The organism is Streptomyces sp. NPDC048290 (assembly GCF_040652095.1).
In the GTDB taxonomy this organism is placed as follows: Bacteria; Actinomycetota; Actinomycetes; order Streptomycetales; family Streptomycetaceae; genus Streptomyces.
The window spans coordinates 1-57,671 of sequence record NZ_JBEZLM010000035.1 but is presented as its reverse complement, the minus strand read 5'-3'; the positions used below and the strand labels follow the sequence as shown (position 1 = coordinate 57,671).

General features: G+C 70.1%; 49 protein-coding genes and 5 pseudogenes. 28 read left to right on the top strand and 26 right to left on the bottom strand.

All coding sequences use genetic code 11. From position 1 onward, the window contains the following. Positions 1–80: 80 nt before the first annotated feature. On the bottom strand, positions 81–1,061 hold the full coding sequence (locus tag AB0D49_RS38105) for a WYL domain-containing protein (protein ID WP_362767538.1): 981 nt from the start codon (positions 1,059–1,061) through the stop codon (positions 81–83). Between the two features lie 115 nt (positions 1,062–1,176). Here AB0D49_RS38105 and AB0D49_RS38100 point away from each other — a divergent pair, with 115 nt between their 5' ends. Continuing rightward, a complete protein-coding gene (locus AB0D49_RS38100) occupies positions 1,177–2,118 on the top strand; it encodes an alpha/beta hydrolase (RefSeq protein ID WP_362767535.1) in 942 nt (313 codons plus the stop codon). Between the two features lie 74 nt (positions 2,119–2,192). Here AB0D49_RS38100 and AB0D49_RS38095 read toward each other — a convergent pair whose 3' ends face one another. The 4 genes and pseudogenes from AB0D49_RS38095 to AB0D49_RS38080 form a co-directional block, all read right to left on the bottom strand. After that, positions 2,193–3,524, bottom strand: coding sequence for a hypothetical protein (locus AB0D49_RS38095; protein ID WP_362767532.1), 1,332 nt, complete (start codon positions 3,522–3,524; stop codon positions 2,193–2,195). Beyond that, complete coding sequence (locus tag AB0D49_RS38090) at positions 3,521–5,029, bottom strand: tyrosine-type recombinase/integrase (RefSeq protein ID WP_362767530.1); 1,509 nt, start codon at positions 5,027–5,029, stop codon at positions 3,521–3,523. The genes AB0D49_RS38095 and AB0D49_RS38090 overlap by 4 nt, the downstream gene beginning before the upstream one ends. A 454-nt stretch (positions 5,030–5,483) precedes the next feature. Further along, positions 5,484–5,774, bottom strand: a complete 291-nt coding sequence (locus tag AB0D49_RS38085) for a hypothetical protein (protein ID WP_362767527.1) — start codon at positions 5,772–5,774, stop codon at positions 5,484–5,486. 275 nt (positions 5,775–6,049) lie between these two features. Then, a pseudogene (locus AB0D49_RS38080) lies at positions 6,050–6,621 on the bottom strand (winged helix-turn-helix domain-containing protein); the annotation flags it as partial. A gap of 65 nt (positions 6,622–6,686) precedes the next feature. Here AB0D49_RS38080 and AB0D49_RS38075 point away from each other — a divergent pair. Beyond that, positions 6,687–8,237, top strand: coding sequence for an isocitrate lyase/phosphoenolpyruvate mutase family protein (locus tag AB0D49_RS38075; protein ID WP_362767524.1), 1,551 nt, complete (start codon positions 6,687–6,689; stop codon positions 8,235–8,237). A 311-nt stretch (positions 8,238–8,548) separates the two neighbouring features. Further along, entirely contained in the window at positions 8,549–8,770 is a 222-nt protein-coding gene (locus AB0D49_RS38070) for a hypothetical protein (protein ID WP_362767522.1), read from the top strand. A gap of 38 nt (positions 8,771–8,808) precedes the next feature. Here the strand turns inward: AB0D49_RS38070 and AB0D49_RS38065 are convergent, their stop codons facing one another. Next, positions 8,809–9,276, bottom strand: a complete 468-nt coding sequence (locus tag AB0D49_RS38065; RefSeq protein ID WP_362767519.1) for a MarR family winged helix-turn-helix transcriptional regulator — start codon at positions 9,274–9,276, stop codon at positions 8,809–8,811. Positions 9,277–9,522: 246 nt separating this feature from the next. On the opposite strand from AB0D49_RS38065, the gene AB0D49_RS38060 reads away from it, so the two are divergent. The 4 genes from AB0D49_RS38060 (at position 9,523) to AB0D49_RS38045 (ending at position 12,710) form a co-directional block, all read left to right on the top strand. Beyond that, the gene (locus AB0D49_RS38060) at positions 9,523–9,945 is read left to right on the top strand and encodes a hypothetical protein (protein ID WP_362767517.1); all 423 of its coding nucleotides are present in this window, start codon (positions 9,523–9,525) and stop codon (positions 9,943–9,945) included. Beyond that, positions 9,942–10,328 carry a hypothetical protein gene (locus AB0D49_RS38055; protein WP_362767515.1) on the top strand — a complete coding sequence of 129 codons (387 nt, stop codon included), beginning with the start codon at positions 9,942–9,944 and terminating at the stop codon, positions 10,326–10,328. Before AB0D49_RS38060 ends, AB0D49_RS38055 begins: the two co-directional genes overlap by 4 nt. 119 nt (positions 10,329–10,447) lie before the next feature. Then, entirely contained in the window at positions 10,448–11,041 is a 594-nt protein-coding gene (locus AB0D49_RS38050; RefSeq protein ID WP_362767513.1) for an HNH endonuclease family protein, read from the top strand. Between the two features lie 844 nt (positions 11,042–11,885). After that, positions 11,886–12,710, top strand: coding sequence for a lipase family protein (locus tag AB0D49_RS38045; protein WP_362767510.1), 825 nt, complete (start codon positions 11,886–11,888; stop codon positions 12,708–12,710). Between the two features lie 209 nt (positions 12,711–12,919). Here the strand turns inward: AB0D49_RS38045 and AB0D49_RS38040 are convergent, their stop codons facing one another. Next, a complete protein-coding gene (locus tag AB0D49_RS38040; protein WP_362767507.1) occupies positions 12,920–13,366 on the bottom strand; it encodes an RICIN domain-containing protein in 447 nt (148 codons plus the stop codon). A gap of 641 nt (positions 13,367–14,007) precedes the next feature. Between AB0D49_RS38040 and AB0D49_RS38035 the strand changes: the two genes are divergently transcribed. Next, entirely contained in the window at positions 14,008–14,769 is a 762-nt protein-coding gene (locus AB0D49_RS38035; RefSeq protein WP_362767504.1) for a hypothetical protein, read from the top strand. A gap of 398 nt (positions 14,770–15,167) precedes the next feature. Here the strand turns inward: AB0D49_RS38035 and AB0D49_RS38030 are convergent, their stop codons facing one another. From AB0D49_RS38030 to AB0D49_RS38015, 4 genes and pseudogenes are all read right to left on the bottom strand, one after another. Then, positions 15,168–16,472 (bottom strand): cation:proton antiporter, encoded by a 1,305-nt coding sequence (locus AB0D49_RS38030; protein ID WP_362767501.1) that lies wholly within the window; start codon positions 16,470–16,472, stop codon positions 15,168–15,170. Between the two features lie 882 nt (positions 16,473–17,354). Beyond that, the gene (locus tag AB0D49_RS38025; protein WP_362767499.1) at positions 17,355–17,852 is read right to left on the bottom strand and encodes a hypothetical protein; all 498 of its coding nucleotides are present in this window, start codon (positions 17,850–17,852) and stop codon (positions 17,355–17,357) included. Positions 17,853–18,083: 231 nt separating this feature from the next. After that, positions 18,084–18,647 (bottom strand): annotated as a pseudogene (locus AB0D49_RS38020) (IS3 family transposase); the annotation flags it as partial. Then, positions 18,619–18,750, bottom strand: coding sequence for a hypothetical protein (locus tag AB0D49_RS38015; protein WP_362767593.1), 132 nt, complete (start codon positions 18,748–18,750; stop codon positions 18,619–18,621). The gene AB0D49_RS38015 and the pseudogene AB0D49_RS38020, both read right to left, overlap by 29 nt. 609 nt (positions 18,751–19,359) lie before the next feature. Here AB0D49_RS38015 and AB0D49_RS38010 point away from each other — a divergent pair. Then, positions 19,360–19,638, top strand: a complete 279-nt coding sequence (locus AB0D49_RS38010; RefSeq protein WP_362767496.1) for a zeta toxin family protein — start codon at positions 19,360–19,362, stop codon at positions 19,636–19,638. Positions 19,639–19,761: 123 nt separating this feature from the next. After that, the gene (locus AB0D49_RS38005) at positions 19,762–20,100 is read left to right on the top strand and encodes a recombinase family protein (protein ID WP_362767590.1); all 339 of its coding nucleotides are present in this window, start codon (positions 19,762–19,764) and stop codon (positions 20,098–20,100) included. 690 nt (positions 20,101–20,790) lie between these two features. Here AB0D49_RS38005 and AB0D49_RS38000 read toward each other — a convergent pair. From AB0D49_RS38000 to AB0D49_RS37990, 3 genes are read right to left on the bottom strand one after another with little or no spacing between them, the layout of a single operon-like run. Beyond that, positions 20,791–21,771 carry a terpene synthase family protein gene (locus tag AB0D49_RS38000; protein WP_362767493.1) on the bottom strand — a complete coding sequence of 327 codons (981 nt, stop codon included), beginning with the start codon at positions 21,769–21,771 and terminating at the stop codon, positions 20,791–20,793. A gap of 4 nt (positions 21,772–21,775) precedes the next feature. Further along, on the bottom strand, positions 21,776–22,813 hold the full coding sequence (locus AB0D49_RS37995; protein WP_362767490.1) for a polyprenyl synthetase family protein: 1,038 nt from the start codon (positions 22,811–22,813) through the stop codon (positions 21,776–21,778). After that, complete coding sequence (locus AB0D49_RS37990) at positions 22,810–24,213, bottom strand: cytochrome P450 (RefSeq protein ID WP_362767487.1); 1,404 nt, start codon at positions 24,211–24,213, stop codon at positions 22,810–22,812. The genes AB0D49_RS37995 and AB0D49_RS37990 overlap by 4 nt, the downstream gene beginning before the upstream one ends. Before the next feature lie 577 nt (positions 24,214–24,790). Here AB0D49_RS37990 and AB0D49_RS37985 point away from each other — a divergent pair. Beyond that, positions 24,791–25,130 (top strand): annotated as a pseudogene (locus AB0D49_RS37985) (hypothetical protein); the annotation flags it as partial. 16 nt (positions 25,131–25,146) lie between these two features. Continuing rightward, positions 25,147–25,398, top strand: a pseudogene (locus AB0D49_RS37980) (hypothetical protein); the annotation flags it as partial. Between the two features lie 1,078 nt (positions 25,399–26,476). Here the strand turns inward: AB0D49_RS37980 and AB0D49_RS37975 are convergent. Continuing rightward, entirely contained in the window at positions 26,477–26,992 is a 516-nt protein-coding gene (locus AB0D49_RS37975) for a LecA/PA-IL family lectin (protein WP_362767485.1), read from the bottom strand. A gap of 1,085 nt (positions 26,993–28,077) precedes the next feature. After that, complete coding sequence (locus AB0D49_RS37970) at positions 28,078–28,452, bottom strand: hypothetical protein (RefSeq protein ID WP_362767483.1); 375 nt, start codon at positions 28,450–28,452, stop codon at positions 28,078–28,080. A 1,294-nt stretch (positions 28,453–29,746) separates the two neighbouring features. Between AB0D49_RS37970 and AB0D49_RS37965 the strand changes: the two genes are divergently transcribed. Beyond that, complete coding sequence (locus AB0D49_RS37965; protein WP_362767480.1) at positions 29,747–30,031, top strand: hypothetical protein; 285 nt, start codon at positions 29,747–29,749, stop codon at positions 30,029–30,031. Between the two features lie 527 nt (positions 30,032–30,558). Here AB0D49_RS37965 and AB0D49_RS37960 read toward each other — a convergent pair. After that, entirely contained in the window at positions 30,559–31,263 is a 705-nt protein-coding gene (locus AB0D49_RS37960; protein ID WP_362767477.1) for a TetR/AcrR family transcriptional regulator, read from the bottom strand. Positions 31,264–31,408: 145 nt separating this feature from the next. On the opposite strand from AB0D49_RS37960, the pseudogene AB0D49_RS37955 reads away from it, so the two are divergent. Further along, positions 31,409–32,166 (top strand): annotated as a pseudogene (locus AB0D49_RS37955) (SDR family oxidoreductase). 489 nt (positions 32,167–32,655) lie between these two features. Here AB0D49_RS37955 and AB0D49_RS37950 read toward each other — a convergent pair. Further along, positions 32,656–33,381 carry a response regulator transcription factor gene (locus AB0D49_RS37950; RefSeq protein WP_362767474.1) on the bottom strand — a complete coding sequence of 242 codons (726 nt, stop codon included), beginning with the start codon at positions 33,379–33,381 and terminating at the stop codon, positions 32,656–32,658. Beyond that, entirely contained in the window at positions 33,378–34,520 is a 1,143-nt protein-coding gene (locus tag AB0D49_RS37945; RefSeq protein ID WP_362767472.1) for a sensor histidine kinase, read from the bottom strand. Before AB0D49_RS37945 ends, AB0D49_RS37950 begins: the two co-directional genes overlap by 4 nt. 162 nt (positions 34,521–34,682) lie before the next feature. Between AB0D49_RS37945 and AB0D49_RS37940 the strand changes: the two genes are divergently transcribed. From AB0D49_RS37940 to AB0D49_RS37930, 3 genes are all read left to right on the top strand, one after another. Continuing rightward, positions 34,683–35,240 carry a DUF6326 family protein gene (locus AB0D49_RS37940; RefSeq protein WP_362767469.1) on the top strand — a complete coding sequence of 186 codons (558 nt, stop codon included), beginning with the start codon at positions 34,683–34,685 and terminating at the stop codon, positions 35,238–35,240. A 419-nt stretch (positions 35,241–35,659) separates the two neighbouring features. Continuing rightward, positions 35,660–35,791 carry a hypothetical protein gene (locus AB0D49_RS37935; RefSeq protein WP_362767466.1) on the top strand — a complete coding sequence of 44 codons (132 nt, stop codon included), beginning with the start codon at positions 35,660–35,662 and terminating at the stop codon, positions 35,789–35,791. Between the two features lie 259 nt (positions 35,792–36,050). Further along, positions 36,051–36,299, top strand: a complete 249-nt coding sequence (locus tag AB0D49_RS37930; protein WP_362767463.1) for a hypothetical protein — start codon at positions 36,051–36,053, stop codon at positions 36,297–36,299. 412 nt (positions 36,300–36,711) lie between these two features. On the opposite strand, the gene AB0D49_RS37925 is transcribed toward AB0D49_RS37930, so the two are convergent. Both AB0D49_RS37925 and AB0D49_RS37920 read right to left on the bottom strand, forming a co-directional pair. After that, entirely contained in the window at positions 36,712–38,334 is a 1,623-nt protein-coding gene (locus AB0D49_RS37925; protein WP_362767461.1) for a trypsin-like serine protease, read from the bottom strand. 422 nt (positions 38,335–38,756) lie between these two features. Continuing rightward, positions 38,757–38,999: an FAD-dependent monooxygenase gene (locus AB0D49_RS37920; protein WP_362767458.1), complete on the bottom strand. Its 243-nt coding sequence runs from the start codon at positions 38,997–38,999 to the stop codon at positions 38,757–38,759. 427 nt (positions 39,000–39,426) lie between these two features. Here AB0D49_RS37920 and AB0D49_RS37915 point away from each other — a divergent pair, with 427 nt between their 5' ends. From AB0D49_RS37915 to lepB, 5 genes are all read left to right on the top strand, one after another. Then, a complete protein-coding gene (locus tag AB0D49_RS37915) occupies positions 39,427–39,831 on the top strand; it encodes a TOBE domain-containing protein (RefSeq protein ID WP_362767455.1) in 405 nt (134 codons plus the stop codon). A gap of 545 nt (positions 39,832–40,376) precedes the next feature. Next, positions 40,377–40,913 (top strand): MauE/DoxX family redox-associated membrane protein, encoded by a 537-nt coding sequence (locus AB0D49_RS37910; RefSeq protein WP_362767453.1) that lies wholly within the window; start codon positions 40,377–40,379, stop codon positions 40,911–40,913. A gap of 126 nt (positions 40,914–41,039) precedes the next feature. Then, positions 41,040–41,582, top strand: coding sequence for a hypothetical protein (locus AB0D49_RS37905; RefSeq protein WP_362767450.1), 543 nt, complete (start codon positions 41,040–41,042; stop codon positions 41,580–41,582). Beyond that, on the top strand, positions 41,579–43,537 hold the full coding sequence (locus tag AB0D49_RS37900) for an ABC transporter ATP-binding protein (RefSeq protein ID WP_362767448.1): 1,959 nt from the start codon (positions 41,579–41,581) through the stop codon (positions 43,535–43,537). Before AB0D49_RS37905 ends, AB0D49_RS37900 begins: the two co-directional genes overlap by 4 nt. Beyond that, positions 43,534–44,031, top strand: coding sequence for a signal peptidase I (lepB, locus tag AB0D49_RS37895; RefSeq protein ID WP_362767445.1), 498 nt, complete (start codon positions 43,534–43,536; stop codon positions 44,029–44,031). Before AB0D49_RS37900 ends, lepB begins: the two co-directional genes overlap by 4 nt. A 378-nt stretch (positions 44,032–44,409) precedes the next feature. Here lepB and AB0D49_RS37890 read toward each other — a convergent pair whose 3' ends face one another. After that, positions 44,410–44,832 carry a lasso peptide biosynthesis B2 protein gene (locus AB0D49_RS37890; protein WP_362767442.1) on the bottom strand — a complete coding sequence of 141 codons (423 nt, stop codon included), beginning with the start codon at positions 44,830–44,832 and terminating at the stop codon, positions 44,410–44,412. After that, on the bottom strand, positions 44,829–45,083 hold the full coding sequence (locus AB0D49_RS37885) for a lasso peptide biosynthesis PqqD family chaperone (protein ID WP_362767439.1): 255 nt from the start codon (positions 45,081–45,083) through the stop codon (positions 44,829–44,831). The genes AB0D49_RS37890 and AB0D49_RS37885 overlap by 4 nt, the downstream gene beginning before the upstream one ends. 169 nt (positions 45,084–45,252) lie before the next feature. On the opposite strand from AB0D49_RS37885, the gene AB0D49_RS37880 reads away from it, so the two are divergent. Together AB0D49_RS37880 and AB0D49_RS37875 are read left to right on the top strand one after the other, a co-directional pair. Further along, on the top strand, positions 45,253–45,384 hold the full coding sequence (locus AB0D49_RS37880) for a lasso RiPP family leader peptide-containing protein (protein ID WP_362767436.1): 132 nt from the start codon (positions 45,253–45,255) through the stop codon (positions 45,382–45,384). Positions 45,385–45,463: 79 nt separating this feature from the next. Continuing rightward, a complete protein-coding gene (locus tag AB0D49_RS37875; protein ID WP_362767433.1) occupies positions 45,464–47,242 on the top strand; it encodes an asparagine synthase-related protein in 1,779 nt (592 codons plus the stop codon). A gap of 63 nt (positions 47,243–47,305) precedes the next feature. Here AB0D49_RS37875 and AB0D49_RS37870 read toward each other — a convergent pair whose 3' ends face one another. Further along, on the bottom strand, positions 47,306–47,548 hold the full coding sequence (locus AB0D49_RS37870; protein ID WP_362767431.1) for a hypothetical protein: 243 nt from the start codon (positions 47,546–47,548) through the stop codon (positions 47,306–47,308). On the opposite strand from AB0D49_RS37870, the gene AB0D49_RS37865 reads away from it, so the two are divergent. Together AB0D49_RS37865 and AB0D49_RS37860 are read left to right on the top strand one after the other, a co-directional pair. Beyond that, entirely contained in the window at positions 47,538–48,101 is a 564-nt protein-coding gene (locus AB0D49_RS37865) for a group II intron maturase-specific domain-containing protein (RefSeq protein ID WP_362767428.1), read from the top strand. The two genes, AB0D49_RS37870 and AB0D49_RS37865, sit on opposite strands and share 11 nt — an antisense overlap. A 32-nt stretch (positions 48,102–48,133) precedes the next feature. After that, positions 48,134–53,728, top strand: coding sequence for a CHAT domain-containing protein (locus tag AB0D49_RS37860; protein WP_362767425.1), 5,595 nt, complete (start codon positions 48,134–48,136; stop codon positions 53,726–53,728). A 10-nt stretch (positions 53,729–53,738) separates the two neighbouring features. Here the strand turns inward: AB0D49_RS37860 and AB0D49_RS37855 are convergent, their stop codons facing one another. Next, a complete protein-coding gene (locus tag AB0D49_RS37855; RefSeq protein ID WP_362767422.1) occupies positions 53,739–54,287 on the bottom strand; it encodes a restriction endonuclease in 549 nt (182 codons plus the stop codon). A 331-nt stretch (positions 54,288–54,618) separates the two neighbouring features. Between AB0D49_RS37855 and AB0D49_RS37850 the strand changes: the two genes are divergently transcribed. Next, positions 54,619–55,173, top strand: coding sequence for a hypothetical protein (locus AB0D49_RS37850; RefSeq protein WP_362767420.1), 555 nt, complete (start codon positions 54,619–54,621; stop codon positions 55,171–55,173). A 172-nt stretch (positions 55,174–55,345) separates the two neighbouring features. Further along, positions 55,346–56,758 (top strand): proline--tRNA ligase, encoded by a 1,413-nt coding sequence (gene proS, locus AB0D49_RS37845; RefSeq protein WP_362767417.1) that lies wholly within the window; start codon positions 55,346–55,348, stop codon positions 56,756–56,758. A gap of 416 nt (positions 56,759–57,174) precedes the next feature. On the opposite strand, the gene AB0D49_RS37840 is transcribed toward proS, so the two are convergent. Further along, positions 57,175–57,477, bottom strand: a complete 303-nt coding sequence (locus tag AB0D49_RS37840; protein WP_362767414.1) for a hypothetical protein — start codon at positions 57,475–57,477, stop codon at positions 57,175–57,177. Positions 57,478–57,671 lie beyond the last annotated feature (194 nt).

Genomic DNA, 57,671 nt, shown 5'->3' with positions numbered 1-57,671 from the left:
ACGGACAAACCCAGCCTATTGAGCGGAACTTTTCTCGAAGCCCTGCCTTGTCCGCTTCAAGAAGCCCTGCCTTGTCCGCTTCAAGACGGGTGAAGGTCTCCGCTGGTGCGCGGTCGGCCGTAGCGTTCGACGAGGGCGTTGCCGATCGAGGCCAGGCGGTCTCGGACCTCCGGAGGGCCGGTCACCTCGACCCATCCGACCAGCCCGGAGAGCTCGCCGGCGAGGATGGACTCATTGGGGCCGCGGATCACGACCTCGATGCGGCCATCGGTCGTGGAACCTCCCACGTCGAGCCGGTCGCCGAGCGCCATCCGGAGTATGCCTATCCCGTCGGGTGTGCATACCGCCTGGACCTCCAGCGGCGTTCGTCTGCGATCGACCTCTTCGGCGATCTCATTCCAGCTCTCGGCGAGGTCGAAGTCCCCGGGGCGGTGCACAGGGTCGCCGGTCGGGTCGGCGGACAACACGCGGTCGATCCGGAAGACCCGTCGGCCGGTCTCGGTGTGGGAGACGAGGTACCACACAGGACCTTTGGCGACGATGCCCAGCGGGTGGACGGTTCTCCGGGTTTCGACGCCTTTGCTGTCGACGTAGCCGAGCGACACCTGGACGCCGCTGATCACCGCGTCCTGGAGTTCGTCGAGGAAGCGAGGCGGCCGGTGCTCGATCCGGCTCGCCCCCCATCGCTGCGGGTCTACGACCAGCGACGCCGCCGCTGCCTCGGCCTGCACCTGGAAGGGCTTCGGTAGAGCATGGACGAGCTTGCGCAGAGCTGCCTTCATCGCCGGCGTCGCATCCGAGGCCGGACCGACAGCCAGGAACAGGGCGCGTGCCTCACTGGCGGTCAACCCGGACAGGTCGGTACGAGCACCGCCCACCAGGCGCCAGCCGCCGCCTCGGCCCTGTACGGAGTACACGGGCACCCCGGCCATGGCCAGGGCGTCGAGGTCACGGCGGGCGGTGCGCTCGGAGACGTCCAGCTCTCGGGAGACCTCCGCGGCTGTCACCTGCTCGCGCCGTTGGAGCAAGAGGAGTATGGCCACCAGCCGATCGGATCGCATACTGACAAAACTCTCATAAAAAGCGGTCATGGGATGACCGGTTTGCGGAGCAAGATGGCGACATGGCCTCATCGAGGAGGTCGACTGCCAGCGAACGCCCCAGAGAGGAAATGCAGTGTTCAATCAAGCAGAATTTCCCGAGCCCTCCCTCATCCAGGTCAATGGTGTGGAGCTCGAAGTCTTCGAGGCAGGCCGGGAGAACAAGGGCAAGCCCATCGTGCTCTGCCACGGCTGGCCGGAGCACGCCTTCTCCTGGCGTCATCTGATGCCCGTCGTCGCAGCGGCCGGCTACCACGTCATCGCACCGAACCAGCGGGGCTATGGCAACTCATCCCGCCCGACCGAGGTGACGGACTACGACATCGAACACCTGACGGGTGACCTCGTCGCGCTCCTGGACCACTATGGCTACGAGGACGCCACCTTCGTCGGCCATGACTGGGGTGCGTTCGTCGTCTGGGGACTGACCCTGTTGCACCCCGACCGGGTGAACAAGCTGATCAACCTGAGCCTGCCTTACCAGGAGCGCGGAGAAACGCCGTGGATCGAGGTCATGGAAACCTTCCTCGGCGGCGACTTCTACTTCGTCCACTTCAACCGGCAGCCGGGCGTTGCGGACGCCGCATTTGATGCCAACACCTCCCAGTTCCTCCGCAACCTCTACCGGAAGAACGTGCCCCCAGCACCCCCTGAGCCGGGCATGGCATTTATCAACCTCGCCGAGGCGGAAACACCACTCGGTGAGCCCATCATGAGCGACAGCGACCTGGCCGTCTACGTCTCCGCGTTCGAGACGTCTGGATTTACGGGCGGCATCAACTGGTACAGGAACCTCGACCGCAACTGGCACCAGCTGGCGGACGCGGACCCGATCATCAAGCAGCCCACCCTCATGGTCTACGGCGACCAGGACTTCGCGATCCCGAGATTCGAAAGACTGGCAGAGTTCGTGCCCAACGTGGAAGTGGTCGGCCTGGACTGCGGTCACTGGATCCAGGAGGAAATGCCAGAAGAAACCAACCAGGTGATTTCGGAATGGCTGGAACGGCAGGGCTAGTGTCCTGTGATCCGGTTCGCATCACCTGAAGGCCGAGTTCTCGCATCACACCGATGACAAATGGGCTTGCGAAATCAACTCTCGCCGGTTGTTTTGGGTGCCCAGCCGACAGGTGACCTTCCGTGGTCTCCGGCGGCGTATCGGCTCCAGGTGCCGCCGGTCTCGTTGCGGAGGCGACTGGTGGTCTTGTCGTGGTAGCCGAGAGCGTCCGCAACGACAGGTGCGGGCAGTTCGAGGAGTTGCTGTCGGATGGCGGCGACGCGGGCGGCGGCGATCGGGATTCCGACCTCGTTCAGGAGCGTGGACAGGTGGTTGGGGCCGAGCGGCTGGCCGGTCCGGCGGCCGGGGAAGAGCCAGCGGGGCGTCGGGGTGGTCGCGGTGTTCATGTTGCCGCGGTTCGTGAGGTGCTCCAGCAGCAGGGCGGCGACCGGCGCGGGAACGGGTGAGGGTGGCTCGCCGAGTCGTAGCAGCACTGCGTCGCCGTCGCGGATGACGTCGTCGAGGGTGAGTCGGATGACGCGGCTCAGCGGTTGTGCGTAGAGGAGAACGATGACTCCGGCGACGCGGAGTCGCATCGGTATCTCCGTGTCAGTCAAGAGCCTGCCGAGGGCGGCGAGGCGTTCGTCTTCGCTCAGTGTGGGCCGGCGGGTGATTTTCATCGCGGGGATGGACAGGGAACGTTGACAGTGCCGTCCCTGCATGGCCCAGTTGAGGAAGCCTCTCAGCCGGGTGCGGGCGTGCTCGGCGTGCTCGGCGAACCAGGCGTCGGTGTCGACCTGGCCGCATGACGCGAGGGTGGTGTTCCGCTCGTCGAGCCATTGCAGGAAGGCGGTCGCGTACTTGATCTGTTCGCCGGCGAAGCGACGGATGCTGGGTGTGATGTGGCTCCGCTCGGCTCGGGCCCGTAGTCCGGGGAGGACGTGCCAGGTCGCGAAGAGCTTGATCGTCTTGGTGTGCTCGGGTTCGGCGATGTCGGCGAGATGGCCGGGGAGCCAGCGCTGGAAAGAACAGATGTGCTTGTCGACCGCGGGCAGGACTCCGCAGGCCATGAGGAGTTCTTCCAGGTGGGAGGCTGCCCGCCAGGGCTGGAGTTCGTGGAACGCGTCGTGGGTCAGCAGAATCTCGCCGAGGCCAAGCTGGCGAAGCAGTCGCGAGCCGTTGCCCAGCTGCCCGCGACGCATGTCCAGCCAGGCCAGTCCGCTTCCGGGCTTGTCCATCGTCACCAGCAGGTCGAGCAGCGGTACCAGCGGGGGACGGACGCGGCCCGTGCCGTCGTCGAGGAGTGCGGTGAGCCGGTCGGTGAGCGTGCAGCGTTCGCAGAGCCGACCGCGCAGGAGCTTGCCCTCGAAGCCGCAGCGTGAGCAGTCGAAAGTCTGGGAGAAGCCGGCGCAGGTGGTGCAGATCACGGCCCCATCACCAGGACGGAGCCCAGGAAGGACCCGGCCCTCGCCGCATCCCGGGCAGATCCCCCGTGTCCGGACATCTCGGTCCAAACAGGTCCGGCAGACGTATCCGTCCGGCCAGGTGCCGGCCTTGTGTCTGCGGAGACCGCATCGGCAGCAATCGGCCATGAACCAGCGCTCGTACTGTTCGTCGGTGGCGTAGGGGCCATGACCTGCAACGACAGGCGTTCAGGGGTGCCGGAGACCAGACGGTGCACCTGGGAGGCGGAGAGGTCGATGCCGCGTTCGCGCAGCAGCGGCACCAGTTCGGTGGCGGTGAAGATCTGGTGCTGGGCCATGACCTCGCGCAGTCGCCAGGTGTAGCCGACCTTGCGTTTCATGCTTGCCTCCCGGTCTGGGTCTGGAGGGCGGCGGCGATGGTGGAGTCCAGATGCCGCCCGCCGCAGAGTGCGGGTACGGAAGTCGGAGGACACGCAGGTGTAGAGCGAGGTGGTGCTGGCGTGTTCGTGGCCGACCTGCTCCTGGACGAAGCACGGGTCCCAGCCGTCCTCGATCAGGTGGGTGACGTAGGACCTGCGGACGGAGTGGAAGTCGAGTCCGTCGTCCAGGCCGAGGGCCTTGCGGTGGGCGATGAAGCAGGAGTTGAGGCGCTGGCATCCGATCCGCAGGCCCCGTTCGGAGGGCCAGGCCGCCGGGTTGTTGTCAGTGCCGAACAGCGGGCGGACCTCGGTGAACCACTCGTCCAGGACGTCCGGAGTCCAGTCGAACACGGTCAGCACCCCGCAGCGTTTGGGCGGCGAGTCCTTCTTGGCCTTGCCGAACCGGACCTGGCAGCGGCCGTACTGGCCGAACTCGCCACCGTGCGGGTTGCGGCCGAAGTCAGCGGCGTCGAGCATGCGCGTCTCGTTGCGCCGCGTCCCATAGGCGTAGGCGGTCTTGAACAGGGTCGCGTCGCGGAAGGCGGGCAGCCAGCCCTTGCGGCCGAAGGCCCGGATCCGGGCAACCTCGTCGTCGCAGTGTGCGAAGAAGGCGTGCAGCTCAGCCTTGGTGAACGCGCGCTTCTTCGCGTCCGCCTCGTTGTCCAGGACGTGCACCGCGGTGTTCCACTCGTGCACCACCGGCACCGGATGAGTGCCGAACCGCTCCTCGCAGGTGGCCGTCCACTCGTAGAGCGGATCGGTAATGAAGTGGCAGAACGCCCGCACGGCCTCGGAGTACGAGCGGATCGTCGAGCGCTTCAGATCCCGCAGGGAGCGCAGGTCACCGAGCCACTCGTCGACCATCGCCGGCGTCCACAGCCACGGGTAGGCGTTCACGTAGGCCGCGAATGCCTTCACCGTGTTCTCCCGGCCCTCCACGGTTGTCCGGGCCAGATTTCGGGCGAGGTGCTGGTTGGCGAAGCCGGTCAGCATCGCCGCGAGGACCTGTTCCTCCGGCCGCAGCAGAGGCACCCCGTCGACCAGATGCAGCCCCGCCGCCCCCGGCACCGGCCCGTTGAACCTCACCATTCCGCCGCCCTCCGTCACTCGCATCCGGTGCGAGAAGACCGCATCCGATGCAATTGGCGGCGCTCGGACCAGCGGTACAGCCTTGGCGCCAAGGGGTTGATCTTGGTCGCCTGGCACAGGCCGAAGTGACGTCAGCCCGCGAACAACTGCCGGAGAGGAGACGAACCTCCCGGCCACGAGGTCGTGGACTCAGCGGCCCTCAGAGCTGCCCACGGGATGCCGCACACGCGTGCTCGGCGCGTCTGACACCGGCTGTGCGCCGAAGATCAGCGGCGGGGTGCGGGACGGGGAGCCTGACCCGCCCCGCACCCCGGCGTGTCGGCCGCGTTCACGCCGCCGTACCGGCTGTGTTCACGCGGCTGTGCGGGCTGCCGCTACTTCCAGGGGAAATCCCCCTGCTGGAGGACCTTGTCCTGGTTCTTGATGGACCCCTCGACCCCCGGAAGGATTGCCTTCATCGCAGGCACGCGGGCCTGACCCTGGGCCTCACGTAGCCGCCGCCCTCCCTGGCCAGGACCACGCCGCGTTCCTTGGCAGTCTGGCTGAAGGCGGGGCCGGCGTCGGCGTCGGCGAACAGCTTATTGACCGTGCCGGTGAAGGACTTCAGTTCCCCGGGGCCGTCGGCGGAGCCGGGAGACTCGGTGGCCGTGCCCGTGATCATCCCGCCGCTGGCCAGGAGGGCGCCTTCCACCCACCAGGGGGTGAGCATGACAAAGAACACGCCTTCCCGACTGAGGACGGGCATGCCCGTACCGGGCGCGGCGACCTTGGTCGCAGGAACCACCGTGACGTTTGAGGACCCCGGCCACCGACTGGCCCGCGGTCCGTCCGGCGGCGTACTGCAGGGTCTGTTCCAGGTCGCCCTGGTCCGCGACCTCGCCGGGCCCGCGGTAGATGCGGCGTACCGGTTCCTGGGCCGCGGCTCCCACGAGGACCTTGCCGCCCGCACCGGTACTGGCCACCGCCGGCTCGTCGAGGAGTACGTTCCCGTCACCCGTGACTACGATCAGATCGTTGGTCAGCACTACAGCAATGAGTTGCACCCAGCGCTCCGGCGAGATGCAGTCGACGCTCCGTCCAGTCCAGGCAGTTCCGTACCAGGGGACGCCGGGCTCCTGGGGGCTGCCCGTATCCCAGGGCATCGGCCAGCCATGCCCGGCCTGCCGCGGTGACGGCAACCCCGGAGTCGGTAGCGACCAACCCTCGCGCGACCATTGCGTCTGCCAGGCCACGCCCAACTGCCCCGCCAGATGGTCGTAGCAGGTGCGGGCGCGGGCTTCGGCGCTGAGGCGCACCGATTCGCGCGGATTCCGCGGACGGGGGGTGTCCGAGGCGTACGAGGCGAGGGTCTCGACGAGGGCGGCCGCCTCCGGGCCCGCCAGCCGAACGTGGCGGTGCCGGCCCTGACGCTCCTCGGTCAGCACCCGGCCCTCGATGAGGTGGGAAAGCTGCTCGCTTGCTGTGGAGGGTCGCACCCCTGCATGTCGGGCGAGCTCGCGCGCCGTCCAGGCCCGTCCGTCCAGCAGCGCCTGGCAGAAGACCGCCCGGGTGCGGTCGGCGAACAGGCCGGCGGTCTCGGCGAGTGAAGGCATGCCGTCATGATGGCGCAGGGATGCTTCGGGCGGCGCCGAACTGTCCCGCACCTAGCGTCAGGGACATGACTCACCTGGTGCATGAATTCAACCGCTATGCGGACGTACGGACGGCCCTTGCCGACCCGGCCCTGGTCCCGGAGCTGCCGGAGGCGGACAGCGGTCCCGCTGGGGCGAGTGTGGCGTGGCTGCGGGCCACCGTGGCCCGGTTCAGTTCCGGTGAGACACATCGGCGGCGCAGAGCCATCGTGGAGGCCGAACTCGCCCGGTTGGAGCCCGCCGCGCTACGGCAGGCAGTGACGGCTGTCGCCGAGTGCGAGATCCGGGTGCGGGTGGTCCATGCCCTCGCCGAGGCCCTGGGGATGCGGAAGCCCAAGGTGGTCGCGGAGGCGGTGAACGTCGTGGCCGAGGCCTACTTCGAGGGTGAGAACCCGGCCGCGGACGAGGCCGTGGCACGACTGGTGGCGCAGTTGGTGTCGGAGAACGCGGACGGGGCCGCCTTGGAAGCCGCCGCCAACCGCATCGGGCTGCTGGTGCAGGCGTGCGCGGCGACGGCGGCGCTGGTCGAGGCCGCGGCCGCGGCCGGCGGTGACGCGCCGCTGGCGCGGGTGCTCCGGGAGGCTCCACCGGTGCGAACCATGCGACGCGTCGCCGTCCGCGCCACCCGTGTCGCCGGACGGGAGGTCGCCGAGGGCGACGTGGTGCTCTTGGATCTGGCGGCCACGCAGCGTACGCATCCCGTGCCACTCACTTTCGGCGCACCGCCCCGGGTCTGCCCCGGCAGGGCGCATGCTCTCGCCCTGGCCGACGGCCTGCTCCAGCGTCCGCTGACCGCATTCGCGCATCTGCACCACCGGGCCACCCCGCTGCTGCTGCCCAACGCCTGGGACTATGCTTCCGCCGCCGCCTTGGCCGCACAGGGCTTCGACGCGATCGGCACCACCAGCCTGGGCGTGGCCGCAACCCTTGGCCTGCCGGACGGGGCAGCCGCCACTGCGGAGGCGACCGTGGCGCTGGCCCGCCAGCTCGGACGGGGCGCCTTCCTGTTCACCGTCGATGCCGAAGGTGGCTTCAGCGACGACCCGAAGGAAGTGGCCGAGCTCGCCCGAAGGCTGCACGACGCCGGCGCCGCGGGCATCAACCTCGAAGACGGCCGCCCAGGTGGCACCCTTGCCTCCGCCGAGCTACACGCCGCGAAGATCGCCGCCGTCAAAGCCGCCGTACCCGGACTGTTCGTGAACGCCCGCACCGACACCCACTGGCTCGGACGCCAGGAAGAGGAAACCGCAGAGCGCCTCGCGGTCTACGAACAGGCCGGGGCGGATGGGGTGTTCGTGCCGGGTCTGTCGGATCAGGACCGGATCGCCGCACTGACAGCAACCCTCCTCGTGCCGCTGAACATCCTGTACGCGCCGACCGGCCCGAACCTCACCGAGCTGGCCGCGTTGGGCGTGCGCAGGATCAGCCTCGGCTCGCTGCTCTACCGCAGAGCCCTGGCGGCGGCCGTAACCACCGCGACCGACATCCGCGACGGCCGACCGACGGACCTCAGCGCCCCCTCCTACACCGAGGTACAGGCGACTTCGGTAATCCGTGCAGCCGACTTCGGAAACTGACAGATCGGGCGCGAGATCCATGCCCGGACCCTCTCAGAACTGTCTCCCGAAACGCGGGAGTTTCGAGAGGGCTTCTGCGAACGGCGACCTGCGGGAACAGGCTCCGCCCGGGGCTGTTCTCAGAACTCTCGCATCCGGTCATTCGTGAGACGCGAGCATGCACACATTCACGGCCGAGCGGCTCTAGGTGGTGAGGGAAGACCGAAGGGAGTCGTCAGGTGTGGACCGTGGCAGTGTTGGTGGTCGCGAGTGTGGCCTCCGGAGTTGGGGCAGCGTACGCGTACCGGCTCCGAGAAGGAGCACGACTGAGGATGTTGTCCGAAGCAGCGCGCGCGTTCTACCAGGGCGCCACCATGCCGGGCTCGGTCATCATCCGGCTGATCGCGCTGCCCAACCCGATCGGCTCGCGCCCGGCGCGGCGTACGACCGCGGTGGTGCGGCCCGGCTTCTTGGTGGTGGGCGCCGTTCCTCTTCGCCGCCTCCCGGGCCGCGACCAGGGCTTGGCGGGCGAGGTTTCCACGCCCGCCAACTGACGGAGGGGCCCCACTCGGTGCAGGCAGCTCGGGTGCGGCTACGCCAGGATGCCGCCCGCGTTTCGGATCATCTGCTGGAGCACTTTCAGTGTGGTGACGTAGTCGGCGTCATCGATGCCCTGGTGGATGCGGGCCCGGATGGCCGGGGCGTGCTGCTTGAGACCGACACGAGCCTCCTCGCCCGACTCGGTGATCCACAGTCGTCCCCCGGCATCGCGGGTGAGCCAACCGCGCTCCAGCAGAACTTCCGCCTCTGCCTTGAGGTCGTCTTCGGGCCTGACGTAAGAGCTCATGGCCTGCTGAAGTTCAGGGATGGTCATGCCGCGGCCGTCGGGTGAGATGTCGTTCTTCGACAGGTTGCGCAGCAGCCAGAACTGGGGCTGGGTAAAGCCCAGTTCGGCCTGCTGGGACCGGGTGAACGAGATGACGGCCTCGTAGGCCGCTCCGGTCCAGTACGCAGCCGGCTGAGCGGCGAGTTCGCCGTCGGATGTGTGCTGAGTCGTCATGTGCGGTGCCCCCTGGGATGATCGCTGGTGCAAGCACCGTAGAACCTCAAGCAAAGTTGAGGTCAAGATCGATCTCCGTGTTGCCCTCGGCGGTTCCGTGGGGCGGCCCGCAACTACCCACGGTGACAGACCACGAGTATCTGATCCTCGCGGGCCCTGCAGAGCGGTTCCCCCGGCGGCCCGCAGGCATCGACAACCCCTGACGACAAGTACTGGCCTGCCACCGCCGGCCGCTACGTTGACCGCATGAGCTGGGACGTCTTCATCATGCGTCTTCCGCCCGAGGCGGAGTCAATAGACCAGATCGCCGACGACTGGAACCCTCCGGGTCTGGGAACCGGGCGGGAGATCCGCGCGCTCCTCACCGATCTCCTGCCCGGCATCGAGTACACAGCCAGTGGCTGGGGCGACTATGAGGGTCCTGGCTTCTCCATCAGCACACGCGTCAACGAAGCAGATGACGAACCGGTCCGCGGAGTCAGCCTGTTCATCCACGGCGACAGTGACGCAGCAGCTCACGCCGCCCTCGCCCTCGCCGATGCGCTGGACGCACGTGCCTTCGAAACCGGATCGGGAGACTTCCTCACCACGGAGTCGGCACACTCCGCGTTCGACACATGGCGCGCATTCCGTGACCGCGTTCTGGCCCAGCACAATGATCGACGATGAAGGCCGACGGCACCGACGGAACGGCAACCGTGGACTACGCCGAGCGGCGCCGGTACTGCACAGCCGTGGCCGAGGCGCTCACCGATGCCGGCATCCCCCCGACTGAGCGATGGAGCGAGTCCGGCGGCACCGCTTTGTACTGGACGGATGGCGACCCGGCACTGGAACACGGGCCGTGGAGGCATGGGATCGTGGTCTTCTGGGGCACGAACGGTGGCCACCGTGGCTGGGGCTGCGCACCACTGGATGCGAAAGGTGACCCGCTCCTGACCACCGCTACCTGGCTGCCGGTCCACCCCACCGCCGCACCCTCTGTGCTTGCGAATCAGCTGCCACGTCTGTCCGCCGATGGCGTCGCCGCACTGGCCCCCGAAGGCGAGTGACGGCGGAAACGCAAAGCTCCCCGCACCGGGGAGCCCGACAAGTCCGTTGACACTCGCCCCTGCCACCACCACCGCCCACGCCCGCCGTGCAGGCGCCCGGCGACACGAACACCCAGCCGGTGCGTGACGTACTCGCCGCGCTCCCCGTCCAGGACGAGGACCGCACCGGCTACGAACGCAGCAAGCTCCGGCACTGGACCGACGCCGACCGTGACGGCTGCTGCAACATGCGCGCCGAAGTCCTCCCGGACGAGGCCGTCACTCCTCCCGAGCAGGGCGCCAACTGCACCCTGACCGGCGGGTCGTGGTACTCGCCCTACGACGACCTGGTCCTCGGCCAGGCGCGCGCCCTCGACGGCGACCACCTCGTCCCGCTGGCCGAGGCATGGGACTCCGGCGCCTCCGCCTGGAGCCCGGCCGAACGCCATGCCTACGCCAACGACCTCGGTGACGAGCGTTCGCTGATCGCCGTGTCCGCCGCGTCCAACCGGTCCAAGGCCGACCAGGACCCGGCGACCTGGCAGCCCCCGGCCGCCGGATACCGCTGCACCCACGCTATCCACTGGATCGCCGTGAAGACCCGTTTGGCAGCTGACCCTCGACACCGCCGAACAGGCCACCCTCACCGGAGTACTCGGCGCCTGCCCCAACAACCCGATCACCATCACACTCGCCCGCTGAGGCATGGTGCGGTCCGTCGCTACGGGGGATGAACGACGGACCGCACCCCCACCATGCCCCACAACCCGCCACCACACCACGCCCACGACCCGCGCAGAGGTCACGCTGTCTGCTTCTCAGCCCCCGGAGAGAACACCCTCGCCGCGCCGACCGCGCGGTACAGCCGGGACAGGGACAGACCCTGACGCGCTTGAGCGTGTCGCCCCCGCCACGTCGTGTGCGACCAAGACAGACCCGCGATCCGCTTCCCGCCGGTCGCGGTCCGCGCCCACCAAGGTGGAGCCGTGTCCGACGGGTCCCGGGCGACGGTGCCGGCCGCTGCGTCCTCGAACCGGGTCCGGCCGCTCATCTTGCGCAGCGCGTTGTCAGCAGGTGAGGGGGAGGCGGTCCGGTACCTCACGCGGCGCGGCGCCGTCGTCCTCTTCGCGCATCGAGTGCCGCACGGCGGCGTGGATCTCGTGCGTGCCGCCCAGCGGTTGCGTGGGGACGGAGCGTGTCCCTCTCCGAACAGTCCCGGGTGAACAGAGGTCCGGGTCTGCCTGTCTCAGTCGTCCGCGGCCCGTGCCGTGTCTGTCTGCCTGCACGGACCAGTCCGCGCATACCGGGACGGAGGCAATGGCGCCCCTGGTCAGCGGACAGCCCTGCCTGGGCCGGCCGCAACACGGCGACCGGAAGGAGGGCTCGGCAGGGGCCGGAGGTGGGATCGGGCATCCGTCCGGGTGGTGTGCAGGGCCGCGTCGGCAGCCGGACGCCGGGCCGCCGTGCGACGGCGGGCACGATGAGGGGCGGTCCGCTCACGCAGTGCGGCGGGCCGGGCTCTCCAGCCGCCCGCAGTGGGTGGCGGGGGTCGTGGACCAGTGAACGAGGGAGTGTGCGGTGGCTGTTCCTGTGGTGTTCGACCAGCAGTCGGCCGGCTACAGCGTCGAACGTGCCTACTGGCTGGCACGCGCGTCCGACCTGGCCTACAAGGACCAAGCGGTGATCGACAGCCAGGCCAGGACGTGGGGGTTCGACCGGGTGCGGCACCACGAGACGGTGTACACCGCGCCGTTCCCGCTCCAGGACACCCAGGCGTACACCATGGCCGGCCCGGACATGGTGGTCACCGCGTTCCGCGGCACCGAGCCCCAGCAGATCAAGGACTGGCTCACCGACGCCTGCACCCCGCCGTGGCCGGGACCGGGCGGCGTCGGCTACGTCCACTACGGCTTCGCCCAGGCCCTGGACACGATCCTGCCCAGCGTCCGTGACGCGCTGGCCGAGGTGCGTACCGACGGGCAGCGGGTGTACTTCACCGGCCACAGCCTCGGGGGCGCGCTGGCGATGCTCGCCGCGGCCCGCCTGGCGCTGGAGGACCCGCGTCTGGCCGCGGACGGCGTCTACACCTACGGCCAGCCCCGCACCTGCGACCGCCGTCTGGCGGCGGCCTTCGACGAGGGTCTCAAGGACAGGGTGTTCCGCTTCGTCAACAACAACGACATCGTCCCCACCCTTCCCCCGGAACCGGCCTTCACCCATGTCGCGGCCCTGCGCTACATCGACTCCGCGGGCCGCCTGCGCACCACCCCGCCGGGCGTGCTCCCACGCCTGGCCGACCGGGCCGCAGGAGCGACCGCCGACATCTTCGCGCCCGCCTCCGACGGCATCCGCGACCACTTGATGGGCAGCTACCTCACCGCCCTGGAGAAGAACCTCCCCTGACCCGATCCGCTGAGAAGGCGGCGAAGACCTCCCTCGTCGTGCGGCGCCTCATCGCCGAGGGACTGCCGGCGGAGCTGGGCGTTGATGTGCGAGGTCGCCGAAGCAGCCTGCGACGCGCTCGCCACCGGACTCGACACCCCCAGCCTCCAGCAGCGCTAGGACCGCGTCGCGCAGTCGAGCGCACCGCATGGGACTGCTGGGTTTATCCGTCAGCTGAGCCACCAGCGCTGAGACTCGCCCCCGGTGCAGGTCGCGAGGTGGACTAGGCCGTTCGACATCCGGGCGAGGCACGTGCGTGTGATGGCATTGATGATTTTTCGGGGGTTGGACTCACTGATCGTCCATGTTGCCGCCTGGTCCGTTGCCAGACATGGCTTCATGGCTGACTGGCCGTTTCGCGCTGTCAGGCAGAGTCCGCTTCCCTGGTTCCGCAGTGCGGTGTACTCCAGTTCGTCGTCCCAGTACCACTTCTCGTGGCTCGAGGCATTGCACTCGAACACGTGAATGCCGTAGTCCGCCTGGTAGGCCAGGCACGCTTCGACACCGGCGTAGTTGGCAAACCTGGTCCTCAGTGCCTCGGCACCCGCCGGCGGACTTCCGAGACCAACTGCCAGACCTGCGACCACGGCTACAGCCGCCAACCGCTTCCCACTCATTTCACTCTCCGTACACATGCGACTTCGTTATGTGACTAGACGTGTGGGGTGATACCCCTGACTGAGCCCGCCGGAACCCCGTGCCGGGCGCACAGGATCGATCCGCAGGGCACGGACGACTGTCCGGCCCGCCGGGCCGCAGCCAGCGCTGTACGACACGGCGGCTACGTGTCCGGCGAGCTCGGGGGCGACGGCAGCCCCCGGCTCGCGACGCGTCACGCCGTCGGCCGGGAGTTCCCGCGCGCTCGGTGACCCGGGATCGGGCAGAGGCGCGTCTGGAAGGCACTGCCGTGAGCGACCGCTCCTCGTGGGAATCCCGCAAACTTCGCTACTGGGCCCAGTGCAGTGGCCAGTCCCGCCGCACCGGCCTTCGCACCAGCCACCCGGCACCCGCGGCCTCGCCCGCGCAGGCTCGGCTGGTGAGCCTGGTCCTGGGGCAACTGGGAACCTCTCCGGACCTGTACGCCCACCCTCGCTGCATCGCATCCCTCAGCAGCACCGCTACGTCCCTCACCCTGCACCTCGACGGATACATGGGCCACCAGCGGTACTCCTTCCCCGAACACTGTCTGAGCCGCCTGCTCCCAGCGGCTCCCGCACCGGGAAGCGGTGACGACCCGCACGGGATCCCCGGCCTCAGGATGAGCGGCATCGAGGCCGGCGGCGGGCAACTGCACCTGCACACGGTGAAAGACCCTGGGCAGACAGCCACTCTCGGACTCGCGCTGCCCAACGGGTTGCCGGAGGAGTGGGCGGACATCGAGCACCGGCACCGGCGCTGGTGCGCCGACAATGGCCTGCGGCCACTGTGGACGGTCCCACAGCTCGACGGCGTGGAATCCGGGCACGTCAACGCCTACCCCAGCTTCGAAGCCTCACGGGCGCGGCGGACCGCCGTGGGCAGCGGGCTGCTGCGGCGAATCGCGCTCTTCCACACCGCCACCGCCTTCTACAGGGTCCAGTGCTGGGACGACGGCGACAGCTGGAAGATCGACGCCCGCACCGCCCGTCCCCGGGCCCGCTGGCACGACCAGCTCCTGCACCGGCTGTGCCACCCGCGCTGGGGCCTGCCGGTTCGCGTGGGCCACCGGTTCTGCCGCTGCGCCGAACCGGACGCCCCCCCACCAGTGGGGCCGCACCTGCGACTTCTACGTCGACAGCAACACCGGCAACGGCAACGACGACCGCATCCACCTGCGCGTTCATGCCAGCGCCGAAGGACACGACTACGACGGGCAGAGATCGCCACACTGCACCAGGTCGGCGCCGTATCGGACTGGATGAACCGCACCTTTCCCGAGCAAGCAGTCCAACGCCACGACCAGCACCAGCAGAGGCAGGGCAGTGCCGGGCTCGGAACCCCCGGCGGGCACGCCGCAGGCTGCGGCCGGATTGATCACTGACGGACGATCTCCACCCCGTCCGCCGAGGGAGGGCGCCGGGGTGGAGACCGCCGCCGTACGGGCCGCCCGGGGGCCTTCTGGGGCTGGCCGTGCCGGGTGGATCAGGTCTGTGCCATGTCGACGAAGCGGGAACAGTGCAGTTGTGCGGCCACGGTGACCGTGCCGCACCCCGCCCCGGGCATCTGGGCCGCTACCAGACGAACGCTCCGTATACCCAGGCAGCCGACCGCAGCGTGCCCTCGATCGTAAACCCCGCCCTCTTCGCCGCCGCGATCATCGCAGGGTTGTCCGCGAGGTATCAGCCTGAAGTCTGTGCAGGCCCAGTCCCGGGGGAACCTCAGCGTGCTGTTCGGCACTTGGTTCGCCGTTCGTTGATGGCACCCTTATGACAGCGCCTGTCAAGAAGCGCGGGGGCCCGGCATGCCGTGGACGTCGTCGGCTGTGAGTGCGTTCTCCCGCAGGTCCGGTTCGGTGCGGAGCGTCCTGGCGAACCAGTCGCCGTATCGGTCACCGAGACGGGGAGCCGTAGCGCCGTGCAGGAGAATACTCAGGCCCACGGTCACTGCAATGACGCGGCCCAGCAGTGTCATCCCGGGCAGGTGCTCGTCGAAGGCGAGCAGGCCGAAGACCAGGGAGGCGAGCCCGCGGGGACCGAACCAGGCGATGTAGGCGACGGAGGCCGCCCGCAGCCCGGTGCCGGCCATGGCGAGAGCGACCGGCAGTATCCGGATGACGGTCAGGCTGATCAGCGCGTAGACCGCCATCCGCCAGGTCAGGTGCTGAAGGGCCGGCCCCAGGAGGACCGCGCCGAAGACCAGGAAGCTCACCGAGGTGAGCAGGAGCCCGAGCCGCTCGCTGAACTCCGCGCTCCGCGGCAGATCGGGGGCGTGGGTGTGGGTGTCCCGGCCTGACGACGCGCCACGCAGCCTGATACCGAAGGCGAGTCCGGCGGTCCAGGCGCCGATGAAGCCGCTGCCTTCGGCGACGCCGCACAGGGCGTAGGCGATCAGGGGAATGGCGAGCGACAGGAATTGCCGCCAGTCGGAGGTGATCCAGCCCCGTGCGACGGACCATCGCAGCACGCCCGCTCCGGCCCAGCCGGCCGCGAGTCCGATCGCACTGCTCAGCAGCAGGGCGCGCAGGAACGTCACGACGACGCCGGGGTAGCCCTCGCTCTGGCCCGCGGCTGCCAGGGCGAGCACGAAGAACGGGAGGACCAGGCCGTCGTTCAGGCCCGATTCGACCCCCAGGCCTCCTCGGATCAGTGCCGGGACGCGCCGGTTGGAGAAGGCCTGCTGCCCCAGTGCGGCATCCGTCGGGGCCAGGATGATGCCGGCCAGGGCCAGTTCCCACACGCTCAGACCGGGCAGTAGGGGCCAGGCGACCAGCCATCCCAGCGCCATGGTGAGAGGCAGCCCGATCATCAGCAGGCGCAGTGGGAGGAACCCTTCTCGGCGCAGGTCCTGGATTCTGATGGCTGCCGCGTCCGTGAACAGCACGAGGGTCAGCGCGCACTCCAGCAGCGTGCGGGTGACCTCCGGGTCGTGGTTGATGTTCAGCAGGTCCAGGCCCAGCGGCCCGATTGCCAGCCCGCACACGGCGAACACCAAGGGCCCGGACAGGAAGGTCGTCGACAGCCGCCGTGAGAGCACGCCATAACCGACGACCACACCGCAGCCCGCCACTACGGCCCACTGGCTCATCCGTACTCCTTGTCCGGGGGGGGGAGAGAGAGGGGCGCCGCCTGGGCGGCTGTGGTCGAGCGGCGCACCGTGTGCCCGACCGCGCCATCGTGCTCACGCAGAGCCATGAGCTTTTACCTTATGTGACCGTCGAGTTTGGCTGGGGGATGCTCGTTGTGCCGCGCCGACTCCGGCGCTGGGCGGGATGAGCCGGAAGCCGATCAGCCGTCGGAGTGAAGGCTCCGGACACGCCGAGGCGATCGGTGCGCCCCGTATCTCGTCCTGACAAGCTCGCCCAGCTCGACATCGCGCTGCCGGGTCAACTGTTCGCGGAGCAGACCCTCAACCCGGCGGGATTCCGGGACGGGAGCTGGAAGCACTCGCACGTGAGCCTGGCCAAGGTCATCCCACTGGCGTTCGTGATGATTGCCGGACCGCGGATCCTGAGCGCGGTCTTCCTCGCGACCGGCGAGAACTGGCGCCGCAACTCGGCGGCCTTCATCGCGGGCGCCGCGATCCACACCTACACGACGCTCAAGACGTCCAAACCGCCGAAGTGGATGGGCGAACTGGAGACGGCGAAGCCTAAGCGCTCCGTCCGGCTCGGTTTCCCGCTCCGCGGTGCCTTCCCGACGGACATCCTCACCTCGTTCGCGGTCGGCGGCTCTCGCGCGCGGGACAACGACACCCGGTGTCACGGCCGAGGGGCCGCGCCCCGGCCCTGCTGCGGTGGTGAATGCCATGCCGAAGAGATCGAGACCGCCGACAAGGCCGGCAGCGTCAGCGGCAACCGCTATGCGGAGATCGTCGCCGGGCTGCAGGGCAGCGCGCGGAGCGACGGTGCCGGTGGTGAACCGGCCGATCTCGGTGAGCTTCCGGGCATTCGCCACGCGACGCCGGCCGTCAGCCCGTCGACCAGGAGTCCTCCCCCGCTCCGGCAAGCCGCTGGACGGAGACCGTCGTGGCCTGCTCCAAACTCGGCTTTATCGCCACCACGGCCGCGATCGTCATCCAAGAGCCGTACGACAGGTCAAGCCCGAACGCCAGCGCGACGGTGGCGGCGATGACCACAGCGCGGATCACCGCGAACATGACCAGCGGCCGGGTCAGCTTCCTCCGGGAGGTGTCACCAGGCAGTTCCGCGATCGGCTGGGGCTGGTCGTGGCGCCCGCGGATCAGCCATCCCAGGAACGCCGCCATGATCCACAGCACCGTCCCGCCGGCCCAAGCCGTTACCTGGCCCCAAGTGTGACTGCTGACGCGGGAGTGCTGGTGGAGATTGACCGCCAGCGAGAGGGCGACGAGGAACCAGACAGTCAGCAGCAGCGCGGCCACAGACCCGTGCACCCTGAACACGACGGCCAAACCGGCCGCCAGCGTGACCGCGAAAGCCGCGAGCACCAGCCGTCCCAGGTGGCTGCTCCGGCTCCGAACCCCAGCGCCGTCAGCCCCGCTCCGATCAGCCCGAAGCCGACGATGCGCGCCGCACGGTACCCGAAACCCCCTCCTGGGCCGACCAGCGCGATGAACAGCAAACCGGACAACGCGCTGAGCAGATATTGCTCGTACCCGATCACCCAGAACACGATCAGTGAGCTGCCCCGAGTTTCGTGGAGCCCGATCTTGGTTGGTTCAGGCGGACTGCAGGGTTTGCTCCTGGCTCCGCCAGAAGGCTTCCTCGTGCTCGGCCGGTGGCACGTAGTGGAGCGCGGAGTGGAGGCGTTCTTCGTCGTACCAGGTGATCCACTGGAAGATCGCCCGTTCGACTTGATCGACATCCTTCCAGGGGCCCTGCATCTCGATCAGCTCGGCCTTGAAGGTGCCGTTCAGGGCCTCGGCCATCGCGTTGTCATAGCTGTCCGCGACGGAGCCGGCCGACGCGGAGGCGCCGATGTCGGCGAGCCGGTCGGTATACCGAATTGATACGTATTGCGACCCGCGGTCGCTGTGCTGTGTGAGGCCGGAGTCCTTCTTGATCCGGCGCCTCCGCAGTGCCATCTCCAGTGCGTCCAGAGGGAGTTCTGTCCGCATGTGGTGCGCAACCTGCCAGCCGACGATCATCCGCGAGTACACGTCCAGGACGAACGCCACGTACGCCCACCCGGACCAGGTGCGGACAGAGGTCATGTCCGCCACCCACAGCTGATCCGGCCGCGAGGCGGTGAAGTCACGGTCGACCAGATCCGGCGGACGCGGCGCCGGGGGTGATGTGGGTGGCGCGCTGGATCTGCGCGGGCAGGATGAGCCGCCCGCGCTGACCGATGCGGGCGGTGGTGACCACGGTCTCGCGTCGTTCCATGCCTGAGACCGTAGCCACCAGACCCCGTCTTGGTGAGCAGATCTCACGAACGCTCACCAATCAAGGTGGAGGGCCGTCACGACCTCTGGCGGGGCGCCCCCGGGAGCATCCCGCAGTGCGGGCCGACAAGCTGCCGGAAGGGCCAAAGGCTGGCCCTTGGTTCCTGCCGATGAGGATTGCGGCGGGGCCCGGCGTGACCCGTCACCAGCGGCGACGCCCTCGGGGATTTCACCAGGGCCCTGTACCGGGAGAGCAGTGCTCATCGGCTTCCGTCCGATGAGTCCGCGATCGACGGAGACGACCTGACGGCTGCTCTGGGCCTGGTCGGCGATGCACGCATCGACCTCGACGCCACGGAGCTCCGGCTCATCGACCACTGCCGGGCCGAGGGGCGTACCTGGGAACAGATCGCCAACGGCCTCGGGCTTCCCGATCGACACCAGGCAGGGACCCGCTTCAGCCGCCTGCTCAAGCGGCATCCCGGCTACCTCCGGAGCTCACCGGAAACCTGATCCGTCCAGCGGAATCAGCACCGCACCAGCCGGAGCCGACCCGTGGACTCCACCCCTCGACCCTCCCCCTTTCCCTGAGATGAGGACCGGCTTCACCATGCTGTCCGAACAGGAAAGCCTCCACGTGCTGGAGCAGGTGATCCTTCCCGCCGCGACGCGCGGCGCGGTCGTCCAGGCCCGGCCGGTCGTGGTGGTCGACGTCGGTCAGCCCGGTGCGGGCACGACGCCTGCCGCCGACCTGGCGCAGGCGGCGCTGGACCGGCGCGGTGGCTGTGTGAGGGTCGGCCGTGATCTGTACAAGGCGGTGCACCGCGGCTATGCGGGCGCGCTGGTGGCTGATGTCCGTACGGCCGGGGTATCTGCTGCATTCCACTGATAAGTGGACTAACGCTCGCCAACTCCATGCTCTGGATAGTCTTCTCATGTCCGGCGCCCCCAAGTACGGGGACCCGGCGACGTCGTCCCGCGTCTACGCGATCCGCCGGGCCGGTTCCGCGAGCTGCTCGACGAGGCGGCCGTCGGCGACACCATCCGCATCGCGGATGCCGCGCGGCTGTTCCGGTCGACCAAGGACGTCATGCAGATCCGGGAGGTCCTTCAGCGGCGCGGGCTGCATCTGCGCATCGCCACCGGCGCATGGTCCGGCTTTGATCTGGCGGTCGACGATGCGCAGACGAAGTTGTTCGTCACGATGCTCGCCGGGGTTTTGGAGTTCCAGCGGGACATGATCAGCGAGAACGCGAAGGAGGGCGTTGCCGCCGCCGAGGCTGCGGGAAAGACCTTGGGCCGCCCGGCCGTGCTCGACGAGGGCCAGGCGTCCGATGCCGTCGACGCGTAGGCCGAGAGCGCCGCGGTGAAGGCGCTCGCCCGGCAGTTCGGCGTCGCGCCCAGGACCATCCGCAGGGTGCTGGATGCCGCCGGCGTCCGCGAGGTCGGCGACGACCTGGAGGAACTCGGCGGCGTGGCTGCTGACATCGAGGGCCAGGAGCGGGCGCCCGAGCCGGAGCGGCTGCACATCATCGACGTGCCCGGCCTGCTTGCCGAGGAACTCAGGGCCACCGAGGCGGCCGAGATTCGCGAAGCGCTGCGCGGTGGCCGGATCATCCGCCGTGGGCAGGGCTACTCGGTGCGCGTGACCGCCCCGCTCGCACTCCACCCAGGCCGTGCTCAAGCAGTGCGGCGCCCTCGCCGACGACGGTGCCGCTCCGGCCAGGCGCAAGGCATGCCGCACGTATGCCGACCGGGTCGCCACGGCGACGGGGAAGAAGTAGGGATGGATGGATGGGCCGACGCGCCGTTGACAGGCGTCGTGCGGCCGGCGCATCAGGGCGCCGTCGATGAGCGGGGATCGATCGACCACTGTGTTGTCGGCCAGGTCACCGACGGCGCAGCACCAGTTGCTGACCTGGTCCCAGCCCAGTGTCCAGATGCCAGCCATCTCGATGAAGCACTTCCAGGGGCATCACCTCCTCTTCGTCGCGGCTGCCGTCTGTGAGGGTTGTCGTGCCCGGCCGCTTGGCTCGCGTAGTCAGGGCACCAGAACGCCCGGCCCGGCCGTGGGCATGACGTAGCGCTGGGTCTCCAGGTGCCAGTCGTAGCTGCCGCGCATCATGGCCCCGCACCGCCGGGCGTATTCGTCCGCCGCGGCTGCTGCGGATGTGTCGAGGCCGAGTTCGGCCAGTTCCTGCGGCATCGCGGAGCGGGCCGAGCGGAAGTGGTCGACGTACTCGTTGGCGAGTGCCGCGGCGCCCTCTGCGGCTTCGGCACGGGAACAGCCTGTCGTCCGCTGGAGGATGAGGACGGCGTTGTGGTAGTAACCGCGGGCCTCTTCCCGGTCTGCCGAGAAGATGTCATTCACGATCCCGATCTGTGCGGCGGTGGAGTCCCGGATGGTGCGGATGGCCGCGCTGTTGTGCCATAGGGGATCGAGGGCGTCACCGCCACCTTCCAGCAGGCGGACAAAGGCACGCACGCCAGTGGAGACGATGCGGTGGTCGACGTAGTCGCGGATCGAGGGCACGTGGTCCCGCATGCGGTGCTCGGCCTCGACCGCATAGGAATTGAGGTGTTCCACCAGGTCCTGGGTACAGGCCGTGACCCACGTGGGCGTACGCCCTTGCAGGCTGCGGTCCCAGGCGTCGGCCCACGCCCGTTCCAGGGCTGTCGCCGGCCTGGGCCGCGCCCCACGGCAGATGTCGGCGAGCCCGTCAACCACCTTGCGGCAGGTGGCGAGGGGGAGGCGACGGTCATCCAGCAGGTCGTCCCATAGCCAGCCCGTAACTCCCCAGGCTGTCATCACCACAACCGCTTCGAGTTCCGTGTAGGGATGCAGCCGTGCCGCGAAGCGCTCGACCTTGAGGACGCGGAGCTTCTCCTCGGTGGCGGGGCTGTCCAGCAGGTCCAGGTCCCGGATCCAGGCCCACATCCAGTCACGGACGTCGTCGATGTGAGGGCTGACGGCCCCAGTGAAGGGGATGTCGAGCAGCGGGGTGAGGGTGGATTCGTCCATGGCGTCAGTACCTCGGCAGCTGTTCGACGTAGGCGGTCAGTTCGGCGTGAGCCATCGGCCCCGGTCGGGCCTGGTCGAGCAGGCGCAGCGCATCGGCCGCTGCCGCGTGCATCACGGCCTCGGCCCGCGACCGCCCTCCGCAGCTATCGACGAGATCCGCCATGATGTCGATGCCCCGCTCGGTCAGCGGGGTGGTGTCGGCGTAGTACGCCGCGAGCCGGTCGCGGTCGGGGCCCGTCGTGTCCAGAGCCATGGCCACGGGGACCGACTTCTTCCTGCGGCGCAGGTCGGAGCGGACCGGGACTTCTCCGCTCGCGGGGTCCCGCCAGATGTCTTCGAGATCGTTCTGCACTTGCAGCAGCATGCCGACCTTACGTCCGAAGGCGGCGATGGAGGCCACGCGCTCGGGCTCGGTCGTCGCGCACAGGGCGCCGAGGGCGGCGGCGGACTCCAGCATCGGGCCGGACTTGGCGTCGATCATGGCCAGGCACGCGGCTGGATCGACATCCTCGCGGGTCTCGAACCCGACATCGGTCACCTGACCCGCGCAGAGTTCCTTGACGGCTTTGGAGAGCGTGACCGCCGCGCGCGCGGGATCACTCATGCGACTGCCGGCGAGCACCTCGAACGCCAGCGCCAGCAGCGCGTCCCCGGTCTGCTGTGCCGCGACCCGGCCGAACCGCTTCCAGGCGCTGGGGCGCCCGTAGCGGGTGGGCCCCTCGTCGATCAGGTCGTCGTGCAGCCTGACCCCATGCCCCATCAGTGTCCAGGCGGCGGCCGCGTCACGCCCGTTTTCCCAGGGATCGCCGTCCATGGCAGCGCACATCAGGAGCAGGATCGCGCATCTCATCCTGGACTTCACGCCGGGCGCGGGTACTCCTGACGACCCGCCCGAGAAGCCGAAGTGGAACTCAGCGACTTCCCGGAGCGAGTCCGGCAGCAGCGTAAGGGAATCCTTCACCCCGGCTTTCACGATCGCCTGACAGGAGCTGACTATGAGCTCGGTGGGGCGGATGGTCACCCTGGACAGCTGTGTGGTCATCGTCTCTCCTCGAGGACGGAGTCGGCGCGGTGGCTGTCGAAGCGGACATCCCGGGACCGCAGCACGACGCGACCGGGTTCAGGGGTGAGCAGGACTCCTCTGGAGCGGGGTGTTTCGTCATTGACCGGACACAGCTCCCACCGGGAGAGCAGAGTGGACAGGATGACCACCCCCTCTGCCATGGCGAGCTGTTCGCCCAGACAGCGGTGCAGTCCCGCACCGAACGGCAGGAAGGCGTCGGGGTTCGCCGACAGCTCCCCGCCCTGCGTCCAGCGGTCCGGGGCGAACTTCTCCGGCTGCGGGAAGTACTCGGGCGCCCGTTGCAGTGCGTAGGGCGAGAGCAGCAGGCTGCTGCCCGCCGGTATCCGGAATCCGCCGAGCTCCACGTCCTCGCGGGCGGTGCGCGTCAGGAAGAACAGTGGCGGGTACAGCCGCAGGGTCTCGGTCACCACGTGCCGGGTGTAGGTCAGGGCCGACAGGTCGGCGGCTGTGCAGGGGCGGCCGGCGAGCACCTGGTCGACCTCCGCACGGACCCGCTGCTGCACGTCCGGGTGGCTGGCCAGCAGCATGCAGCACCAGCTCAGGGCGGAGCCGATGGTCTCCGTGCCAGCGATGAGCATGCCCAGTACTTCCGTGCTGATCTGCTCTTTCGACACCGGTTCACCCGTGTCGGGGTCCACGGTGTCCAGCAGCAGGGACACGAGGTCCGTGGCATCCCCGGTGTGTTCGTCCGTGATCCGGTCGCACAGTTCACGCACCCACTTCGTGGCCTCCACGAACCGGCGGTTCACCGGCAGCGGCAGGCGTTCCACCCACGCGTAGGGCGCGGTGATCCGCAGGAACAGCCCCTTCGGCACCCAGGGCGTGATGGTGTGCCAGTCCCGCAGGAGCGATTCGGAGAAGTCAAACGAGAAGAGAGCCGAACCGACAACCTCCATGGCCAGATTGCGGAACTGCTCGCCCACCACGACATGGTCGCCGTCCTGCCACCGGCCAAGGCGCCGGTTTGCGACGCCGCTCATGGTGTCCACGTATCCGGCCACCGCTGTCCGGTGCAGCGAGGGCCGGATCATCCGGCGTTGCTTGCGGTGGGGACGTCCGTCTACGAAGGGAAGCGAGTCGCCGACGTAGGGCCTGACCCGTTCGAAGAGCTCACCTCTGGTGTACTTCGACGCGTCCGTGGTGAGGATGCGGCGCGCCAGCTCCAGGTCGTTGACCAGGTACAACGTCCGTGACCCCGGGTGGACAGTCACCACCGGCCCGGCAGCGCGGGCATCGACGAAGAAGTCCTGACGACGGCGGACCAGGGCCAGAGAGTGACCGAGCAGAGGCAGACGCGAGGGGAGGGGCGGGGGAGGGAGGACAAACTCGGGTTGTCGAGACACCTTCTTTTGGGCCATGACAACCTCCAGTGCGTAAGGCGCTGAAGCTCTTGCCGGTGTGGCGGCGCCCACCAATCTTGTCCGCAGGCCGTCTAGAGACACGTACGCGGTGGCCGGAGAGGTTCACCGCTGAGGCAGAAAGGCGTCATGAGAGTGCCTCAGCCGTCCTGGGCGAGGACTGCCTGTGCCGAGGTGCCCACCAGCTCATGGACGAGGACATCGCCCCGCTGCCTGCCACCCGCCCCCTGGACCTGGCCAGCCGGATCAACGCACCCCGGTGCGTGACGATGGTCCGCGACCTTGAACCGCAGATGTCGCCGTACGCGCATACCCGAGGCGATGGCGAACCTCTTGGTGCCGACTTTGTGATGGACCGGACGGGTGTATGCCTCGCCGGTCGCGAGGACTCTCTCCAAAACTCACGACCACGACCTTCGCGCTGATCCACCCAGTAACGGAGCACAGGATCAGACGAAGGCCGCCGACACGTCCGTCGAACTGCGAAAACACTGATCAGGTTCGAGCCGCGTTCGACACCGGACGTCAAAAGACAAGCTGACGCGGCCGGCGCGGTGGACGGGACATAGTGGGGGGCATGGTCCCGGCCTTCCCCACTCCGCCCCAGCCGACCGCGGCCGAGATTCTCAGCGCGCGGTACCGCTCCCGGCTGCCCCGGCGCCTGGAGGACCTCGAAGGACCCCGGCACGGCACGGTCGACCTCCCGCTCCACGTCGCGTGGTCGGGGCTGCGGACCTACGACCTCGACCGGCCCCGCTCCCGGATGAGCCTGTACCGCACCGTCCTCGCGGAGGGCCAGCGCGACGACCTGGTCGCGTTCCTCAGCGCCGAGCTGCTCCTGTCCCAGTGGCCCGTGCTGCGCACCCCTGATCAGCCGGACCGTGCGGGACGTGTGGGAGGCCGCGTTCCCCGCGCTCCAGGCGGCAGCCTCGCCTGCGGCTAAACCTCAGCCCTCTGCACCGCCGGCTCCTCGCCGACGTCCTCGCCCTCGGCGCCCCCTACCCGCTGGTCATCACCGGCGGCTACGCCGTCCAGGCCCACGGCCTCGTCGACCGCCTCAGCCAGGACCTCGACCTCGCCACCCAGGCACCGGCGCCCATGGCCGACATCGTCGCCGCACTGCAAGAAGGGCTCACCGGCCGCGGCTGGCAGGTGCGGAAGATCGCCACCGACCCAGCCGCCGCCGTGGAGACTGCCGCCCACACCCCACCCGGCAGCACGGCGGGCCGCCCCGCCCGTCAGCGCCTCGCACGGACACCGCCGCCGTCGCGGGCACCGCGTGCGACGTCCTTGAACACACCGCCCGGCTCGGCGCGACGATCTCCCGGGCCCAGCTGTGCACGCAGGTCAGGGGAGCGGCCCGCGTGTGTACACTCCCTGGCATCAGATGCCAACGACGACGAGTAGCTACATCGGCTACGGATGGTCGGCTGCCTGCAACTACAGTGACGGCACCTACACGTACTACCTCGTCATGAAGGGCGTGGCCAGCTTCGGCTCAAGCCCGACGAGGCGGGCGGACAATGAACTGCGAGAGAACTGCGGAACATACCGTCCCTAGGAGGGACCGTGTCCGACGTGCCCCAGAAGTATTCCCCCCAAGGAACTCCGCTCGGCCCACGGCCCGACTGGACGCAGGGACCCCACGTCGAGTACGCGGCGGACCTCCCCAGGGCTCGCAAATGGTGGCAGCGGCTCCGCGATGCGACGCCGTGGCCACGCCGGGCGCGACGGATGACGCAGGCCTCCCAATAGCCGGTACTCCGCGACGGAACATCCTGAAGGCCCCTGCCTCAAGCACTCGGCGGGGGGCTTCACAGTGCTCAGAAGTTGCCGTCCCCGGTCCCCTTCCGGTGCCGTTCGGATGCCCTGTCCATCGACCCAGGTGGCCGGGCGCGGCGAGCGCGCGGTGGAACGGCGGACCGGCCTGCGTTCACCGGGAAATGACCGGAAGGGGGGAGGGCCGCCATCGGCGATACTCTCCGGGGCTCTTCCCGGCGGGCCCGGCCGGGCCCCGGACGGGTCACCGTCCGCCGTGCCGCCTGGCCGTGCCCGGTGCGCCCGGGGGTGCGCCCGCTGTGCGTGGTGCTGTCGCGTCTGTTTCCCGCGTGTGGCCTGTCGTGCCCTGTGACTTGGGAGGACATTTCTCGCCCGCTGCGGCAACCGTGGGCGCGACAGGCGCGGACAGCGGGCACCGGCCGCGCCCGCAGGCCGGGCTCCAGCCGCTCTCCCGCGGATTGTCTATGTCTCCGCGGCGGGTTCGTCAGGCGCTGCCGTGGTTTTGGATCATTGCGGTGTATTCACCGGAGTTGTCGACGTACGCTCCGGGTCGGTCGTTGTAGGCGACGGTGATTTCGCCGGCGTCCCCTGCGCGGAAGGTCTGGGTGGAGCCGACGGCGAGCCAGGGTCCCGAGCCGATGCGGGCGATGAGCATGCCCACGGGGGCTCCGGGCAGTACGAGATCGGGTGCCGTGTACGCGCCGGCGTACTTGGCGTTCATGTACCGGGTGCCGTCGGGGAAGGTGTTGCCCCCGTTGTAGGAGGCACGGCCGCTTCCGGAGACGGTGAAGAGTTCGTCGCGCTGTACCGTCACGCCCGACTTCACCCCGCCCTCGGTCTTCGCGGGCACGGTCACGGTGTTGAAGTCACCCATGATGACGCCTTCCTGTTCGATTGCATCGGATTGACTGCTGCCTGTGCCTGCTTCGGCCGGCACCGGCGGCAGCCCCGGCTCTGTCCTTGGCGCCGCCACCATCAGGTGACTGCGGACGGTCGACAACGATGGCCGATGCAACCCGTTGCCGCTAGTCGGACTGCGCGGCAACCGGCCATCGGCGGATGCCGACGGCCCGATGCGAAATTCGTCGGTGCGGGGAACGTTCCGGTTCCTCCGCGCGTGCCGTGCCACGGCGCTGCGTTGTGGTCGGCGTCGGCGCCCACGACAGGTTCCGTTCCGGGTCGGGGCCTGAGGCTTGGCGGACTGCGTGAGGTCCGCCGGCTGCCCCCGTCAGCAGGTGAAGGCGATGTGAAACTGACCGGATTTCGCAAGAAAACCGCACAGAGACACATCCGACCGACCGCCTCACCCTGGGGTGGTGTTCAGTCCCAGTCCCTACACACGCTTTGCGGGTCCCCGGGCCCTGGCCGACCGCCCTACGTCGACCCGGGCCGAACGCATCCGCGTCGGCCTCTGGCGAGGCATCCGACTGCCTTGCACGCGTGAGGGACCTGTACGCCCGCATCTGGCAGGGCGAGGTGCTCGACGAGGACGAGTATGTGATCTCCACGGACGAGAAGACCTCTGTCCAGGCGCGCTGCCGCTGCCATCCGACCCTGGTACCCAGGCAGGCGCGGGCGATGGATAGGACGTGTCCGGGTCGGTCAGGAAGCCCTGGTCCGGCACAACCCTCAGCCGATCAGCGGCCAAGGTCGCCTCAGCGACCGCAGTGCGTGACTGGAGGTGCGGGGTGACGGTGTCGACGGGATCGACTCCGCCGACAGAGCCCGTCATGGTGGTGGGGCCAGGACCTGTGGCGGGAGGCGAGTCCCACATCAACGAAGATCCACTGATGAACACCGGTCGGCCGCCCTCGTCGACGAGGGCGGTCACTCCGTTCTCGGAACGGATCGTCAGCCCCCCCGGTGCTGATTGGATAGTTGATACTCCCCAGGGCGGACGCGGCTTGAGGAGTGCGCACCACCAGGTTCTGGGTGAAGCCGTCGGGCAGCACCTCGACCACCAGATCCACGTCAGGGCGCACCTGCTTGTACACGGCGTGCGGCCCGTCCAGCACCGGCGCCGGAAGGGGCCACGGCGAGAACACCTCGTAGACCCGGCCGTCCCGTTCGAACCGGACCAGGGGCTCAGCACTGCCACCGCCCGACAGGGTGGGTGACGTCCTGCGCGGCCTTCGGGACCAGGCTGCCATCCGCCTGCCGGACCAGGGTGGTGTCGACCGGCGTCCACGCGCCGTCCTTGCGGACCCGTTCCACGCCCGCCGAGGTCTCCGCCGTGAACGTGCCGTCGGGATTCGCGAAGACTGGGTTCGTCTCCGTGGTCAGCTCCCCCACCACGACCCGCTGCCCGGTCTCGGCCGCCGTCCGCGACGCCCTGAGTTCCGCAGTCTCCGCCGGAAGCCCGTCGTCCTCCCAGAACGACCGGCCCTTGGCCTCCCCCGTCGCGGGCAGCGACGACACGCCCTCGTCCTCGGCCGCCGCGTCCGCCGGGCCCGCGTCCATCAGGCCGACCCAGCAACGCCGCCGACAACGCAGTCCCGACCACCCCCGAGACGGGCCGACGCCAACGGCGCCGCATCCGCCCAACGCTCATATCCCCAACCCCCACCGGCCCGCAGGACGTACAAGTCGCGGAAGAGTAAGAAGTAGTTAAGGAAACGATCAAGACGTAGAAATCGGCCCAAGCGGCTCCTTGTTGCGGCAAAGGTGACGGCCAGTCACCTGTGAGTGACATCACCGAAACTCCATATGACCTTCACGTGAATTCAAGATTGCAAACAGCCGCCAAGCACGCGGCTCCGACTGTGATCCCACACCCTCTGCGGCTCACCCGCCCAGCGGCGTGGTGACGAGCCGGTACCCGAACCCGACGAAACCCTGGGCACGCCGCCCCTCCCCCAGCGGAACTGCTCGCCGATCGGGCCCAGACGGTCAACGGTCTGCTCCCCTCAGCCGTCAGCCCTGCTGCGCGCGCAGGCATCCCGGCCCGCACCCTGGAGCGTCGAGCCCGTTGCTGAGGAAAGAACGAGAGGGCCGCACGGGCGTGGCCGACCCTCGCTGCCGGGCCGGCCTGCCGGACGCCGCCGCCAGACCGGCCCACTCACACCCCGAAACCACCGAACTCACGGCATCCGGTTCGTGGTCAATCCCCACGGCGGGCGCCGTATCGCGTGCCGACCAGGCGCGGCGGCCCCGCCCGGCGCGCGCCTCACTGGTGAGCGCGCCCCGGTCCCGGCTGCGCTGCCCGTGCCGATCGACCGCCACACCGGCTGACAAACCCTCGGCCCGGCCCCGGAGCAAGTCGGGTCAGATCACCTCGGCGGACAATACCCAGCACCGCCACCACAGCCAGGCACCGGAGTACCTCGCCCGGGACAGGGCACGGGCGAGGACGCCATCACGGCTGGGATGTTCTTCCGGGGATGCTCACGCGATTCCTCTGTGGTCCGGCCCGGCGTGTGCTGAGTGCCGGACCGGTCGGTATGCGGCAGCAGGACGACGGCCGGGGCGGATGCTCGTCTGCGGGCGACGGTGGGTTCCCGGACGCCGTCCTGGAGCTTCGCGTCCATCTCGGCGACCGCGGCCTCCAACGCGGCGCGGGTCTGGTCCACCGCAGCAACCATCGGTCGTCCGCTCCGGGCCCAGCTCCGAAATCAGCAGCGGCCCGGCAGTGGTCCCCGCCCGCCGGTGGCGACGGACACAGCGGAGGACAGCGGCCATGCTCCCGCAAGCCCGTCCTGCCGGCCGCGACGCGCTTGCCCCGGCCTGAAGAGAGACCCCGAAGTATGCTGGGCCGGTGTCCGAACTCCTGACGCTGCACGGCTACTTCGTCCGCTGTGTGGCGAGATCCGACAAAGTCGGCTTCTCGCTCCGGGACGGCAGGGAGTTCCTCGGCTGGGTGACCGAGGCGCAGGAGGACCGGATCCTTGTCTCCTGGGCTCCGGGTCCCTTCGACGACCCGGTCGGCGACGGCGACGACGGGGAAGACGGCGGCGAATGGGTGGCGTTCACATCGATCCACCCTGGCACAGTCGGCCACTACGACTGGACGGTCCGGCGCTGGGTGAGAATGCCCGGCTGAACCGCGCCGCACGTCAGGGCCGCACCCGGGGCAGGGCGGGGGACGACGCGGAAGCCCCGGCGCCGACGCAGCGCCTTCCGGCATCCAGGGGGCTCACGCAACTTCTCCGGGGGTCCGGCCTGCCATGTGCCGGGTGCCGAACTGCTGGGGATGCGACAGCGGGACACTGACCGGGGCGGGCGCTTGTCGGGGACTGCGAGCGGCAGCATGTTCCCGGACGCCGTCCTGAGGTCTGCCGGCCATCTCGGCGACGACGGCCTCCGCACACGGCGCGGGACTGGTCCACTGCGGCGGCAGCGGTCGTCCGCTCCGGGCCCAGGTCCGATTCCCGCACCCGTCCGCGTCGGCCGCGGGCGGGTGTGGGAGCCGGGGAGGCCGGCCGCGGCGCGCCGCCAGGGGCGGGCGGTGAGCGCTGCTGCGGCGATGCGGGCACGCTCGTACGGGCTCGCGGGCCGTTTCCCGGTACGCGGGGGCAGCACGGCCTGGTCCCCCGATGGTGTCCGGGTGCGGGGCTTGGAGGCCGGCGGTCATTCTCCGGCCGTCGACCGGGCGGGGGCGGTCGTCGACGACGGTCTGCCCGATCTGTTCGTCCAGGCCGGGTGGGTGGGGTCGGGGGTGTATCTGGCGAGCATGGTCTGGACGGCCTCTTCGACGGCGTTGTGGATGTCGGAGGCTGCGGGGTTCCAGCCGGTCAGCAGCATGCGGGGCCACAGGACGTAGTTGGCGATCATGCCGAGGAACTGGTTCGGGGCGCTCTCAGCGTCGGGCACATCGGCGTTGCCGGCCTCCTTCGCGGATTCCAAGTAGTGCTGGACGGAGGCGAAGTAGGGCAGCTTACCGAGCTGGAACTGCATCCGTCCCAGCTCGGGGAAGCGCGGCAGTTCGGCGATGACGATCCGGAACAGGCCCGCCATGCGGGGCTGGCCGATCAGGTCGGCGTAGCGGTGGCCGATGGCTGCCAGCCCGGAGCGCAGATCTCCCACCCGTGGCTGCGCGGCGGTATCGCTGGCGTCGCGCTGCCAGGACTCGGTGACGATGGCCTCGAAGAGCGCCGCCTTGGTGGGGAATTGCTTGAAGAGGGTGGACTTCGAGACCCCGGCCGCTCCAGCGATCCGCGCGAGGGAGGTGCCGTCGTAGCCACGGTCCAAGAACAGTTCTGTGGCCGCGGAGGTGATCGCCTCACGCTTCTGCTGGGCGAGCCTGCGGTGATGCGCCGTGAGTTCTGCCGCCATGCGGAGAGTATGCCGCATCCCTGAGGCGAGTCACTTGACTCGCCTCAGGGGCCGCCTACGGTGCAGCAGTAAGGCGAGTCGAGTGACTGGCCTCTGAGCTGTGCCACCTGGGCGCATCCTGGTTGTCGCACGGTGGAGGAAGTTCATGACAGTTGACAAGATCGCTTTGGTGACCGGTGCGAATCGCGGCCTCGGGCGCAGCGCGGCCATCGCCCTGGCCACCCGCGGGGTGAGGATCGTGGTCACCCACCGCGGTGATGCGGCCGGGGCTGAGAGGACGGTGGAACAGGTGCACGCCGCGGGTGGGACTGCCGCCGTTCTCCGGCTCTACATCAGCGACGTCTCCTCCTTCGCGTCCTACACCTCCGAACTGGGTGCGCAGCTGGAGCGCGGGGGTACTTCGCGGCTCGACATCCTGGTCAACAACGCGGGAGTGGGAGTCTTCGGGCCGTTGGAGACTGTCACGGTCGACGACTTCGACACGGTGATGGGCACCAACGTCCGGGGCACGCTCTTCCTCATCCAGTCGCTCGTGCCGCTGCTCGCCCAGGGCGGCCAGGTCATCAACGTCTCGACGTCACTGACCCGCCACACCAGCCCCGCCACCTCGATCTACTCCGCGTCGAAAGCCGCCGTCGAAGCCCTCAGCCGCACCCTCGCCGCGGAACTCGGACCCCGCGGCATCCGGGTCAACTCCATCGCCCCGGACCCACCGCCACCGACTTCAACGGCGGAGCGATGCGGGACGACGCCGCGATGCGCCAAGTCCTGGCCTCACAGACCGCGCTCGGCCGCGTCGGCGAACCCCAGGAGATCGGCGACGCCATCGCCACACTGGCCTCCGAGGGACTGCGCTGGGTCACCGTCCAGCGCATCGAGGTCTCCGGCGGCGCCCTCCTGTAAGCCGGACGACGGCCGGCGGGAAGCAGGCGGTGACCGGCCCCCGATCGCTCCGGGCCGGCCGGCTCGTCCTCATCCCCGTCCGGCCCCGGCGCGTCAGGGCCCCGAAGCAGGGCGCAGGGCGCCGGCGGCCGGGACACCGGCGGTGACACCACAGCGGCCGGGCAGGTCCAGGTCGCGGGGCTCCAGCGGGGAGAACCCGGACGACGTCCTCGTCCCGGACCCCGTGGCCCCCGGCCTCCCCTGCCGACGGCCGGACTCCGTCCACAGGGACACCGTCCCAAGGCCACAGGGACACCGTCCGAGGGCGGCTTCGAGGGTGGGTTCGAGGCCGCCGTGACCAGCGGGGCGGCCCGGACGTGAGAAGCCTTCCTGCCCCAGAGCGCCGTCACCGCGCCGCCCGCCACACTGGGACCGCCCACCCGGCCCTCGACGGCAGGGGCCCAGGGGTGCTCAGGGCCCTGGACGCTGCCGCGCGCGACGTCAGCCCGGTCACCGCAGCCGGCGGCCACGACGGGCAGCCGGGCGCGCACTCCTTCCCGGCAGCGGCACCGGGGCGGCTCCCGACCCCACCCGGCCGGTGTCGTACGCCCACATCGCGATCTCGACCCTGTTCCGGGCGCCGATCTTGGCCAGCAGGCCGGCGACGTGGGTCTTGACGGTCGTCAGGCCGATGAACAGCTCGGCGGCGATCTCGGCGTTCGTGCGGCCACGGGCGACCAGCGCCAGCACCTCCTCCTCTCGCCCGGTGAGCGGCTCGACCGGCTGGGCCGGCCCGCCCGGCGGCCCGCTGCCGGCGAGGGCGGCCAGCAGCCGCCGGGTGACGTTCGGCGCGATCAGCGCATCACCGGCGGCGGCGGCATGGACAGCCTGGACCAGCAGCGCCGGCCCGGCGTCCTTGAGCAGAAAGCCCCGGGCACCGGCCCGGAGCGCACCGTGGACGTACTCGTCGAGGTCGAACGTCGTGATCACCACCACCGCGACAGGGTCCGGGACGCCGCGCCCCGCGAGGAGCCCGGTCACCTCGATGCCGTCGAGCCCAGGCATCTGGATGTCGACCAGGCACACGTCGGGGCGCAGCCGGCGCGCCATCTCGACGGCGACACGGCCGTCGGCGGCCTGCCCGACGACCTCGATGCCGGGCTGCACGTCAAGGATCATCGACAAGCCGGTGCGCACCAGATCCTGGTCGTCGGCCACCAGCACACGCACCGTCATCGGCGCACCCCCACCGGCATCTCGGCGTCGACCGTCCAGCCGCCCCCGGGCGCCGGCCCGGCACGCAGCGTCCCGCCCAGCAGCTGCACCCGCTCCCTCATCCCCAGCAGCCCGAAGCCGTGCTCCACCCGCCGCGCCGGACCGGTCCGTCCGTCGTCGCTCACGCGCAGCCGCAGCCTTCCCGCACCCGCGACGACCCGGATCTCCACACGCGAGGCGCCCCGGGCGTGCCGCAGGGCGTTGGTCAGCGCCTCCTGCGCCAGCCGGTAGACCGCCGCGTCGACCTGCGGCGGAAGCCCGTCCAGGTCATCGGGCAGCTCCACCTCGACGACCGGGACCGGGGCGCGCCGGGCCAGGGACACCAGATCGGCGACGCCGGGCTGATGGGCGCCCCGCGCCGGCGCTCCGTCACGCAGCACCCGGACCATCGCCCGCATCTGCGCGAGCGTTTGCGACGCCTCCCCCTCGATGACCACCAGCGCCTCGAGCGCCGCCCCAGGCCGCTGCCCGGCCATCGCCCGGCCCGCCTGCGCCTGCACAGCGATCGCCGAGACATGGTGGGCCACGATGTCGTGCAGCTCGCGCGCCAGACCGGCCCGCTCCTGGCTGCGGCTCTGCTCCAGCGCCCGCCGCCAGCTCTCGGCGCGGTAGCGCAACGCCGCCCCGCCCGCCCCGGCCGCCGCCAGCACACCGAACCCGCCGACGACACCGGCCGCCCCGGTGCGGTCGGCGACCGTCCCGATCCCCGCGGCGACCGCAACCACCGCCAGCCCGGCCACGATCTCGCGCCCCGAGCCCCAGCGCACCAGCGCGTAGACGAACACCAGGAAGTAGACCATCGTGTCCAGGCCCACACCCGGGACCCCGACCAGCAGACTCACCAGCCCCAGCAGCGTCACGGTACCGAAAGCCACCACGACACAGGCCAGCGGACGGGAACGCCGCCACAGCAGCACCGGCGCGAGCCCGACCGCCATGACCACCGCGAACGGCCGCCAGACGACATCGTCCCGAAGAACTCCCTCGAGGAGCGCCGCCAGCACCAACACCCCGGCCAGAACCCAGTCACGCCACACCCGTCCAGGGGCCTGCGCGGCACGGGGCTCGGCCCACAGCGAGCCCAGGACATTCACGGTCACGCACCCAGCCTAGGGGCCGCCGAGGCGCCCGGGACCGGCCGGAAGAACGAAACTCCCGCTCCCGCGACCGGCCCAAAGGACGAGACGCCTGCCCCTGCGACCGGCCCGAAGAACGAGGCGCCGCTTCTCCCAACGGACGGGACGGGTCCGGCCCCTACGCCGATGCACCCGCCGCCCGGCCCGGCGATCCTGGGCCCACCAGCACTCACCACGACGACGGAGCCCACAATCAGAACACGCCGACCCACCACGACCCCACTGGACAACCAGCCGATCCCGGTCAGAGCCAAACTCGCCGCGGCATGGACTAGCTTCATGTTCCTCTACGCCTACGTGGACATCCTCGCCTTCTTCAAACCCGGCGTCATCCACGACATCGACAACGGCATCGTCTGGGAATTCACCATCAGCCAGACCCTGCTCACCACCTTCCTCACACTCATGGCCATCCCCATCCTCATGATCGTGCTGTCGATGACACTGCCCGCACGAGCGAACCGCACCACCAACCTCACCGTCGCCTCCACACAGATCCCCTTCGCCGCGTTCAACGCGGCAGGCGAGACCTGGACATACTTCTACGGCCTCGGCATCGCACTCGAAGTCACCCTCCTCGCCCTCATCCTGCGCTACGCCTGGACCTGGCCCCACACCACGCCCCCAACAACCACAGCCACCAGCCCGGACCGTGCAGCCCTTCACACCCGGCAACAAGAATGACGCGACGCCAGCCCTCCCGTGACACAGACACCCGCGACCGCACCCCGCCACCCACAGCGACGACAGCGACCGATCCCAGCAAGCCCCCGCCCCCAACCCGATCACACACACCACTCCCCAGACCCCAGACCCGGAACTGGTCGTCCAGCGAGAAACCGCACGGCAACCGGAGGCCCACCAGCGAAAGCCAGGCGATTCCGAAGGCGATACCCGGGCCGCCCCCGTCATGTTTTCTGTGGTTCCGCAATGGGGCCGCTGGCCTCCGGGTCCGGCATGGCTGTGTCTCCCTGTCGAAGGCATGACCTGGGGGGTGGTGTCGCCGGGTCCGGGGGTGTTCGTCGGAGACGCTGATCAGAGGTCCGGCCGACCGGTGGGTCCGCGTCGACACGGCCATTCTGCGCAAGGCCCGCCGCCGCAAGATGGCCGACCTCGCGGCGTTCGACGGTATCGCGGCGGCGCTGACCGGCCGGGCGAAGGTGGACGGCGAGGTCGTCGAGGTGGAGCCGGCCGGATGGCTCGCCACCCTGCGCTCCGTACCGGTAGTTCGTTAGATCCGGTGGTGGTGTGGGTTGACGGCTGGTCGGGTTGGCCGTAGGCCGGTGGAAGGAGACAACTACCTTGCTGAGAGCTGAAGATGACCGCTCGCCGTCCCTGTCCGCCCGCGCCGGGACCATTGGAGGACTACGCAGCCCGGTTCGACGACCTCTTCTTCAGCCTGGCCCAGCGGCGGGGTTCCGTGAGTACCTGACTGGACTGCCGGCACCTCGCGAGCGGAACAAGACGATCACATACCTGGCAGACGCCGAGCCCGTGGCCGGTGCGGTGACGCCGGGCGTCCAGCGGCTGCAGTTCTTCCTGTCCGAACCCCCTTGGAAGGCCGAACAGATCAACGACCGGCGCCCTGAGCTGCTGCGCGAGCAGCCGGCGACGGCTCCGCACGACGGTGGGGTCGTCGTGATTGACGATTCCGGGGACCGCAAGGACGGCACGGGCGGTGAGGGGGACGCGGTCGGAGAACCGGGGCCCCGTTGCGACGCGCTGAGCTGTTCTCGCGGGTGAACCGTGCCGGATCGTGCTTCACGACCACAGTCTTTCGGAACGCGGTGCCGTACACGCGAATCGAAGAACCGGACCTGTTCTGCATCCCTCTGCCAGCGCCGTGCCGCGCCGCGACCCCCGCAGTGGGTCACGTGAGACAGGGTGCAGGGCCCGCTGGGCGGCGCACCAACAGACACAAGAAGGCTAGCCGTCCACATCACTCTCAGAGAGTCCCCCCCCGGGAGAGTGATGGCAGCGGCCTCCCCCACGACAAGCGATCCCGTCCGCCCGCGGATCGTCACGCCCCGACATCACACCGTCTGGACGCGCATGGCGCTGTGCCCGGGGCGCTCGCAGCCCTGCACGAGAGGCAGGCCAGTGACCGCGATGTGTCACACCACGCGGTCACTGGAACCGACCTCTCCCCCCTTGGTCAGGGTCGGCGGGTCTGCGCGCTGTTGTGCCGGTCCTGGTCGCCGGGACGGCCGTCGCGGTGGGCGGGACGGGGCGTGGCACCGGTGAGGGTGCAGCCCTTGCGGGTCAGATCCAGTTTCGACCCGGCGACCAGACAGGCCGTGATCATGTGAACCTGCTGGCCGTAGGCCCGGCCCCTGGTGGAGGTCACTTCCCCGTCCGGGCCCACTTCACAGGGGTTGTTGTCGGTGCATTGCTGACCGTCGGCGTTGTGGGTGTTGTGGATTCCCACGACCGTGGAGCCGTCCGGGCCCAGCAGCACCGAACCGGAGTCGCCGTGCCAGGGAGCGCAGGCTTCGCTCGTCGCGTAGCGGATGGAGTTGTCCAGTTGGTAGCCGCCCTCTCGCAGGTGGGGCAGCACGGCCTCGGCGGTGCAGTCGTAGCGGATGCCACTGGACGCCACGGTCAACGGGTCCGCCGCGCCTACGGGAGTGGAGGTGAGTTGGAAGACTTTCGCGCCTTCCGCCCTCAACTGCGCGTATGTCGTGTCCAGGCGGTAGAGCGCGATGTCGGTGCCGGTGATCGTCGCGTACACCAGCCGCTTCGTACGGGCGGTGGTCCGGGGATAGCCCTGGCGGTCGGCGACCGGCACCTGGCGGTCGGCCGGCTGGTCCACGATCGCGGTTCCGGGTGCGGGCCACGGTCCTTGTACGCAGTGACCGTTGGTGAGCAGCAGCGCCGGGTCCTGCGGCCGGGAGGCGGGGGTCCGGACCACTGAGCCGACGCAGCCGCCCAGATCCACCGAGCCTTCCACGTTCGGGATCGGATCATCGGGCGGTACGTCGGTGCCCGAGATGATGCCGTTGATCCAGTCGGCGTGTTCGGTGACATCGGTGTACAGCGTCTTGCCGCTCTCGTCGGGGCCGCTGACCACACCGGCCACCGCCCACCGGTCGCCGTCGCGGACGAGCGCGGGCCCACCGGAATCCATGTTGGACGCGGCGACCCTGCCGTCGCTGCTGCCGACGCACAACTCGCCGGGCCCGGCCGACGGACATGTCGAGATCGGCTGCACCACGGTGTCGGCCTCCCGCAGCCGCGTGGGGAAGCACGCCATGTCGCCGAAGTCGTCGCAGGTCATGCCCCAGCCCATGATGCGGACGGGCGTGTGGTCCGGCGGCGTGGTCGAGGCGATCCGTACCGGCTTGGCCCGGACCGGGGTCCGCAGGTGCATCAACGCGAGGTCGCGGCCCCAGAATCCGCCCTCGTCGCGACTGGTCGCCAGCCGGTAGTAGTGGTCCACCTCGGCGACCTCGCCTCCGGACGCGGTGTTCAGCGACCCGACCCGGACCTTCCAGCCACGCGGTACACCCGACTTGGCGTTCGTCGGGTTCCTGCCCGCGCAGTGGCTTGCGGTCAGGACCCATTGCGGCGCCAGGACCTCCACCCCGCAGCCGTGCTTGTCCGGTCGCGGCGGGGCGGGATAGGACGGCTGGAAAGAGCCCATGAACGAGTAGGCATGGGTGGACTCGGTGCCGCCCACGACGGCCTGCGCCGGTAAGGGGGTCAAGAGGGCCGCAGTCAGTGCGATCCCCGTCGTCAGGGCGGCGGTGGCCGCCCTTGCGCCTGTCAACGTGTACATGGGTGGTTTCCCTTGGGTCTGCCGCGGCCATCGCTGCGGCGGGCCGGTGCCTGGGGACAGCGGTCGCCGTCCCGTCAGGCAGCGAGCCTGGACCCGGCGGGCCTCCGGTGGGTCTCTCGCGTGTATCGGACGCGGCGCGGCAGCCTCTCAGTTGTGTATCAGAGTGTTCGGAGTGACCGAGTCCTCCCTTCCGAGTGCTCCCTCCCGAGTCCTCCCTCCCGAGTCCTCCATTCCTCCTACGGCGTCGGTTGGGGAGGGTCTGTCTAGGCGTTCGGCGCGTTCCATGCGTCGTAGCCGTGTAGCCGTAGACCCAGTCGGCGTCCTCGGCGGACTTGAGCCAGGTGTTGCCGCGCGAGGCGAGTTGGACCCTGCTGGTGCGTGCGAGCCTCGCGGACTCGTAGGTCCTGAGGGCTGTGGCGAGGTCACCGGGGGCGCTCGGCGACGGCGCAGGTCGGGACGGCGGCGTCCTCGATCGCCATTCCGGCGCCCTGGGCCATGAACGGCATCGTGGGGTGGGCCGCGTCGCCGAGCAGTGTGACGCAGCCGACGGACCAGCGCGGGAGTGGGTCCCGGACTGTACAGCGCCGAGGTGAGGACCGAGTCGCGTCGAGGAGGGCGCGGGCCTCGGGGTGGAAGTGCGCGTACCTCGCACGCGGTTCGGCCACGTGGGTCGAGGGGCGCGATCGTCGGCGGCATGGTCGCGGCGACGGAGTCCATCTGCCGCGAGTTCAACACCGTCTCCACCCGCTTGAACTCGGTCGAGGCGTAGCCGACGCCCGGCCCGCCCGGCACCCGTACGCCCCGGCCCGCCCTCGGCGCCGGGAACGCGACACCCGCCACACATACAGCACATTCCCGCTGTACATACTCACCTCCGGTCGCGTGCGGTCACCGCCGCCGATCCGGTCCGCGAAGCACGACCCTTACGCGCGGCACACACTCCCACGCCAGGGCCGTCCCCTCCCCGCACCCGACGGCACCCGACGGCACCCGACGGCACCCGACGGCACCCGACGGCAGAACTCCCCGGTCCTCTCGACCGCTTCCCCCACCGCGCCCGTCTCAGAGTTCGTGGCGGACTTCCTCGACCGTATGAACCTCATCCGGAAGGGCTCGGTCACCGCGTCGGACCCGGACGGCCTGGAGATCACCGCAGGCGGCTCCCGGCTGCGCACCGGCCCCGCCCGCCGTCCCGTGGGCACCGGCGTCACCCTCGGCATCCGCCCCGACGACATCCACTTCGCCACCGGCGACGACGGCACCGGCACACCGGCGGCAGCCGGGGCGAACCTCGTATCCGGCACCCCGGTCGACCACCACTACCTGGGCGGAAGCTACCTCCACCGGGTGCAGACACCGCTGGGCCTGCTCACCGTCCGCTCACCCGCGGGCCCGGAAGCGGTCACGTCCGGCACGGTGCGGCTGCGGCTGCCCGCGGAGAAGCTCATCATCATGACATCCGGGAACGGGGAGCCGAAGGGGACGACCGGGCCCTGAGCCCCGACCCCAGGACATCACGCCGGGCCGACCACGGCCGCCCGCACGACGCACCTCCGTACCCCTTGCGGTACGGGAATCCGGTGCCCCAAGCGTGCGTGCATCGTCAACACGCCTGCGCGGATCGACAATCCCGGGTGCCGTGCCGCTTGCCACTCTGGATACCGAGTGACCGAGTAGTCCACGAGCACACCGGAGGAGGGATCGATGTTCGCGTCGATCGAGTCGTTGGGCAGTCGGCTGCTGGGCCTGTTCGTGCCCAGCGTGGATGCCGCAGCCGCCGAACAAGCATGCTGGGGCGCCTGCTGGCAGTGCAACCAGATCTACGGCGGCCCGTGCACGTGCAACGCACCCTGCTGCGCCCTGGGTGGCAACAGGTACAGCTGCTCCTGCGGCCAGTGTCCGTAGCCGGAGCATCGAGAGTCAGTGAGTGAGTCGTCCCGTACACCACCGGGGCCGGGGAGGTGTGACTCCTCGGCCCCGGTCGGTCAGCCCCGGATCGCGCGCCGCTCTCGTGTTCCGGGCAGGACTGAAGGAGCTGCTCCGTGGCCCACCTGGCACTGGCCCTGCGCTGTCTCATCGGCATCGTGTTCCTGGTCTCTTCCCTGAGCAAGGTCGTGAGCGGGAGGCGCTTCCAGGACTTCGCCGACTCCCTGCGCACCATGGACGTGCTCCCGGCGCGTCTGGTCCCGGCGGCGGCCCGAGCCGTCGTCCTGGCCGAGTTCGCGGTATGGGTGCTGCTGGTGATCGGGCCGACCGCCGGATTCGTGCTGGCGACCGGGCTGCTGGCCGCCTTCACCCTGGGCATCACGAGTGCGGTACGGCGTGGCGTGTACGCGCCCTGCCAGTGCTTCGGCACCTCCGTGCGCCCGTTGGGGCCCCGGCATGTGGTGCGGAACGCCGTTCTCACGGCCGGCGCCGCGGTCGGCGCGTCCGCCGCTCTGGTGCCGGGCGAGATGCGGCCCGCCGGAGCGGCCGTCGCCGTGCTCGCCGGAGTGTGCTGCGCGGGACCGGTCCTCCTGCTGGACGACCTGCTGGACCTGTTCCGTCCTATGAGCCGGTCCCATGAATCCGTTCCATGAATCCGTTCCATGAATCCGTCCCGCTCATTCGTCCGGCTCATTCGTCCCAGTCAATCGGGCCCATTCATCGGGCCCAGTCATCAGTCCCGTGAGGACTTGTCGAAATGACACCCGAAGGAGGACATCGTGGCGTTCCTGATCGCCGCCGTCGTGTTCGTGGGTCTGCTGTGCGTCCTGGACCTGATCCTCAGTCTCGGAGTGATGAAACGGCTGCGTGAACACACCGAGTTGATCAACAACCTCAGCGGTCGCGCCTCCATCGGGGTGGGCGAAGAGGTCGGAGATTTCACCGCCGGCACGGTCGACGGCGGTACGGTCACCCGCGCGCAGCTGGCCGACGGCACACTCGTGGGCTTCTTCTCCCCCAGCTGTCCCGCGTGCAAGGAGAAACTACCCAAGTTCGTGCAGCACGCCGCGGCCATGCCCGGTGGGCGCGACCGTGTCCTGGCCACGGTCGTCGGTGACGCCCGGCAGACCACCGACATGGTGGCCGCCCTGAGCCCGGTGGCGAGGGTGGTCGCGGAGTCCGCCCAGCACGGCTCTGTGGCCTCGGCCTTCCAGATCTCCGCGTTCCCGTCGGTCCTCATGCTCGCGGCCAACGACCGCGGCGTACCGGCGGTCACGGAGACAGGAGTCAACCTCGATCGACGGCCCTCCCGCACGGTATGAGCACGGCGAGTGCGTCCGGCGAGGACCCGCAGGAGCAGGCGGCGGAGCACGGTCGGAGACGACCGCGCCGGATCACCACCGCCGTGTCGCTCACGGCGCGGGCGGCGCCCGGCGCCTTCACCGCGTACGCGCTGCTGAGACTCGTCATGAGTACGGCGCCGGTGGCCGCGGCGTGGCTGATGAAACTCGTCATCGACAACCTGGTCCACCAGGGCTCGCGGAGCTCTCTGATCGCGCTCACCGGCGGGCTCGGGCTGGTCGGGGTCGGCACCGCCATGCTTCCCCAGCTCGCCCAGTACCTCCGTGGCGAACTGGACCGCAGGGTCGGACTGCTGACCCAGGAACGGCTGTTCACGGCGACCGACGGGTTCATCGGGCTGGGACGGTTCGAAGATCCGCGGTTCCTGGACCGCCTGCGGCTCGCTCAGCCCAGTATCGGCATGAACCCGAACGACGTGGCCGGCGGGGCGCTCGGCGTGCTCCAGGCCGCCCTCACCATGGCCGGGCTGCTCGGCTCACTCCTGATCCTGGGCCCCATGATGGCCGTACTCCTGATGCTTTCCGGCGTTCCGATGCTGGTCGCCGAGATCGCCCTGTCGCGGCGGCGGGCGCGGATGATCTGGGAGGTCGGCCCGGTCGAACGGCGGGAGTTCTTCTACAACGACCTGCTGTCCAGCGTGGAGGCGGCCAAGGAGATACGGCTGTTCGGCACCGGGAGCTTTCTGCGTGGGCGGATGCTCACCGAACGGCGTGCCGCGAACGCCGCCAAGCGGACCATGGACCGGCGCGATGTCACCGTTCAGGCCGGGCTCGCGGTCCTGGCCGCGGTGGTGTCGGGCGCGGGGCTGTTGTGGGCTGCCGTCGCGGCGCGGCGCGGGGCGCTCTCGGTCGGCGATGTGACGATCTTCGTGGCGGCGGTCGCCGGACTCCAGGGCTCGCTGGCCACGATCGCGAGCGAGATCGCCCGCTCGCACCAGGCACTGGAGCTGTTCGGCCACTACCTTGCCGTCACGACCGCCGGACCGGACCTCCCGGCAGCCGACGGCCCGCGCCCCCTCCCCGCGCTGAGCCGCGGCATCACGCTCAAGGACGTGTGGTTCCGCTACTCCCCCGACCATCCCTGGGTGCTGCGCGGCGTCACCCTGCACATCCCGCACGGCCAAGCCGTGGCCCTGGTCGGATTGAACGGTGCCGGGAAATCGACTCTGGTGAAACTCCTGTGCCGCTTCTACGACCCCACCCGGGGCGCGGTCCTGTGGGACGGGGTGGACATCCGCGAGGCCGACGCGGCCGATCTGCGGCGCCGGATCGGTGCGGTCTTCCAGGACTACATGCACTACGACATGACCGCGGCCGAGAACATCGCCCTGGGCGACCTGTCCGCGCTGGACGACGCCGCCAGGCTGCGCGCGGCGGCGCACCACGCGGGTATCCACGCCACGATCAGCGAGCTGCCCCGCGGCTACGCGACCGTACTGTCCAGGATGTTCTTCATGACCTCGGACACGGAGGAGAACGGGCCGAGGACCGGGGTGACTCTCTCCGGGGGGCAGCGGCAGCGGCTGGCCCTGGCCCGCGCGTTCCTGCGCGACCGCTGCGATCTGATGATTCTCGACGAGCCCTCGGCGGGCCTGGACGCTGTCGCGGAGCACGAGATACACCGTTCGCTGACCCGGCACCGCGAGGGGCGTACGAGCCTGCTCATCTCGCACCGGCTGGGCACGGTCCGGGGCGCCGACCGCATCGTCGTGCTGTCCGACGGGAAGGTGGTGGAGGAGGGTGACCACGCCGGGCTTCTGGCCGTCCGGGGTGAGTACGCCCGGCTCTTCGCACTTCAAGCGTCCGGTTACCAGGGACTCCGGACGAGTTCACCCGAGCCCGAGCCCGAGCCCGAGCCCGAGCCCGCGCGGGCGCCCGCGTCCACGGCAGGTGCGGGCACGGAGGGAGACGGATGAGAACCGGACTGCCACTCCTCCTGGTCGGCCTGGCCACCGCTGCCGGGCTGCTGCGCCGGTCACTCGTGTTGGTGACGGTCCAGGGTGCGAGCATGGAGCCCACATATCACCACGGCGACCGGGTCCTCGTCCGGCGCACCCGTGCTCTGTCCACGGGCCAGGTCGTCGTCGTCGAACGTCCCGGCCCCGGGAACAGCTGGCATCACCCCTCGCTGCCGCGCGGAGCTGGAGCGGTCTCGGTCGCCGGACGGCAGTGGATGATCAAACGGGTGGGCGGGTCACCTGGAGACCCGGTACCGCGCCACGTCTCCCACGGCCAGCCCGTACCAAAGGGCCACGACCCGGTTCCGCCGGACCAGGTCGTACCGCCCGGCCGCCTTGTGCTGCTGGGTGACAACCCTGACTCCAGCGTCGACTCACGCCAGTTGGGGTACTTCCCCGCGGCACGCGTCCTGGGCGTGGTGTTGGGGGGCACGGGCGCGCCGATGACCTGACTCGGAGATGTGCGGCGGAACCGGCCGCACACAGCTCAGCTCGACTCGCCTACCAGGGCTTCGAGGGGCACGCGGCGAACCGACCGACCAAAGGGGACGCCGCGCCGCCCCCTCGCCCGCCGTGAACGATCCGTCGGCATTGAGGCCGCCCAAGGCCGCGGCGGCGAACTCGTCGTAGCCGATACCGATGTCGGCGCTGCCGGGCGTTCACCGACACCGCCACGCCGGCCTCCGCGGCCCGGAGCAGCAGGCCGGTCGCACGGCCCCGCAAACGGGCTGGGCCTTCTGCCGACGGTCGGCGGACGGCGGTACGGGGGCGCCCGGGACCCCCTGCCGTTCACCCCCGCACACCGCCGCCCAGGCGGGGCGGAGGAGACGTCAGTCCCCCTCCGGTGGGACCTGGAAGACCACATGGTAGTAACCGGGCGGGAACGGTTCGTCGATGAGGGCTCCCCCGGCCTCGACCCAGGCGTGGGCGCTGAAGGGGTCGGTTCGGACGCCGGTGCACCAGGTCGGCCAGGTGCCGCGCGAGCGGCAGAGCAGGGCCGTGGCGAGGGAGCGTTGCAGACAGCCGGACCCGCCCGCGGCCCGTGCGCTGACCGAGACGACCGCGGAACGGGCGGCCCGCGCCTGGGCGGCGGTGGCCGGGGCGGCGCCCCGCCGCAGGACGTGCAGCACCCGCCGGAGGCGGCGCGGTGTGGCACCGCACAGGACACGCGCCACGGCGACCGCCACCAGCGGTGCGGCCCGGCGGTGCACGGGCAGGCGCGACCGGGAGGGAAGGGCGAGGGGCGCGCTCACCGGACCGCTCCCTGCGCGCGCAACCGGTCGAGCAGGTGGGCGACGTCGGCGACGGCCCTCTCGCGGGGGATGCCGTACGCGTCGGCGAGTCCCGTGGCGGTCTCCTCCTCGGTGCGCCCGGCGAGCAGGTCACCGAGGACCCGGGCTCCGGTGGGGTTGAGCTGCCAGTAGCCGCCGGTGCGCTCGTTCAGCAGGACGGCGCTGTCGTCGGTCTCGGTGAGGGTGAAGTCCGGGTTGATGCGCAAGGGCATGGGTGCTCCCCACTGGGTGCGGGTGTACGGGGACCTGCCTGTTGGCACGTGGGCCGACCTCACCGAGGTTCACTGACAGGGCCTCTTCCCTGTCAGTGAACCCTTCTTTCAGCCAGTCGCGTTCCCTTCGATGAGGCCACCCGGCCTCCCATCGAAAAGGAGTACGCAGATGGCGGAAGAGCAGCTCAACGAGCTTCCGGTGTACGAGCCCCCGGCGCTGGTCGAGGTCGGGACCTTCGACGAGGACACCCTGGGCTGGGGCTGGTTCAACCACGGTGACTACTGGGGCAACTGGGGCTGACGCAGGAAGCAGCAAGTAGGAAGTGGGTGCGTGGTCCCCCGGGAGCGCGCACCCACCCCCGACCGGAGGAGACCGGTTCGTGTTCAGGGGATTCGCCGTCCTGCCGGACGACGAGCGCGCCCGGGATGTCCCGGCCGTGCTGGCATGGCCGGACGCCCATGTGCTGTACCACGACTCGGGACGTCCCTGGCTGGTGGGCGACTGGACGCCCGAGGAGATCCTGGACGCGCGGTCCGGTGCCGCGCGGGTCGTGGTGCTGGGGCACTGCCCGTGGGACGCCGCCCGGCTGGCCGGGCTGGCGGCGCGGGTCCGTTCGGTGGCCGATCTGGACCTGCTCGTCCGGGCCCTTCCCGGCAGCGCCCACGTGGTGGCCGCCGTCGCGGGCCGGGTCAGGGTCCAGGGCAGCGCCAGCGGGCTGCGGCGGGTGTTCCACGCCCGCCGCGACGGGATCACCGTCGCCGCCGACCGGGCCGACGTGCTGGCCCGGCTGACCGGCGCCGCCGTCGACGACGACGTCCTCGCGGCGCAGCTCACCTCGGTGGTGCTGCCCCCGCCGGTCGGCGAGTGGACGCCCTGGCGGGGCGTGCGCGCGCTACCTCCCGACCGCTGCCTGCTGCTGGAACCCGAAGGGACGCACACCGAAGCCGTCTGGTGGCGACCGCCCGAGCCGGTACGGAAGCTCTCCGCCGGTGCGGACCGCGTACGGTCGGCGCTGGAGACGGCCGTGGCCAGCCCCTCCGACGGCCGGGTCAGCGCGGACCTGTCGGGCGGCTTCGACTCGACGTCGCTGTGCTTCCTGGCCGCCCGTACGCACCCCGACCTGCTGACGGCGCGGTTCACCGGCGCGGACGCCGCCAACGAGGACGCCCACTTCGCCGCACTCGCCGCCGCGCACCTGCCGGGGGCCGAGCACTGGGCCGTCCCGCCCGGCGCGGGTCCGAGCCGGTACGCCGACATCGGCGCGGCGGTGGACCCGGAACAGCCGGTGGTGTTCGGCCGGGAGAGCGCGCTGGTGCGCTGGCGGGCGAGCGCGCTGGCCGCCAGCGGGTCGCGCTGCCACCTCGCCGGACACGGCGCCGACGAGATCTTCCACGCGCCGCATGCCTACCTGCATCCCCTCGCCCGCCGCCGCCCCCTGGTCGCGTGGCGGCACCTGCGCGCGCACCGCGCCGCGCGCCGCTGGTCGTGGCGGGCGATCGCGGGCGAACTCGCCGACCGCGGTGACCTGGCCGACTGGTGGACCGACGCCGCGAACGGGCTGACCGGGCCGCCACCGCGCCCGTCCGCGCCGCTGCTCGGCTGGGGCCTGCCGCTGCGCGCCCCCGCCTGGCTCACGGCGGACGCCCTGGCTTCCGCGCGCCGCACGTTCCACACGGTCGCGGAGTCGGTCCGGCCACTGGCGGCCGACCGCGCCGGGCATCTGACGCTGGCGGCGATACGGACCAGCGCGCCCCAGTACCGGCTGCTGGCGCGGCTGCACGAGGCGAACGGCGTACCGCTGCGGTTGCCGTTCCTCGACGACCGTGTCGTGGAAGCGGCGCTCGCGGTACGGCCGGAGGACCGCGCGTCACCCTGGCGGTACAAGCCGGTGCTGGCCGAGGCCATGGCCGGGATCGTGCCCGCGCCGATCCTCGACCGGCGCACCAAGGGCGACTTCACCGCCGACACCCGGGCCGGGTTCCGCCGGCATCTGCCCGCGCTGCTGAGCCTGTTCGAGGAGTCCCGGCTGGCCGACCGGGGGCTGATCGACCCCGGCAGGCTCCGCGCCACCCTGCTGGCACCGCAGCGGGACAACAGCGCGCTGTTCCTCTTCGACAGCACCCTGGCGGCCGAGCTGTGGCTGCGGTCCGTGTCCTGAACACCGGACGGCCGGATCAGCCGGGTACGTGACGGGCGACAGGGCACCGGGGCGCGAGCCCCATCAGGGGCTCAGCAGTCGGGTGCGGGTGAACTCCTGGCCGTGCCGTACGACGCTCTCGTACTCAGCGGGCCCACGGTCGTTCGCGGGGTCCGGGGTGGGCGCGTCGATGTGGAGGTCCACGCCGAGGACGCCCGAGGCGTTCCGTGGATCGACAGCAAGTCCGCTCCCCGTCACCACGATCAGCCCGCACAGGGGCGCCGACACTGTCGCGGAACGGTAGGTCACCGCGCGGGTGAGCAGCACGAAGTCACCCGGGACGGGGCTGAGGAAGCCGAAGTCCGAGTCGAGTCAGGCCCCCAGTACGCAGTGCACCTCGTCCGCCAGCACATTCCGCAAGGACACCGGTGACGACGTCGAGGCGCTACGCGAGGACATCGCCGACCTGCTCCCACCACTCGGTCCGCGCCTCTCCGAGGCGAAGTCACAGGTGGTGCACATGTCGGAAGCGTGCGACTTCCTGAGGTTCCGCACCCAGTGGCGCCGCAAACGAGGAACGGACCAGTGGCACGTCCACACCTTCATCACTGACCGGTCTATCCGGCAGCTGAACGACAAGATCCGTGCCCTGACGGACAGAACGTCGCAGCAGAGCCCCAGGGACGTGCTGATCAGGCTCAACCAGATGATGCGCGGCTGGGCCGACTCCTTGAAGCACGCGGTCTGCAAAGCCGCCCTGAGCTGCCTTGCCAGCCATGACGCGCTGCACCGGCAAGGACACATCCGCAACGATCCGGTCCACTTCCGCCAGGTCGGTCTCGTGGTCCGGTGTGATGACGAACGTGAACCAGGCTCGTAGACTGCCGCCGGTTGCGGCGGGCGGAGGTATGCGTGCGGGAGAAGTTGCTCGCGGCCGTGCGGGCGCGGACCGCGCGCGCTGTCGAGACCGGTCATTCGCGGTGGGTGCTGGCGCCGGAAGCGCTGGAAGAGGCGGGTGCCCTGCTGGCCCGGGTGCTCGGGTTCGGCGAGGATCCCGACCTGGAGGTGCTGCGGGCCGTCGGCGAGCTGTACTGGCTGCGGGTTCAGGCGCAGCAGACCGATGCACAGGACGGGGATCTGCGCATGGCTGCGATCCTCTACCAGCCGGTGTACCAGGCCGACCCGGATGCGGTGCCGAAAGAGTTGCGCGGCTGGTACGCCGAACAGGCCCGTCACCCCGAGGAACACAAGCGTGAGGCTGGACGGGTGGATCCGGCCCACTGCACCAACCAGGGTGCGGAATTGTTCAACTGGTTCCGGCGCAACGGTGATCTGGAGGCGTTGGAGAAGGCTGTTCACCTGTTCCGGACGGCGTTGTCCGCCGTTCCGGAGGACCATCCGATGTACGGGCCATGCCTGTCGAACCTGCGTGCCGCGGCGTCTGCGCTGGCCGATGAGACCGGCGACGCGGACGCGCTACAGGAGGCGGTGAGCGCGGGCCTGACCCTGCTTGAGGTCATGGACGAAGGCGATCCCGAGTACCCGGAGCACGCGAGCGACGTCGGGCTTTCGCTACGGTCCCTGTTCGAGCACACCGGGGCTGTCAGCGTGCTGCGAAAGGCGGTGGGGCTGGCCCGGTCGGCGGTGGCCGCGACCCCGGAGGAAGGGGCCGTCCGAGCCGGTCGCCTGTCCGATCTGGGCGTCGTACTCCAGATGCTGCACGAGCACGCCGGGGACGCGGGGGCCATCGACGAGGCGATCACCGCCGGGCGGGACGCGGTCGCCGCGATGCCGGTCGGCGATCCCGACCGGGCCACCTGCCTGTCCAACCTGGGAAACACGCTGCGCGTCGCGTTCGAAGCGAGCGGCGACACCGCCGTACTGCGGGAGGCGGTCGTGGTGGGCCGGGCGGCGCTGGAGAGCACGCCGGAGGATGATCCTGGTCGGGCGAGGAGCATGTCGAGCCTCGGCAGCACGCTGCAGTTGCTGTACGAGCGCACCGGGGACCGCGCCGCGCTGGCGGAGGCGGTCGCCTTCGGGCGCGCCGCGTCGGCCTCCCTGCCCGCCGACCACCCTGACCGGCCGGCTGTCCTGGCCAACCTCGGCGTGAGCATGCGGGAGCTGTTCGGAGCCACCGGGGACGTGCACCTGCTCCACGAAGCGGTCGTCGCCCACCGCCAGGTCGACACCGCCACCCCCGACGGGCATCCCAGCCAGGCCGGCCGCCTGACCAACCTCGGGAACACGCTGCGCGCGCTGTACGACCATTCTGGGGAGCGGCAGGCATTGGACGATGCCGTCGCAGCCGGTCGCCGTGCCGTCGCGGCGATCCCCGACGGCCATCCCATGGAGGCCGCGAGCCTGTCCAACCTCGGGAGTTCCCTGCTGGCCCAGTTCTACGAGACCGATGATCTAAAGACGCTGGGCGAAGCCGTTTCGGCTGGCCGAAAGGCTCTCGCGGCGATTCCGGTCGATGATCCGCGGCACGCCCGATTCCAGTCCAACCTCGGGATCAGCCTGCACATACTGTTCAGGCGAACCGGTGACACCGGCATTCTGCGAGAGGCCATCGCGGCCGGTCGGGTCGCGGTCACCGGGGTGCCTGACGGCCACCCGGAACTGGTCAGCTACGTGGCCGGCCTGAGTGACACTCTGGGCACCGCGTTCACCACATCCGAAGACCGGCAGACACTTTCGGATGCCCGGAATGCTCTGGCGGACATCGCGACCAGCGGCCTCGGCGCACTGGATGGTCTCCCGGAAGACCATCCGGTCCGTTCGATGATCCGGTCCGATCTCGAGCCGGCCGCCCAGGATCCTGCCGGGGAGACCGGCTCGGAACAGCATCCCGACCCGGAGGTGGAACTCGACGGGCGGCCTGGACAGGGTTCGACGAGGGATCGCCGGCTCCGGCAGGTCCGCGCTCGGGTCGAGCGGTTCACCACCACTGGTGCGCCGGAGGCCGTGCTCGGCTCCGACGCGCTCGGCGAGGTGGTGGACCTGCTCTGTTCGGTGCCCGATCCGGTCGAGGACATCGAGGTTGCGCAGACCGCGGGCTGGCTGTTCTGGTTGCGGTTCGCCGCCCGCGGCACGGTGGACGGCGGACCGGAGCTGATGATCGCGCTGGATCTGCTCGCCCCGCTGTACCCGTTGGGCGACGGGGCCGTTCCCGAGCTGATCGGCGAACTGTGGGACGACACACCGCCGGCCGAGCCGGACGGGGCTGCGGTGCTGGCCAAGCTCGGTCGGGCGCAGTTCAGGGAGGCGCAGGAGAACGACGACGACGCGGTCGCGCTGAACCGGTCCGTCGACCTGCTGCGGCGGGCCGTCGCCATGACCGGATCCGACCACCCCGACTACACCCGATGCCTGATCAACCTGGGCAGCGCACTGCTGTCCCGCTTCGAACGCGACAGACTACCGGCCGACTTGTCCGAGTCGATCGACTTCTACCGGGCGGCGGTCGGGGCTACCCGACCCGACGAGTCCGACCGCGCCAGCTGCCTGACCAACCTGGGCAACGCCCTGCTGACGCGGTTCGAGCACTTGGCGAGCGAGGCCGACCTGGACGCCGCCATCGAGGCCGGCCAGGCCGCGGTCACCGGCTGGCCCGATCACCCCGACCACGCCGCGATGGTGTCCAATCTCGACCTCGCGCTGCGGACCAGGGCCGCGTTCCGCGACCAGGCGGCCGGGCTGGATCGGAGGATCGAGGAGGCGCGTTCCGGTGTGAGCGCACCCGGTGGGCCGGACGCGGACGAGCTGAGCGATCTGCTGCTGGCCCGGTTCGAACGCACCGGGGATCCGGCGGATCTGGACGAGGCGATCCAGGTGCGCCGGGACACGGTCGCCACGGCGGCCGACGATTCCGACCGGGCCCCGCACCTGTCCGGCTTGTGCAACCTACAGCGAGTTCGGTTCGTCCACTTCGGGCGCACATCGGACCTCGCTGACGCGATAGCGCACGGCCGCGCCGCGATGGCGGCGACCCCGGCTGAAGATCCCAAGTTCGGTGGCCGACAGGCCAACCTCGCCAACGCGCTCAGTCGGCGCTACAGGATCACCGGCGATCTCGGCGACCTGAAGGAGGCGGCGACGCTCAGCCGAAGCGCGGTGGCTGCCACGCCCGACAGCGACTTCAACCGCCTCAGTTACCTGTCGAACCTCAGCAACACCCTCCGTATCGTGTTCGAGCGTACCGACCGGCTCGCGGATCTCGACGAAGCGGTCGAGGCCGGGCGGGCCGCGGTCGAAGCCGTACCGCAGCATGATCCGCACCTCCCGGCGTTCCTCGGCAACCTCGCGGTCGCGCTGCTGACCCGGTTCCGGCGTACCGGCAGCCAGACCGACCTGGACGCATCGGTCGATCTGCAGCGGCGAGCGGCGCTCGCCGTGCAGGCCGCCAGCCCGGACCGGGCGTTGATGCTGGCGAACCTGGGCGCCGCCCTGCACATCCGCTTCGATTCGGTGGGCGGTTCCGAGGACCTGGACGAGGCGATCGACGTCTGCCGGGAGGCCGTGCGCGCCACCCCGCTCGAGCACCCCGGCCGGGCGGCACGCCTGTCCAACCTCGCCGGGGTGTTGCGGGCGCGGTTCGGGATCGGCGGCGAGGCGACGGATCTGGACGAGGCGCTGGCGGCCAGCGAGTCCGCGGTCGAGGCGCATCCACCCGGTCACCCGGCCCGGCCGCTGGCATGGGCGAACCACGCCCAGGTGCTGCGCGGGCGATACGAGCACAGCGGCCGGCCGGCGGACCTCGACGCGGCGGTGGCGTCCGCGCGTGCCGCGGTGGCCGAGACGCCCGCCGATCTACCGAGCCGCCCCGGGTACCTCGCCATCCTCAGTGGGGCGCTGCGCGACCGGCACGCCCGGACCGGCGCCGATACGGACCTCGACGGTGCGCTCGCGGCGGCGCGGGAAGCGGCGTCGGCCGACGTGGGTCCGCCCCGGGTCCGCGCGGTGGCGGCGGCGCGGTGGGGAAGCCTGGCCGCGGAGGCCGGCCGGTGGACGGAAGCCGTGGCCGGGTACCAGGCGGCGACAGATCTCCTGGCCCGGACCGTTCCGCGTCACCTCACCCGCCGCGACCAGGAGTTCCTGCTCGACGGCACGGACGGGACCGGATCGGATGCCGCCGCGTGCTGTGTGCGGGCCGGATCGGTCGCCCAGGCCGTCGAGCTGTTCGAGCAGGGCCGCGGCCTGCTGCTGAGCCAGGCGCTGGACAGCCGCACCGACCTCACCGCGCTGGCCGAGCGCCACCCGCGACTGGCCGACCGGTTCACCGCGCTGTGCGCGGAGCTCGACTCCCCCGGTCCTGCGGACGATGGCGTGGCACGACGTGCGACGGCCACGGCGTTCGACCGGCTCACCGCGGACATCCAGAAGTTGCCCGGGTTCGACCGCTTCCTGCGCCCACCGGCCGTAGCCGACCTCGCGCCGGACGAGGGCCAGGCGGTGATCGTCAGTGTGTCCCGGTACGGCTCCTACGCACTGATCCTGCCCGCTGACGGCGAGGTCACGGCCGTGCCGCTGCCCACGCTCACGCCCGACGCCGTGCTGGCCGAGGTCGGCGACTTCCTCCGGGCGGTCGAGGACACCACCGCCCACTCGGCGCGGACCCGAGCCGCCGCCCAGGATCGGATGACGCGCACGCTCGGCTGGCTGTGGGACACGGTCGCCGGTCCCGTCCTCGACGCCGTGGGCATCACCAGGACACCGCGCGACGGCGAGTCCTGGCCCCGACTGTGGTGGTGCCCGTCCGGCCTGCTGTCGTTCCTGCCACTGCACGCGGCGGGCCACCACGACACGGCGTCCGACGCTGTGCCGCGCACGGTGCTGGACCGGGTGGTGTGCTCCGTCACCCCGACGCTGCGGGCGTTCGCCCATTCCCGGCGCGCAGCGGATCCGCCCCCGCCTCGTGCCGGTCGCGCGGTCGTGGTGGCGATGCCCAAGACCCCGGGTGGATACGCCGAACTCTCGGGTGCCGAAGCCGAAACGGCGGTGCTGCGTCGGCACTTCCCCGGCGAGGTCGACGTGCGCACCGGCACGGCCGCCACCCACGACGCCGTGCTCGACGCGCTGACCGGGGCCCGGTGGGCACACTTCGCCTGCCACGGGCGAAGCGACCTGGCCGATCCGTCGGCCGGGCGGCTGGTGCTGGCCGACCACCACAACCGGCCGCTCACCGTGATGGACCTGGCCAGGCTCCGGATGGACGACGCCGAACTGGCGTTTCTGTCCGCCTGCTCCACCGCGCGTCCCAGCGGTCGGCTGGCCGACGAGGCGATCCACCTGGCCTCCGCCTTCCAACTCGTCGGCTACCGGCACGTGATCGGCACCCTGTGGCGGATCGGCGACTGGCAGGCGGTGGACGTCGCCGACCTGATCTACTCGGCGATCGCCGACGGCGCGGACGTTGCCGAGGCGGTCCACAGCGCGACCCGCCGCATGCGTGACCGTTGGCCGGACGACCCATCGGCGTGGGCATCGCACATCCACGTCGGTCCGTAGCCGGAGGATGTCAGGCAGGCCGTCCCAACAGGAACGTCGCGACACAACCCGCGTGATCATCGTCGTCGGCGGACAGCACCAGGCCCCGCGAGCCCGCCCCACCGCGGTAATGCGCCACGAACGAGGGGCGCGCGGTCGCGGTGTCCCTGGTCGTGAACACGAAGCGGCTCTCCGTGACCGTCACCAACGCGATACCATGCGCCGCCGCGAACTCGACCGCACCACTCTGGTACGGCGAAGTGGCGACCATGACACCCTTGTGCGCGCCGACGCTCTGGATCTTCTGGTGAAGCACCTGCACGAGTTCACGCTTGATCGGATTCCGGTACAGCTTGGCCTCGACGACCACCAGGAAGGCCATTCCCGCGAACCGGTACCGGACGGTCGCGTCGAAGTCGTACGCACCATCGGCGCCCATGATCTTCTCGTGCAAGGTGACCACGAGGTCGTCCACCTCCGACCCCGCCGCGCCCAGCAGCTCTCCCGCGACGAATTCCTCGAACTCCCCCGGGGTGATCGCCGGGTGGGGATAACGCAGGGTGCGGTTGTCCTCGGTCACGCGCCGACATTACTCCAGGCCGTCACATGGTCGACTGCCTCAGCGCCGGAGCCCGGGGCCAAATGCTGCCGACGTCGCCCATTCCGCTCCCCTGACCATGAGCAGTTCGTCCCATAGGCGGCGGGGCCCGATCTGGTGGACGGTGGATAGGTCAGCGGATTCCAGTGATCGTCGCAACACGTGATCTCTGATGTGCAGCACAGGCAGTCAAGCAGTCGCTCAGTCCGATCACGCGGCCGGGCGGCTGCGGCCACGCATGGGCGAGACCGGCGGGCCCGGGGCCTGCGTATGCTCGCCTCGACTGCTGACCAGGAGAGGCTGAGGGGGGCGTGTGCTGAAGCTGCTCGGCTTCTTCGACGACTTCGGCTACTCAGGTGAGCTGGCTGCGGGACCACTGGGGGCCCAGGTGCAGGCGTCCAGCGAACCGGATGAAGCAGAGGTTGTGGAGTATCTGGACGTTGGCCATCGCCTCACGTACGTCATGGAGGCAGGGGTTGACGTCCTCACAGGTGAGGTTCACCGGCACACGTCCGGCTGTTCGTCACTTGTCACCGATGGCATGTGGGTGTGGCGCGCGGACTTTGCGCACTATCTGGAGGCGTACCACGTGCCGTTGCCCGCGGCCTTCCTTGCCCGAGTTCGAGGGCTCCGCCATGAGATGCCGGACCTGCTCGGTGCGGACTTCGCACCGGTCTTCGACGAGTTGGTCCTGGGGTTCGGATGGACGCATGTGGACGCGTGGGACCCGGAGTCGTTCCTGCGCCCACAGCCACGGGCTGTTCCGACTCGTGCGGAGTTCGTAGCGAGGGTCCGGCAACAACGGCCTGCCGGCCCCTGGGGGAAGGCGCCGCGCAAACCTCGCAGGGACAAGGGGCGCGGCTTTTAGCGATCGTTCTCACGCAAAGAGACGAGTCGCCCCCTTCTTGCTCCGGCAAAGGGCCGTCTATGAGGACGTCGGCAGGTCGAACGGGTCCACACATCAGGGCATGAACACGACCATTCAGAATGGTCAGTAACTGATTCGCGCACGGGCGAGCCCGCGCGTTACCGTGCGCGCCATGGCAAAGGCACACGTTCTCACGTCTCGGGCGGACGACTTCCCCCGCTGGTACCAGGACCTGATCACCAAGGCCGAACTGGCCGACAACGGGCCGGTCCGCGGCACCATGGTCATCCGACCGTACGGGTACGGCCTGTGGGAGCGGATGCAGCAGGAGATGGACACCCGGATCAAGGACGCGGGCGCCTCCAACGCGTACTTCCCGCTCTTCATTCCGCAGTCATACCTGACGAAGGAGGCCGAGCACGTCGAGGGTTTCGCGCCCGAGCTCGCCGTGGTCACACATGCCGGCGGCAAGGAGCTGGAGGAGCCGGTCGTCGTCCGCCCCACCTCCGAGACGATCATCAACGACTACTTCTCCAAGTGGGTGAACAGCTACCGCGACCTGCCCCTGCTGATCAATCAGTGGGCCAACGTGGTGCGCTGGGAACTGCGCCCGCGCGTGTTCCTCCGTACAACGGAGTTCCTGTGGCAGGAGGGCCACACCGCACATGCCACCTACGAGGACGCCCGGGACTACGCCGCGCACATCCACCGCGACGTGTACGCCGACTTCATGGAGAACGTCCTCGCCATGGACGTCGTGCCGGGACGCAAGACAGCCAGGGAACGGTTCGCCGGCGCGATCAACACGCTCACCCTGGAGGGCATGATGGGCGACGGGAAAGCCTTGCAACTGGGCACCAGCCACGAACTCGGCCAGAACTTCGCCAAGGCGTTCAACACGCGATACCTGTCGAAGGACGGCCGGCAGGAACACGTCTGGCAGACCTCCTGGGGCTCCACCACGCGTCTGATCGGCGCGCTGGTGATGATGCACGGAGACGACAACGGTCTGCGCGTCCCGCCTCGTTTGGCCCCGGTCCAGGCAGTGGTCGTCGCCATCAAAGGCGACGACGAGGTTCTGGCCAAGGTCCGCGAGATCGGCGACCGGTTGAAGGCAGCGGGTGTACGCGTCCATGTCGACGACCGCACTGACACGCCGTTCGGCCGCCGCGCGGTCGACTGGGAACTCAAAGGCGTGCCCGTACGGATCGAGGTGGGGCCTCGCGACCTGGAGAACGGGACCGCCGTGCTGGTCCGCCGCATCGCGGGAAGCAAGGAGCCGACGGCGATCGACGCGCTGTCCGCCCTCCTGCCCAGGGTGCTGGAGGACGACCAGGCGCTACTGCTGACCCAGTCCCGCCAGCGCCGCCAGGACCGCACCGTCGAGGTGACCACGATCGAAGAGGCTGAGGAGGCCGCGAACAACGGCTGGGCGTACATCCCCTGGGCCACGCTGGGCCCGGAGGGCGAGGCGAAACTCGCCGGGCGGGGCGTGTCCGTGCGGTGCCTGATCGCCGCGGATGGTTCGGTCCCCGAGAGCGACGACCAGCCGGGCAACGTCGGCGTAATGGCACGCGCCTACTGACCTGGACGACGCCCTGGAGGCAGTGGGGCGGGGGGCGCGAGGTCGGTGACGACGAGGTCGACGTCGACGTCGAGAGACTGTACGGCGACCTGGGTGGCCACCACGATCCACGGTTCACACGCCCACAGGGCGCGGGGGGCCGAGGCGGGTGAGGTCATCGCGCTGCCATTGCGGAATGCGGGCGTGCGGGTACCGGGGCGGGCTGCGAGGGCCTGGTAGGTGGCCTGGGCGTCCGGGACGGTGTGCGGGCACGAGTACGGCGCTGGCGTCTTCGTCTGTGTCGTAGAGCGGGGCGAGGGTTCGGCTCAGCTGTGCGGCGCGTCCGCCGGTGATATCGGGGGCGTGGGTGTGGTGCACGAGGTGCTGGTCGATGGTGAGGGAGTGCGCGCGGGCCCTGGGGATCGTGCCGGAGGCGGTCACGGCGCCGGTGGCCGGGCCCGCGAACAGCCGTCCGGGGTTGGACGGGTCGACGGGGGGCGGGGTGATGTGGCCGCTGCCGCGGAAGCAGCCAGGATGCGGTGCAGGACGGGGACCGGGATCGCCGGATTGGTGACCGCCTCGTATGCCGTGTCGCGGTTGTGCAGCAGTCCGGCGAGGACGCGGGCCGGCAGTCGCGGATTGCGTGTCGCGGTCCCTCGGACGTGGGCTGCCGGGTCGCTCAGCAGCCGCACCGCGTCGGCCGGTGACAGCCGGATGTCCTCGGCCGCGCGGCGGCGCACCTCGGCTTCCGGGTCACGGGCGAGGCGGGCGACGTCCGCGGGCGTGGACTCGGGATCGTCTAGGGGGTGTCTGATGGATCTCCGTGGGAGAAGGAGCGCCGTTCGGTGCGTGCTCTCGGTGTGCCGGGCGGAAGCCCTCGTAGCGGAGCTACTAGGGCTTTTGTCCGGTGCGGCGAGAGTGCGTGCCGGGCGTC

Bases quoted from the DNA above. Each gene is read 5' to 3' on its own strand.
- AB0D49_RS38065 (WP_362767519.1), bottom strand. From the start codon at position 9,276: ATGACGACTCAGCACACATCCGACGGCGAACTCGCCGCTCAGCCGGCT.
- lepB (WP_362767445.1), top strand. From the start codon at position 43,534: ATGAGAACCGGACTGCCACTCCTCCTGGTCGGCCTGGCCACCGCTGCC.
- AB0D49_RS37950 (WP_362767474.1), bottom strand. From the start codon at position 33,381: ATGACGGTGCGTGTGCTGGTGGCCGACGACCAGGATCTGGTGCGCACC.
- proS (WP_362767417.1), top strand. From the start codon at position 55,346: ATGGCAAAGGCACACGTTCTCACGTCTCGGGCGGACGACTTCCCCCGC.
- AB0D49_RS38015 (WP_362767593.1), bottom strand. From the start codon at position 18,750: ATGGAACGACGCGAGACCGTGGTCACCACCGCCCGCATCGGTCAGCGC.
- AB0D49_RS37925 (WP_362767461.1), bottom strand. From the start codon at position 38,334: ATGTACACGTTGACAGGCGCAAGGGCGGCCACCGCCGCCCTGACGACG.
- AB0D49_RS38070 (WP_362767522.1), top strand. From the start codon at position 8,549: ATGTTGTCCGAAGCAGCGCGCGCGTTCTACCAGGGCGCCACCATGCCG.
- AB0D49_RS38000 (WP_362767493.1), bottom strand. From the start codon at position 21,771: ATGGACGAATCCACCCTCACCCCGCTGCTCGACATCCCCTTCACTGGG.
- AB0D49_RS37915 (WP_362767455.1), top strand. From the start codon at position 39,427: ATGAACCTCATCCGGAAGGGCTCGGTCACCGCGTCGGACCCGGACGGC.
- AB0D49_RS38085 (WP_362767527.1), bottom strand. From the start codon at position 5,774: ATGCCCGTCCTCAGTCGGGAAGGCGTGTTCTTTGTCATGCTCACCCCC.
- AB0D49_RS37990 (WP_362767487.1), bottom strand. From the start codon at position 24,213: ATGGCCCAAAAGAAGGTGTCTCGACAACCCGAGTTTGTCCTCCCTCCC.
- AB0D49_RS37960 (WP_362767477.1), bottom strand. From the start codon at position 31,263: ATGGCGGCAGAACTCACGGCGCATCACCGCAGGCTCGCCCAGCAGAAG.
- AB0D49_RS38030 (WP_362767501.1), bottom strand. From the start codon at position 16,472: ATGAGCCAGTGGGCCGTAGTGGCGGGCTGCGGTGTGGTCGTCGGTTAT.
- AB0D49_RS37970 (WP_362767483.1), bottom strand. From the start codon at position 28,452: ATGGACGCGGGCCCGGCGGACGCGGCGGCCGAGGACGAGGGCGTGTCG.
- AB0D49_RS38040 (WP_362767507.1), bottom strand. From the start codon at position 13,366: ATGAGTGGGAAGCGGTTGGCGGCTGTAGCCGTGGTCGCAGGTCTGGCA.
- AB0D49_RS37940 (WP_362767469.1), top strand. From the start codon at position 34,683: ATGCACCCGCCGCCCGGCCCGGCGATCCTGGGCCCACCAGCACTCACC.
- AB0D49_RS38035 (WP_362767504.1), top strand. From the start codon at position 14,008: ATGAGCGGCATCGAGGCCGGCGGCGGGCAACTGCACCTGCACACGGTG.
- AB0D49_RS37880 (WP_362767436.1), top strand. From the start codon at position 45,253: ATGGCGGAAGAGCAGCTCAACGAGCTTCCGGTGTACGAGCCCCCGGCG.
- AB0D49_RS38055 (WP_362767515.1), top strand. From the start codon at position 9,942: ATGAAGGCCGACGGCACCGACGGAACGGCAACCGTGGACTACGCCGAG.
- AB0D49_RS37885 (WP_362767439.1), bottom strand. From the start codon at position 45,083: ATGCCCTTGCGCATCAACCCGGACTTCACCCTCACCGAGACCGACGAC.
- AB0D49_RS37900 (WP_362767448.1), top strand. From the start codon at position 41,579: ATGAGCACGGCGAGTGCGTCCGGCGAGGACCCGCAGGAGCAGGCGGCG.
- AB0D49_RS38060 (WP_362767517.1), top strand. From the start codon at position 9,523: ATGAGCTGGGACGTCTTCATCATGCGTCTTCCGCCCGAGGCGGAGTCA.
- AB0D49_RS37935 (WP_362767466.1), top strand. From the start codon at position 35,660: ATGGCCGACCTCGCGGCGTTCGACGGTATCGCGGCGGCGCTGACCGGC.
- AB0D49_RS38090 (WP_362767530.1), bottom strand. From the start codon at position 5,029: ATGGTGAGGTTCAACGGGCCGGTGCCGGGGGCGGCGGGGCTGCATCTG.
- AB0D49_RS38075 (WP_362767524.1), top strand. From the start codon at position 6,687: ATGACTCACCTGGTGCATGAATTCAACCGCTATGCGGACGTACGGACG.
- AB0D49_RS38105 (WP_362767538.1), bottom strand. From the start codon at position 1,061: ATGCGATCCGATCGGCTGGTGGCCATACTCCTCTTGCTCCAACGGCGC.
- AB0D49_RS37995 (WP_362767490.1), bottom strand. From the start codon at position 22,813: ATGACCACACAGCTGTCCAGGGTGACCATCCGCCCCACCGAGCTCATA.
- AB0D49_RS38010 (WP_362767496.1), top strand. From the start codon at position 19,360: ATGCTGTCCGAACAGGAAAGCCTCCACGTGCTGGAGCAGGTGATCCTT.